General features: G+C 70.7%; 46 protein-coding genes (2 of these 46 running past the window's edge). 26 read left to right on the top strand and 20 right to left on the bottom strand.

The genetic code is table 11. The features are described 5' to 3' along the window. The 3 genes in view from JTE92_RS08195 to JTE92_RS08185 are tightly spaced (at most 35 nt apart) and all read left to right on the top strand, a layout consistent with a single transcriptional unit that may run on beyond the window. Window positions 1-460: the end of a non-ribosomal peptide synthetase gene (locus JTE92_RS08195; RefSeq protein ID WP_084254738.1), read on the top strand. Its footprint begins 8,903 nt before the window's first position; 460 of the gene's 9,363 nt are visible here — the last part of the coding sequence; its start codon lies off the left edge, out of view; it ends in the stop codon at window positions 458-460. Beyond that, entirely contained in the window at window positions 453-3,539 is a 3,087-nt protein-coding gene (locus JTE92_RS08190) for a non-ribosomal peptide synthetase (protein WP_063240668.1), read from the top strand. Before JTE92_RS08195 ends, JTE92_RS08190 begins: the two co-directional genes overlap by 8 nt. Window positions 3,540-3,574: 35 nt before the next feature. Beyond that, window positions 3,575-9,610: a non-ribosomal peptide synthetase gene (locus JTE92_RS08185; RefSeq protein ID WP_063240667.1), complete on the top strand. Its 6,036-nt coding sequence runs from the start codon at window positions 3,575-3,577 to the stop codon at window positions 9,608-9,610. Window positions 9,611-9,631: 21 nt separating this feature from the next. Here JTE92_RS08185 and fhuF read toward each other — a convergent pair whose 3' ends face one another. After that, window positions 9,632-10,363, bottom strand: coding sequence for a siderophore-iron reductase FhuF (fhuF, locus tag JTE92_RS08180; protein ID WP_063240666.1), 732 nt, complete (start codon window positions 10,361-10,363; stop codon window positions 9,632-9,634). Window positions 10,364-10,641: 278 nt separating this feature from the next. On the opposite strand from fhuF, the gene JTE92_RS08175 reads away from it, so the two are divergent. The 8 genes from JTE92_RS08175 to JTE92_RS08140 all read left to right on the top strand — a co-directional run bounded on the left by JTE92_RS08175 (window position 10,642) and on the right by JTE92_RS08140 (window position 22,805). Next, entirely contained in the window at window positions 10,642-13,848 is a 3,207-nt protein-coding gene (locus JTE92_RS08175; RefSeq protein WP_063240665.1) for a non-ribosomal peptide synthetase, read from the top strand. After that, a complete protein-coding gene (locus JTE92_RS08170; protein ID WP_063240664.1) occupies window positions 13,845-15,584 on the top strand; it encodes a cyclic peptide export ABC transporter in 1,740 nt (579 codons plus the stop codon). Before JTE92_RS08175 ends, JTE92_RS08170 begins: the two co-directional genes overlap by 4 nt. Then, window positions 15,560-16,672 carry a GNAT family N-acetyltransferase gene (locus tag JTE92_RS08165; protein ID WP_063240663.1) on the top strand — a complete coding sequence of 371 codons (1,113 nt, stop codon included), beginning with the start codon at window positions 15,560-15,562 and terminating at the stop codon, window positions 16,670-16,672. Before JTE92_RS08170 ends, JTE92_RS08165 begins: the two co-directional genes overlap by 25 nt. Window positions 16,673-16,698: 26 nt before the next feature. Further along, window positions 16,699-18,111 carry a lysine N(6)-hydroxylase/L-ornithine N(5)-oxygenase family protein gene (locus JTE92_RS08160; protein WP_116386922.1) on the top strand — a complete coding sequence of 471 codons (1,413 nt, stop codon included), beginning with the start codon at window positions 16,699-16,701 and terminating at the stop codon, window positions 18,109-18,111. A 179-nt stretch (window positions 18,112-18,290) separates the two neighbouring features. Continuing rightward, window positions 18,291-20,468 carry a TonB-dependent siderophore receptor gene (locus tag JTE92_RS08155; RefSeq protein ID WP_063240662.1) on the top strand — a complete coding sequence of 726 codons (2,178 nt, stop codon included), beginning with the start codon at window positions 18,291-18,293 and terminating at the stop codon, window positions 20,466-20,468. A gap of 69 nt (window positions 20,469-20,537) precedes the next feature. Beyond that, entirely contained in the window at window positions 20,538-20,861 is a 324-nt protein-coding gene (locus JTE92_RS08150; RefSeq protein ID WP_147318607.1) for a hypothetical protein, read from the top strand. Then, window positions 20,858-22,480: a PepSY-associated TM helix domain-containing protein gene (locus JTE92_RS08145; RefSeq protein ID WP_063240660.1), complete on the top strand. Its 1,623-nt coding sequence runs from the start codon at window positions 20,858-20,860 to the stop codon at window positions 22,478-22,480. Before JTE92_RS08150 ends, JTE92_RS08145 begins: the two co-directional genes overlap by 4 nt. Then, window positions 22,464-22,805, top strand: a complete 342-nt coding sequence (locus JTE92_RS08140; protein ID WP_063240659.1) for a DUF3325 domain-containing protein — start codon at window positions 22,464-22,466, stop codon at window positions 22,803-22,805. Before JTE92_RS08145 ends, JTE92_RS08140 begins: the two co-directional genes overlap by 17 nt. Window positions 22,806-22,924: 119 nt before the next feature. On the opposite strand, the gene JTE92_RS08135 is transcribed toward JTE92_RS08140, so the two are convergent. From JTE92_RS08135 to JTE92_RS08125, 3 genes are all read right to left on the bottom strand, one after another. Next, window positions 22,925-23,254, bottom strand: coding sequence for a DUF2917 domain-containing protein (locus JTE92_RS08135; protein WP_063240658.1), 330 nt, complete (start codon window positions 23,252-23,254; stop codon window positions 22,925-22,927). Window positions 23,255-23,268: 14 nt separating this feature from the next. Beyond that, window positions 23,269-24,252 carry an alpha/beta fold hydrolase gene (locus JTE92_RS08130; RefSeq protein WP_063240687.1) on the bottom strand — a complete coding sequence of 328 codons (984 nt, stop codon included), beginning with the start codon at window positions 24,250-24,252 and terminating at the stop codon, window positions 23,269-23,271. 187 nt (window positions 24,253-24,439) lie between these two features. After that, window positions 24,440-25,045 carry a TetR/AcrR family transcriptional regulator gene (locus tag JTE92_RS08125; protein WP_063240657.1) on the bottom strand — a complete coding sequence of 202 codons (606 nt, stop codon included), beginning with the start codon at window positions 25,043-25,045 and terminating at the stop codon, window positions 24,440-24,442. A gap of 337 nt (window positions 25,046-25,382) precedes the next feature. Here JTE92_RS08125 and JTE92_RS08120 point away from each other — a divergent pair, with 337 nt between their 5' ends. The 4 genes from JTE92_RS08120 (at window position 25,383) to fahA (ending at window position 30,618) form a co-directional block, all read left to right on the top strand. Beyond that, window positions 25,383-25,772 carry a helix-turn-helix domain-containing protein gene (locus tag JTE92_RS08120; protein WP_084254732.1) on the top strand — a complete coding sequence of 130 codons (390 nt, stop codon included), beginning with the start codon at window positions 25,383-25,385 and terminating at the stop codon, window positions 25,770-25,772. A 467-nt stretch (window positions 25,773-26,239) separates the two neighbouring features. Next, window positions 26,240-27,967, top strand: coding sequence for an FAD-dependent oxidoreductase (locus JTE92_RS08115; RefSeq protein ID WP_063240656.1), 1,728 nt, complete (start codon window positions 26,240-26,242; stop codon window positions 27,965-27,967). A gap of 43 nt (window positions 27,968-28,010) precedes the next feature. Then, entirely contained in the window at window positions 28,011-29,330 is a 1,320-nt protein-coding gene (gene hmgA, locus JTE92_RS08110; protein ID WP_063240655.1) for a homogentisate 1,2-dioxygenase, read from the top strand. Between the two features lie 25 nt (window positions 29,331-29,355). Then, window positions 29,356-30,618 (top strand): fumarylacetoacetase, encoded by a 1,263-nt coding sequence (gene fahA / locus JTE92_RS08105; protein ID WP_063240654.1) that lies wholly within the window; start codon window positions 29,356-29,358, stop codon window positions 30,616-30,618. Between the two features lie 18 nt (window positions 30,619-30,636). Here fahA and JTE92_RS08100 read toward each other — a convergent pair whose 3' ends face one another. The 9 genes from JTE92_RS08100 to JTE92_RS08060 form a co-directional block, all read right to left on the bottom strand. Next, on the bottom strand, window positions 30,637-31,047 hold the full coding sequence (locus tag JTE92_RS08100; RefSeq protein ID WP_084254742.1) for a hotdog family protein: 411 nt from the start codon (window positions 31,045-31,047) through the stop codon (window positions 30,637-30,639). Window positions 31,048-31,117: 70 nt separating this feature from the next. Continuing rightward, window positions 31,118-31,930 (bottom strand): beta-ketoacyl synthase chain length factor, encoded by an 813-nt coding sequence (locus JTE92_RS08095; protein ID WP_063240653.1) that lies wholly within the window; start codon window positions 31,928-31,930, stop codon window positions 31,118-31,120. Window positions 31,931-31,932: 2 nt separating this feature from the next. Continuing rightward, a complete protein-coding gene (locus tag JTE92_RS08090) occupies window positions 31,933-33,135 on the bottom strand; it encodes a beta-ketoacyl-[acyl-carrier-protein] synthase family protein (protein ID WP_063240652.1) in 1,203 nt (400 codons plus the stop codon). Window positions 33,136-33,184: 49 nt separating this feature from the next. Continuing rightward, on the bottom strand, window positions 33,185-34,087 hold the full coding sequence (locus tag JTE92_RS08085; RefSeq protein WP_063240651.1) for a polysaccharide deacetylase family protein: 903 nt from the start codon (window positions 34,085-34,087) through the stop codon (window positions 33,185-33,187). Beyond that, window positions 34,084-36,561 (bottom strand): MMPL family transporter, encoded by a 2,478-nt coding sequence (locus tag JTE92_RS08080; RefSeq protein ID WP_084254731.1) that lies wholly within the window; start codon window positions 36,559-36,561, stop codon window positions 34,084-34,086. The genes JTE92_RS08085 and JTE92_RS08080 overlap by 4 nt, the downstream gene beginning before the upstream one ends. After that, entirely contained in the window at window positions 36,558-37,235 is a 678-nt protein-coding gene (locus JTE92_RS08075) for a LolA-related protein (RefSeq protein ID WP_084254730.1), read from the bottom strand. Before JTE92_RS08075 ends, JTE92_RS08080 begins: the two co-directional genes overlap by 4 nt. After that, entirely contained in the window at window positions 37,232-38,209 is a 978-nt protein-coding gene (locus JTE92_RS08070) for a lysophospholipid acyltransferase family protein (RefSeq protein WP_063240650.1), read from the bottom strand. The genes JTE92_RS08075 and JTE92_RS08070 overlap by 4 nt, the downstream gene beginning before the upstream one ends. Next, on the bottom strand, window positions 38,203-39,915 hold the full coding sequence (locus JTE92_RS08065; protein WP_063240649.1) for an AMP-binding protein: 1,713 nt from the start codon (window positions 39,913-39,915) through the stop codon (window positions 38,203-38,205). Before JTE92_RS08065 ends, JTE92_RS08070 begins: the two co-directional genes overlap by 7 nt. 19 nt (window positions 39,916-39,934) lie before the next feature. Next, complete coding sequence (locus JTE92_RS08060) at window positions 39,935-40,699, bottom strand: COG4648 family protein (RefSeq protein ID WP_371136886.1); 765 nt, start codon at window positions 40,697-40,699, stop codon at window positions 39,935-39,937. A 304-nt stretch (window positions 40,700-41,003) separates the two neighbouring features. On the opposite strand from JTE92_RS08060, the gene JTE92_RS08055 reads away from it, so the two are divergent. Together JTE92_RS08055 and JTE92_RS08050 are read left to right on the top strand one after the other, a co-directional pair. After that, the gene (locus tag JTE92_RS08055; RefSeq protein ID WP_063240647.1) at window positions 41,004-41,264 is read left to right on the top strand and encodes a phosphopantetheine-binding protein; all 261 of its coding nucleotides are present in this window, start codon (window positions 41,004-41,006) and stop codon (window positions 41,262-41,264) included. 35 nt (window positions 41,265-41,299) lie between these two features. Beyond that, entirely contained in the window at window positions 41,300-42,139 is an 840-nt protein-coding gene (locus tag JTE92_RS08050) for a glycosyltransferase family 2 protein (RefSeq protein WP_063240646.1), read from the top strand. 100 nt (window positions 42,140-42,239) lie between these two features. Here JTE92_RS08050 and JTE92_RS08045 read toward each other — a convergent pair whose 3' ends face one another. From JTE92_RS08045 to JTE92_RS08035, 3 genes are all read right to left on the bottom strand, one after another. Further along, the gene (locus tag JTE92_RS08045; protein WP_029046952.1) at window positions 42,240-42,416 is read right to left on the bottom strand and encodes a glycine zipper 2TM domain-containing protein; all 177 of its coding nucleotides are present in this window, start codon (window positions 42,414-42,416) and stop codon (window positions 42,240-42,242) included. 143 nt (window positions 42,417-42,559) lie between these two features. After that, a complete protein-coding gene (locus JTE92_RS08040; protein ID WP_063240645.1) occupies window positions 42,560-43,438 on the bottom strand; it encodes an NAD(P)-dependent oxidoreductase in 879 nt (292 codons plus the stop codon). Window positions 43,439-43,749: 311 nt separating this feature from the next. Beyond that, the gene (locus JTE92_RS08035; RefSeq protein WP_063240644.1) at window positions 43,750-44,784 is read right to left on the bottom strand and encodes a Bug family tripartite tricarboxylate transporter substrate binding protein; all 1,035 of its coding nucleotides are present in this window, start codon (window positions 44,782-44,784) and stop codon (window positions 43,750-43,752) included. A gap of 259 nt (window positions 44,785-45,043) precedes the next feature. On the opposite strand from JTE92_RS08035, the gene JTE92_RS08030 reads away from it, so the two are divergent. Together JTE92_RS08030 and JTE92_RS08025 are read left to right on the top strand one after the other, a co-directional pair. Then, on the top strand, window positions 45,044-46,798 hold the full coding sequence (locus JTE92_RS08030; RefSeq protein WP_063240643.1) for an IlvD/Edd family dehydratase: 1,755 nt from the start codon (window positions 45,044-45,046) through the stop codon (window positions 46,796-46,798). 3 nt (window positions 46,799-46,801) lie between these two features. Next, window positions 46,802-47,473: a GntR family transcriptional regulator gene (locus tag JTE92_RS08025; RefSeq protein ID WP_063240642.1), complete on the top strand. Its 672-nt coding sequence runs from the start codon at window positions 46,802-46,804 to the stop codon at window positions 47,471-47,473. Window positions 47,474-47,691: 218 nt separating this feature from the next. Here JTE92_RS08025 and JTE92_RS08020 read toward each other — a convergent pair whose 3' ends face one another. Together JTE92_RS08020 and JTE92_RS08015 are read right to left on the bottom strand one after the other, a co-directional pair. Further along, a complete protein-coding gene (locus tag JTE92_RS08020; protein WP_063240641.1) occupies window positions 47,692-49,950 on the bottom strand; it encodes a cation:proton antiporter in 2,259 nt (752 codons plus the stop codon). Continuing rightward, window positions 49,947-50,885 carry a LysR family transcriptional regulator gene (locus tag JTE92_RS08015; protein WP_063240640.1) on the bottom strand — a complete coding sequence of 313 codons (939 nt, stop codon included), beginning with the start codon at window positions 50,883-50,885 and terminating at the stop codon, window positions 49,947-49,949. Before JTE92_RS08015 ends, JTE92_RS08020 begins: the two co-directional genes overlap by 4 nt. Before the next feature lie 215 nt (window positions 50,886-51,100). Between JTE92_RS08015 and JTE92_RS08010 the strand changes: the two genes are divergently transcribed. Both JTE92_RS08010 and JTE92_RS08005 read left to right on the top strand, forming a co-directional pair. Then, the gene (locus tag JTE92_RS08010) at window positions 51,101-52,078 is read left to right on the top strand and encodes a 3-hydroxyacyl-CoA dehydrogenase family protein (RefSeq protein WP_063240639.1); all 978 of its coding nucleotides are present in this window, start codon (window positions 51,101-51,103) and stop codon (window positions 52,076-52,078) included. Then, window positions 52,075-52,962 carry a beta-keto acid cleavage family enzyme gene (locus JTE92_RS08005; RefSeq protein ID WP_063240638.1) on the top strand — a complete coding sequence of 296 codons (888 nt, stop codon included), beginning with the start codon at window positions 52,075-52,077 and terminating at the stop codon, window positions 52,960-52,962. The genes JTE92_RS08010 and JTE92_RS08005 overlap by 4 nt, the downstream gene beginning before the upstream one ends. 58 nt (window positions 52,963-53,020) lie before the next feature. On the opposite strand, the gene JTE92_RS08000 is transcribed toward JTE92_RS08005, so the two are convergent. After that, window positions 53,021-53,296: a hypothetical protein gene (locus JTE92_RS08000; RefSeq protein ID WP_063240637.1), complete on the bottom strand. Its 276-nt coding sequence runs from the start codon at window positions 53,294-53,296 to the stop codon at window positions 53,021-53,023. Window positions 53,297-53,590: 294 nt separating this feature from the next. Here JTE92_RS08000 and JTE92_RS07995 point away from each other — a divergent pair, with 294 nt between their 5' ends. Then, on the top strand, window positions 53,591-53,923 hold the full coding sequence (locus JTE92_RS07995; RefSeq protein WP_063240636.1) for an H-NS family nucleoid-associated regulatory protein: 333 nt from the start codon (window positions 53,591-53,593) through the stop codon (window positions 53,921-53,923). 78 nt (window positions 53,924-54,001) lie between these two features. Here the strand turns inward: JTE92_RS07995 and JTE92_RS07990 are convergent, their stop codons facing one another. Further along, entirely contained in the window at window positions 54,002-54,442 is a 441-nt protein-coding gene (locus JTE92_RS07990; protein ID WP_063240635.1) for a hypothetical protein, read from the bottom strand. A gap of 210 nt (window positions 54,443-54,652) precedes the next feature. On the opposite strand from JTE92_RS07990, the gene JTE92_RS07985 reads away from it, so the two are divergent. The 4 genes from JTE92_RS07985 to JTE92_RS07970 form a co-directional block, all read left to right on the top strand. Next, window positions 54,653-55,354 carry a heavy metal response regulator transcription factor gene (locus JTE92_RS07985; protein ID WP_063240634.1) on the top strand — a complete coding sequence of 234 codons (702 nt, stop codon included), beginning with the start codon at window positions 54,653-54,655 and terminating at the stop codon, window positions 55,352-55,354. Then, window positions 55,351-56,799, top strand: coding sequence for a heavy metal sensor histidine kinase (locus JTE92_RS07980; protein WP_063240633.1), 1,449 nt, complete (start codon window positions 55,351-55,353; stop codon window positions 56,797-56,799). Before JTE92_RS07985 ends, JTE92_RS07980 begins: the two co-directional genes overlap by 4 nt. A gap of 130 nt (window positions 56,800-56,929) precedes the next feature. Beyond that, on the top strand, window positions 56,930-57,340 hold the full coding sequence (locus JTE92_RS07975) for a VOC family protein (protein WP_063240632.1): 411 nt from the start codon (window positions 56,930-56,932) through the stop codon (window positions 57,338-57,340). 71 nt (window positions 57,341-57,411) lie between these two features. Beyond that, window positions 57,412-57,671: the 5' end (the start) of a heavy metal translocating P-type ATPase gene (locus JTE92_RS07970; RefSeq protein ID WP_063240631.1), read on the top strand. It continues 2,125 nt past the right edge of the window; 260 of the gene's 2,385 nt are visible here — the first part of the coding sequence; its start codon is at window positions 57,412-57,414; its stop codon lies beyond the right edge, outside the window.

The raw sequence follows: 57,671 nt of genomic DNA, 5'->3' as shown, positions 1-57,671 counted from the left end.
CTGCCGCGCCGCCGGCATCGACTGCCGCTGGCTGGATGGCGACGTGCTGCAGACCCGCACCGTATGCCCGGCCATCGTCAGCCACCCGGTCACCGGCGAGCGCAGCTTCTTCAACCAGGTGCAGCTGCACCACGTCTCGTGCCTGGAGGCCGACGTGCGCGAAGACCTGCTCGAGATGGTCGGCCTGGAACGCATGCCGCGCCACGTGATGTTCGGCGACGGCACGCCGATTCCCGACGAGGCCATGGCGCTGATCGGCGAGCTGTACGAGGCCTGCGCCGTGCGCTTCGACTGGCAGCGCGGCGACGTGGTGATGCTCGACAACATGCTGGCCGCGCATGCGCGCGATCCCTATGAAGGCCCGCGCAAGATCGTGGTGGCGATGGGCGACATGTTCGACCGCACGCAGCTGGAGGCCCGGCCCGCCGCCGCCCTCCCGCAGGAGAACGACGATGCCTGACATGCACGACGCCTGGAGCCCTACTCCCGAACAACAGGCCGCCTGGCAGCAATGGCGCAGTGCGCCGGCGCCGCACGCGCATGTGGTGCGCATCGCGCTGCGTTGCCAGCCCGAGCCTGCCGCGGTAGACGCCGCGCTGGCCCTGCTGCGCGAACGCCACGACGTGCTGTGCATGGCTTGCATCGACGATGGCAGCCAGCTGGCGGCATGCGTGCCGCAAGGCGCCAATGCCGTGGCCACGATCATCGTCGCGGACGGCGAGGCGCTGGTGCTGCCCGCGCTCGATCCGGCGCAGGGCAAGGTGCTGCGCGCCTGCCTGTGCCCGCTGGCCGGCGGCGGTGCCACGCTGTGGCTGCTGGCCAGCCCGCTGGCGGCAGACCGCAACAGCGTGCTGCGCCTCGCCGAAGCCGTACGCGATGCATTGGAGTCCCCTGCGGCGGACGAAAACGGGCCGCCGCTGCAATACGCGCAATATGCCGACTGGCAGGAAAGCGCACGCCTGGGCGAGGACGGTACCGGCGACGCCGGGCGCGGCTACTGGCAGGCACAGGCGGCCGGCCTGCCCGCGCCGCTGCGCCTGCCCGACGCGCTCGCTGCTGCTTCGGCCACCACAGCCGGCAGCTGGCGCCACACGCTGCATGCCGCGCATCGCCAGGCGCTGGCCGAGACCGCGCGCCAGCTCGGCACCACGCCGGAGCGCGTGCTGCAGGCGGCGTGGTGGGCCATGCTGGCGCGCCTGTGCGGGCAGCCGGTATTCAGCGCCACGTGGCTGCACGACTGCCGCCGCGACTACGACGTGATGGCCGGCGCCGCGGGGGTGTTCGCCAAGGCGTTGCCGCTGCGCGTGCAATGGGATGACACCGCCAGCCTGCGCAGCCACTGGCAGGCGTGGCTGCCGGCGCTGGACGGCCACGCCGCGTGGCAGGAAGCGTGGCTGCCCGGTGACGCCGGCCCGCGCATCGGGTTTGCGGTATCGCCGTTGCCCGCCGACGGGATCGCGCTGGCGAGCCCGGCGTGGCCCGGCTTCGACCTGGTGTGCGAGGCACTGGACGACGGGCAGGGCATGGCCGCGCTGGCGCTGCATGCGTCAGCCGGCACGCTGCATCCGCGCGTGGCGCCGTGGCTGCTGTCTCACCTCGCTGCGCTGATCGGCACGCTGCCGGCCGCACTGGATGCGCCGCTGTGGTCGCTGTGGTGGCCTGCCGACGATACCTTGCGCGTGCCGCAATGCTGGACCGGCGACAAGCCGGCCGCGGCGGGAGACTCGCTGCTGGACCGCATCGCAAGGCATGCACGCAACGCGCCGACGGCGCCTGCGCTGGACGCCGCCGACCTCGTGCTCGACTATGGCGGCCTGCAGCGCACGGTGCACGCCGCCGCGCAACGGCTGCGCGCGCTGGGCGTGGGCCCCGGCACGCGCGTGGCGCTGGCATTGCCGCGCAGCGGCGCGCTGGTGGCCAGCCTGCTGGCGGTATGGGCCGCGGGCGGTGCCTACGTGCCGCTCGACCCGGCCTGGCCGCAGGCGCGGCGCCGCAGCGTGCTGGCGCAGGCCGGGCCTGTGCTGACGATCGCGCAGCAGGCGTCGCCGGACGACGGCACCGTGCTCAGCGCCGATGCCTTGCTGGCCTCAGCCGCGCCAGCGGCAGAGGGTGCGGCAACCGTCACGCCCGATGCCGCCGCCTACGTATTGTTCACCTCCGGCTCCACCGGCGAACCCAAGGGCGTGGTGATCGGCCACGCGCAGGTCAGCCACTACACCGCGGCGGTTTGCGATGCGCTGTCGCTGTCGTCGTGCCAACGCTTCGGGCTGACATCGTCGGTGGCCGCCGACCTCGGCAACACCACGCTGTTTGCCGCCCTGTGGCAGGGCGGCTGCCTGGTCGTGGCCGGCGATGACGACATGGCCCATCCCGCGGCCTTTGCCCGCTACCTGCGCGGCCGCGCGGTCGATGCCATCAAGATCGTGCCGTCGCACCTGGCGGCGCTGCTGGAAACGGAAGCGCCCGCGGTGCCGGCCACCGTCATCCTTGGCGGCGAGCCGTTGCCGGCCAGCCTGGTCGGCACGCTGCGCCACCACGCGCCCGGCTGCCGCATCTTCAACCACTATGGCCCGACCGAAACCACCATCGGCGTGATGGTCCACGCGCTCGGCGCGGACGTGCCGGCGTGGCCCGCCGGCACGGCGCCACTGAGCCGCGCGCTGGGTGCGACCCGCGTGCGCCTGCTGGACGATGCGCTGCGGCCGGTGCCGGCCGGCGTAGCCGGGCAGCTCTACGTCGGCGGCCCGCAACTCGCGCACGGCTACCTCGGCCGGGCGGACCTCGATGCGGCGGCGTTCGTCGACGATCCCTTCGTTGCCGCCGAGCGCCTGTACCGCACCGGCGATCTCGCGCGCGCCACGCCCGCCGGTTTGCAACTGCTGGGCCGCGCCGACCAGCAGGTCAAGATCCGCGGCATCCGCGTCGAGCCCGCGGAGGCCGAAGCCGCGCTGCTGGCCCAGCCCGGGGTCGCGCAGGCAGCGGTGTGCGCGGTGGCGGGGCCCGGCGGCGAGGCCGTGCTGTGTGCCTTCCTCGTGCCGGCAGCCGGCAGCATCGTCGACGCCGCCGCGCTGCGCCACACGCTGGCCGCGATGCTGCCCGACGCGATGGTGCCGGCGCGCTTCGTCCCGCTGGCGGCGCTGCCGCGACTGCCCAACGGCAAGACGGACCGCGTCGCGCTGCGCGAACTGCTGCCTGCCGACAACGCGCCAGCCGCCGCAGCCGCCGCAGCCGCCGCGTCCGACGCGGTGGAAGCCCTGGTGTGCGCGCTGATGGCCGAGCTGCTGGAACAGGGCCAGGTCGACCCCCATGCCGACTTCTTCGCCCTCGGCGGCCATTCGCTGCTGGTGATCAAGCTGGTGGCGCGGCTGCGCCGCCGGCTGCAGGTGGAGATCGCGCCCGGCGTGGTGTTCGACCATCCGAGCGCGCATGCGCTGGCCGCTGCCGTCAGGCAGGCCGCTGCGGACAATGACCTCGACACGCTGGCGCATGCGGCACTGGCCGCCGCTGCACCGCATGCGCAGGCCGCGGTGCCGGCGTAATCGCTTCCCGAAATCCATTGACCGATCCCGCCCCCATGTCAGACGCATCGAGTACCGCGCACGCACAAGCCGCCGCGCAAGTCGCCGGACAAGTCGCCGCACGCTTTGCCCGGCTGGAGCCGGCGCAGCGCGCCGCCTTCCTGGCCGCGCTGCACGGCAAAGGCGTGGCGTTTGCCACGCTGCCCATCGTGCCCGCGCCGCGCGCGGGCGCGCTGCCGCTGTCGTATGCGCAGCAGCGCCTGTGGTTCCTGCAGCAGCTGGAGCCCGCCAGTACCGCCTACCACATGCCCGGCGTGTACCGGCTCGAAGGCCAGCTCGACGCCGCGGCGCTGCGCCGCGCGTTCGCGCAGATCGGCGCGCGCCATGAAGTGCTGCGCACCACCTGTCCGACCGATGCTGCCGGCGTGGCCTGCCAGCAGGTGCATGACGACCTGCCGCCGGCCTTTGCCGTCATCGACGCCGACCCGGAAGGACTCGACGCCACCGTCGCGCGCGTAGTCCATGAACCGTTCGATCTCGCCGCCGGACCGCTGTGGCGCGTGGCGCTGATCCGCGAGAGCGCGCAGTCGCACGTGCTCGTCGTGGTGCTGCACCATATCGTTGCCGATGGCGCGTCGATCGTCCGCCTCGTCGCCGAACTGGCCGCTTGCTACGCCGGCGCGCAAGACGGCCTGCCGCCGTTGCCGGTCCAGTACGCCGACTATGCCGCCTGGCAGCGCAACTGGATGGAGGCCGGCGAAGCGCAGCGCCAGCTCGGCTACTGGCGCGAACGCCTGGGTGACAGCGCGGGCGCGGCGCTCGACCTGCCCGCCGACCGGCCGCGCCGCGCCGCGCGTAGCGGCGAGGGCGCCGAGCATGTGTTCACCATCCCCGCTGCGGCGGCCGCAGCATTGCGCACGCTCGCCGCCACGCGCCATGCAACGCTGAACATGGCCCTGCTGGCCGCCTGGGCGGTGCTGCTGGGCCGCCATACCGGCCAGTCCGACCTGCGCATCGGCGTGCCGGTGGCGAACCGCCAGCGCAGCGAGACCGAGGCGCTGATCGGCTGCTTCGTCAACATGCAGGTGATGCGGGCAGAGGTCGACCCGGACCAGCCGTTCGCCGACCTGCTGGCGCGGCTCGCCACGCAGGCCGCCGCGGACCAGGAGCACCAGTCGCTGCCGTTCGACCTGCTGGTCGAGGCGCTGCAGCCCGACCGCAGACTTGGCCAGCCGGCATTGTTCAACGTCACCTTCGACCATCGCACCGCGAGCGCCGCGGCACTGCCGCAACTGGCGGGGCTGCGCGTCACGCCGCTGGAGCTGCCGGTCACCACCGCGCGCTTCGAGCTGAGCCTGGCCACGGCCGAGCTGGCCGATGGCAGCCTGTGCGGGCGCATTGCCTACGCCGCGGACCTGTTCGATGCCGCCACCGTGGCGCGCATGGCCGGGCATTATGTGCGCCTGCTGCAGGCCTTCGCGGCCGACCCGGCGACCACGCCCGGCACCGCGGTGCTGCTCGCCGACGCCGAGCGCGAGGCACTGGCACGCTGGAGCCAGCCCGACTGCCCGGCAACGCCGTTCGTGGCCGTCCATGCGCAGGTGGCCGCGCACGCCCGCCGCACGCCCGCCGCGCCGGCGGTGCTGTATGGCGACGACATCCTGACCCATGGCGAGCTGGAGCGCCAGGCCAACCGGCTGGCACACCGGCTGGCCGCGCAAGGCATCGGCGCCGAGTGCCGCGTCGGCGTGGCGCTGAGCCGTTCGCCGCGCATGCTGGTGGCGCTGCTGGCGGTGCTCAAGGCCGGCGCCTGCTTCGTGCCGTTCGATCCCGCCTATCCGGCACGGCGCCTGCTCGACATGCAGGAAGACGCGGCGCCGCAACTGCTGCTGACCGAGCGCGCGCTGCGCGATGCCTTCCCGGCGATGCCCGGCCTGCCGGTGCTGGTGGCGGACGATGGCAACGACGCCGGCTGGCCCGACCATGACCCTGGCGTTCTCATCCATCCCGGGCAGCTGGCCTATGTGATCTACACCTCCGGCTCGACCGGCCGGCCCAAGGGCGTGGCCGTGGCACACGGTCCGCTGGCCATGCACGTGGTGGCCACCGCGGCGTGCTACGACATCACGGCGGCCAGCCGCGAGCTGCATTTCCTGTCGTTCAGCTTCGACGGCGCGCATGAGCGCTGGATGGTGCCGCTCGCCAGCGGTGCCAGCATCGTGCTGCGCGACGACACGCTGTGGAGCGTCGAGCAGACCTACGCCGCGCTGCGCCGCCATGCGGTCACGCATGCGGGCTTCCCGCCGCGCTACCTGCACCAGCTGGCCGCGTGGGCCGAGTCGCAAGGCAACCCGCCGCCGCTGTGGCTCTATTCCTTCGGCGGCGAGGCGATGCCGCGCGCCGGCGTGGAACGGCTGACGCAGGCGCTGCGGCCGCAGCACATCATCAACGGCTATGGCCCGACCGAAACCGTGGTGACGCCGCTGGTGTGGAAGGCCGCGGCGGACCAAGCCGCCGCGCAGGTGACCGGCGCCTATGCGCCGATCGGCAGGCCGGTCGGCACGCGCAGCGCGCACGTGCTGGACAGCCGCCTGGAGCCGGTGCCGGTCGGCGTGCCCGGCGAGCTGTACCTCGGCGGCGAAGGGCTGGCCCGCGGCTATCTCGGCCGCGCCGGCATGACCGCCGACCGCTTCGTCCCGGACCCCTTCGGCGCCCCCGGCGCGCGCTTGTACCGCACCGGCGACCTGGTGCGCTGGCGCCCCGATGGCTGCATCGAGTATCTCGGCCGGCAGGATCACCAGGTCAAGATCCGCGGCTTCCGCATCGAACTGGGCGAGATCGAGGCGCACCTGCTGGCCCAGCCCGGCGTGCGCCAGGCGGTGGTGCTGCCGCACGAGACGCCGGCCGGCACGCGGCTGGTCGGCTATGTCGCCGCGCCCGCCACGGTGCAGGCCGAAGCGCTGCGCAGCGCGCTTGCCGCGGCCTTGCCCGACTACATGGTGCCGGCCGCGTTGCTGCGCCTCGACAGCCTGCCGGTCACGCCCAACGGCAAGCTCGACCGGCGCGCGCTGCCCGAGCCGCAGTGGCAGGCCGAGGCCGCCTATGCGGCGCCGGTGTCGGCGCCGGAGCGGATGCTGGCGGCGGTGTGGGCGGACGTGCTCGGCACCGCGCAGGTGGGCTTGCACGACAATTTCTTCGCGCTCGGCGGCGACTCGATCCTGAGCCTGCAGATCGTCGCGCGCGCCCGGCTGCAGGGCTGGCGGCTGACCCCGCGCCAGGTGTTCGAGCACCAGACCGTGGCGGCGCTGGCGCGGGTGGCGCAGCGCGTGGCCGTGGCGGATGAGGAAGCCGCCAATGACACGGCGGAACACGGCGCGGCGCCGCTGACGCCGGTGCAGCGCGCGTTCCTCGGCCAGCCGCTGGCCGCGGCCGCGCGCAACCGCTTCAACCAGTCGGTACTGCTGCAGTCGCAGTCGGCCATCGACACGGCGGCGTTGCGCGCCGCGCTGGCGGACGTGGCCGCCCACCACGCGGCGCTGCGCTTGCGCTTCAGCCATACCGAAGACGGCTGGCAGCAGCAGGCCGGTGCGGAGGCCGCCGATGCGTTCGTGCTGACGACGGCCGATGCGCGCGGCGCTGCGGCCATCACGGCCGCCTGCGACGCCGAGCAGGGAAAGCTGGATATCGAGCACGGCCCGCTGCTGCGCGCATTGCAACTGCGCGTTGCGGACGGCAGCGAGCGCCTGTTCCTGGTCTGCCATCACCTGGCGGTGGACGGCGTGTCGTGGCGCATCGTGCTGGAAGACCTGCAGGCGGCGTACGCCGCGCGGCTGGCCGGGCAGGCCCCGGTGCTGGCACCGGTGGGCGCCAGCTATGCCGCATGGAGCCGCACGCTGGCCGGGCCGGCGCGCACCGTGTTTGCCGGCGAAAGCGCCTACTGGCAGGCAGTGGCTGAAGGCGACCTGACGCTGGCGGGCGATGTGTTCGACGCTTCGGAGCCCCGCCCGGATGGCGCCTGCACGGCCAGTTTCGCCCTCGACGCGGCCACCACCGACGCCTTGCTGCGGCGCGCCCACGCCGCCTACCGCACCGGCGTCAACGACCTGCTGCTGGCGGCCTTCGCGCGCGCGCTGTGCGCGTTCACGGGCCGCGACGAGATCCGCATCCACGTCGAAGGCCACGGGCGCGAAGCCGAGGCAGCCGGTACGGAGCTAGACCTCAGCCGCACGGTAGGGTGGTTCACCAGCATCTGGCCGGTGCGCCTGGCCACTGTCGATGATCTTGGCGACACCATCGCCGGCGTCAAGGAAGCCCTGCGCGCCGTGCCGCGGCAAGGACTGGGCTACGGCGTGCTCGGGACCGCCGCAGCGGCGCCGCAGGTGCTGTTCAACTACCTCGGCCAGTTCGACGGCAGCCTGCGCGCCGAAGCGGGCGGCTGGCAGGTGGCAGCGGAGGATACCGGCAGCGGCGTGTCCGCCGACATCCCGTTGCCGGCACCGCTGGCCTTCGACGGCCGGGTCCGGCATGGCTGCCTGCAGTTCCGCTGCACGTATCGCGGCGGCCAGTTCCGCGAGGCCACCATCGACGCGCTGCTGGCGCGCATCGCCCAGGCCTTGCGCGACGTGGTGGCGCATTGCGTGGCGCAACCCGCCACGCGGCTGACGCCGTCGGACGTGCCGGCCAGCGGCTTGTCGCAGGCGCAGCTGGACGCGCTGGCGCTGCCCGCGGAGGAGATCGAGGACATCTGGCGGCCGACGCCGATGCAGCGCGGCATGGTGCGCCATGGCGCGCGCCATCCGGGCTCGCCGGCGTACATGGTGCAGGTGCAGGCGACCATGGACGGGCTCGACGTCGAGCGCATGGTCGCGGCATGGCAGGCCGCGATGCAGCGCCATCCGGTGCTGCGCGCCCGCGTTGCCTGGCTGCAAGCGCCTGACGGGGCCGAGCCCCTGCTGGTGGTGCCGGCCCAGGCTCGGCTTCCGGTCACCCGCCACGACTGGCGCGGCCGCGGCAGCCGGCCGCAGTCCGCCGCCGAGGATACGGCATGGCAGGCGCTGTGCGAGGCCGAGTTCCGCCAACCCTTCGACCTGTGCCGCGCACCGCTGATGCGGCTGACGCTGGTGCGCATCGCCGACGACGCGTGGCGCTTCCTCTGGACCTGGCATCACCTGTTGCTCGACGGCTGGAGCATGTCGCGGCTGCTGGGCGAAGTGCTGCGCGGCTACGACGGCGAACTGCCCGCTCAGGCGGCTTCCTCGCTGCGCCGCTACGTGGCGTGGCAGCAGGCGCAGCCCGGCGCGGACGGGCATTGGAAAACGCGGCTGGCGCCGCTGCAGCAGCGGCCGGTCCGGATTACCCGCGATATCGCGGCCGCGCAGCGCGGTCAGCATATGGGCGCCGTCGAGCACGTGGTGCACGCCGACGCGCTGCGCACGCTGGCCGCCTTCGCCAGCCGCCAGCACGTCACCGTCAACACGCTGGTGCAGGCCGCCTGGCTGCTGGCGCTGCGCCAGGCCACCGGCGCCCGCACCGTGGGCATGGCGGTGGTGGGTTCGGGGCGTTCGGCGGAGTTGCCCGGCATCGAAGACATCACGGGCCTGCTGGCCAGCACGCTGCCGCTGGTGCAGGACCTGCCCGGCACGCTGCGCGTGGCCGACTGGCTGCCGGCGCTGCAGGCCGACAACCTAGCCCTGCGCGAGACCGAGCACGCGCCGCCGGCGTGGCTGCAATCCTGGGCCGCGGGCAGTGACGACACGGCGCAGGCGCCGTTCGACACCATGCTGATCTACGAGAACTACCCGGTCGACAGCACGCTGCGCGAAACCGAGCGCGGCGCGCTGCGCTTCAGCGACGTCGACAACCGCGGCCAGATGAGCTACCCGGTGACCGCCATCGTGATCCCGCGCGAAACGCTGACGCTGCGCGTGGAATACGACACGGCGGCGCTCGACCATGCCACGGCGCAGGACCTCGCACGGCAATGCATGGCGCTGTTGCTGGCCTTGCCGGCACTGGCCGATGCCACGCTCGCCGAACTGCCGGCATGCAGCGCCGGCGGCAGCGAAGGCCGGGCCAGCGCGCTGGCGGCGTAGGCGGGGCAGCGGGTGATGGTTTCAGCGCAGCAGCTGGCGCGGGCAGTCGCCGCACAGCGGGAAGCCGTGCAGCCGGTAGCGCAGGCAGCACAGCCGGCGCAGCCACAGCGTGGTGGTGGTGCCGTCGCGGCTCACGCGGTGCGCGCGCATCGGCGCATGCAGCGGGTTGTCGCGGCCGTCGGGGCGGGTGCGGGTGTCCATCAGCCACGCCGCATCGTGCGCCAGCGTGGCTTCGGTGGCCGGCAGGCCCGGCTGCAGCAGGACCGGCGCGTGGCGGAACACCTCGGCGACGACGGCACCGGCATTGGCCCACAGCAAGCGGGGCGACGCGCCGCTGGCCGCGGCCAGCGCCTGCACCAGCGGCGCCAGCAGGTTGTCCAGCAGCGCGCCGTAGCGTTGCTGCGGCGGGGCGCCGTGCAGTGCCTCGCCGCCGTGCGGCAACAACAGCCTCACGGCGCGGCCGTGCCCATCGGGCCGGATCGCTGCGTCGCGCAGCGGCAGCACGTGGTGTGCCAGCGCGGCGGCAGCCACCACGCCGGGCAGCAGCGACGAGAAACCGTGCCGCGCCCAGACCGAGCCGGTCACGCGCGCATCGTTGCTGCGGTGGTGCGCGGCGCTGGCCTGCAGCGCGCGGGCCAGGGCGCTTGCCGGCGTCGCGCCGAGCGTGGCGATGACGATGTCCGCGGGCGCGGGCGGGCCGGCCGACACGGCTTCGGCGTATCGGTGCAGCGGTTCCGGAAACAGTTCAAGCAACAGCGGTAGCGGCAGTAAAGCAGACAAGAGGCAGCCCTGAACGGCGTTGTATTTGTGCATTCAACGCCATCCTTCAAGTTGAAGATGAGAATGATTATCAGGTATATTCGCAATTGCATTTGTAGAGACAATCCCGTACCCGGGCGCTTTCCTGACCGCCGGCCATGGCAATGCCGCGGCGGCGAAGCGCTTGCGGCCATGCCGGTTCCGCGGCGGGCCTGCGTGGGTCGAGGCAGCCAGGCCAGCAGCGCCTGCAGTGCCGCTCCGGAGAAGACCCGATGACGCAGCCCGATTTGACGATCCGCGCGCGCGCCGCGCATGGCCCGGCGCCGCTCTCCTTCGCCCAGCAGCGGCTGTGGTTCCTGCAGCGCTACGCGCCGGACAGCACCGCCTACAACCTGGTGCGCGCGTGGCGCCTGCAGGGGCCGCTGTCGGCGCCGGCGCTGGAGCGGGCGCTGGCGCTGGTGACCTCGCGCCACGCCGTGCTGCGTACCCGTTTCTCGGCCGGCGACAGCGAGCCCTGCCAGCTGGTCGGCGACGCGGCACCCGCCGTGCAATGGGTCGACCTGCCCGCAGGCGGGATTGACGCATTGCTGCGCCGCGAAGCCGCGCGCGTGTTCGACCTGCACGCCGCCGCGCCATTCCGGGTCACCGTGGCCCAACTGGACGACGGCGCCCACGTGCTGGTGCTGGCCATGCACCACATCGTCTCCGACGGCTGGTCCAACCCGATCCTGGCGCGCGACCTGGCCCGCGCCTATGGCGCCGCGCTGGATGGCACCGACCCGGGCTGGGCACCGCTGCCGGTGCAGTACGCGGACTACGCCGCGTGGCAGCGCGAACGGCTGGCGGGACCTGCCCTCGACGCCGCGCTGGCGCGCTGCGCGCAGCGGCTGGGCTCAGGCATTCCCGCGCTGGAACTGCCGCTCGACGCCCCGCGCCCGGCGCGTCCCGCAGGCAAGGGCGGGCGCATCCGCTGGACACTCTCCGGCAGTGTGGCGGCAGCGCTGCGCGACTACTGCAGCGGCGGCCGCACCACGCCGTTCGCCGTGCTGCTGGCGGCATGGCAGGCACTGCTGGCGCGCTACAGCGGCCAGTCCGATTTCGCGGTCGGCGTGCCCAATGCCGCGCGCACCCATGAGGAACTCGACGACCTGGTCGGCTGCTTTATCAATACCCAGGTCTATCGCGCACGGCTGGCACCAGGGCTGACCGGCCGCGCGCTGTGCCAGCAGGTGCGCGACGACGCGCGTGCCGCGCTCGACCATGCCGACCTGCCGTTCGAGCTGCTGGTCGACAAGCTTGCGCCGGCGCGCGACCCCAGCCGCACGCCGGTCTTCCAGGCCATGTTCAACCTGCAGATGGGCGAAGCCGCGACGCTGGCGCTGCCCGGCCTGCAGGCGAGCGCACTGCCGGTGCCCGACGACAGCGCCAAGTTCGACGTCACGCTCGACCTGCAGGCCAGCGCCACGCGCGTGGTGGCCACGCTCGAATACGATGCCGCGCTGTTCGCCGAAGCGACGGCGCAACGGATGGCCCGGCACTACGGGCAACTGCTCGGCGCGATGCTGGCGTCTCCCGACGTGCCGCTCGACGCGCTGCCGCTGATGGACGCAAGCGAGCGCGCCCAGGTGCTGGCCTGTGCCAACGACACCGGCCTGGCCTTCGACGCCGAAGACGACGTGGTGGCACGCATCGCATGCGCCGCCGCGGCCACGCCGGACGCCATCGCCATTACCGACGGCAGCGCCAGCCTGACCTATGCGGAGCTGGAAGCCAGCGCCAACCGCATCGCGCACTGGCTGGCGGGACAGCAGGTGGACACCGATACGCTGGTCGGCGTCTGCCTGCCGCGTACGCCCGAACTGGTGGCGGTGCTGCTCGGCATCCTCAAGGCGGGCGCCGCCTACCTGCCGATCGACGCGCATCATCCGCCCGCGCGCAACGCCCACATCCTGCGCCACGCCAGCCCGCGCCTGATTCTCGCGGCGGCAGGCACGCGTGCGGCGCTGGGCGACAGCGCCGGCGTGGTGCTGGTCGACGACGGCACGCCGCCGTGGCATGCGGCGCCGGCGACCGCCCCCGCGGTGGACTGCCATCCGGCGCAGCTCGCCTACACGCTCTACACCTCCGGCTCGACCGGCACGCCCAAGGGCGTGCAGATCGCGCGCGCGGCCTTTGCCAACTTCCTGCGCGCGATGGCGCCGGTGGTGCCGATGGAAGGCAACGACCGCCTGCTGGCGGTGACTACGCTGGGCTTCGATATCGCCGGGCTGGAACTGTTCCTGCCGCTGGCCGGCGGCGCCCGCGTGGTGATCGCCACGCGCGACGACGCGCGCGATCCGGCGCGGCTGGCGGCGCTGATGTCCGACCACGGCATCACCGTGATGCAGGCCACGCCGGCCACCTGGCAGATGCTGGTCGCACAGGCCACGCCGGCATGGCAGGGCCTGCGCGTGCTGTGCGGCGGCGAGGCGCTGGGGCGCGAGCTGGCGGCGGCGCTGCTGGCGCGTGGCGCCGAAGTCTGCAACGTCTACGGCCCCACCGAGACCACGGTCTGGTCCGCCGCGCATGCGCTGGCGGGCGAGGGCGAAGGCATGCCCGCATGGGCGGTGGCGCCGGTCGGGCATCCGCTCGCCAACAACCAGCTTTACGTGCTGGACGCGCGTCTGGAGCCGGTGCCCGCGGGCGTGGCCGGTGAGCTCTATATCGGTGGTGCCGGCCTGGCGCGCGGCTATGCCGCCGACCCGTCGCGCACCGCCGCGGCTTTCGTGCCCAACCCGTTCCCCCAGGGCACGCCCGGCGCCATGGCGGGGGACCGGCTCTACCGCACCGGCGACCTGGCACGCAAGCGCGCCGACGGCATCGTCGAGTTCCTCGGCCGCCGCGACCACCAGGTCAAGGTGCGCGGCTTCCGCGTCGAGCCGGGCGAGGTCGAGGCGGTGCTGGCCGCCTGCCCGGGCGTGCAGCACGCCGTGTGCGTGGCCCGCCCCGGCCCGGACGGCATGGCGCGGCTGTGCGCCTACTACACGGCCGGTGCCGAAGCGTCCGACGACACCATCCTGGCACGCCTGCGCGAGCAACTGCCCGGCTACATGGTGCCGTCCAGCCTGACGCGCCTCGACGCGCTGCCGCTCAATGCCAACGGCAAGGTCGACCGCCAGGCGCTGCCGGAGCCGGCAGCCCCGCGCGCCGCGGCCGCGCTGTCGACGCCCACCGAGCACGCCCTGGCCGCGCTGTGGTGCGCGGTGCTGGGCGTGACAGAGGCCGGCGCCGACGACGACTTCTTCCTGCTGGGCGGCCATTCGCTGCTGCTGGTGCGGCTGCAGACCCGCATCCGCGAGCAGATGGGTTGCGAGCTGGCGCTGCCGGCGCTGTTTGCCGCGCCGGCGCTGCGCGACATGGCCGCGGCGATCGACCAGGCCGGCCGGCGCGATGCCGGCGCCGACCTGGCCTTCATGAACGACCTGCTGGAGACCCTGTGAACCTGTTCCTGTCATTGCGCCGCCGCTTTGGCGGCCTGCTGTTGCTGGCGCTGGCCGCGGGTACCTGCAGCGCGCTCGCCGGCATCGCGCTGATCGCCGAGATCAACCGCATGATTGCCGCGCCGGCCGCGCTTGAAGCTGGCCGCATCGGCATCCTGCTGGGCCTCCTGGCCGTCTTGTTCGGCTGCGGCTTCGGCTCGCAGGCGCTGCTGACCGCGCTGGGCCACCGCGTGGTCTACGACATGCGCCTGCGCATGCTCAAGCGCGTGCTCGACACCGACGTCGAGCGCCTGGAAGCGATCGGCGGTCCCACCGTCTATGCCATGCTGACCAAGGACATCGCCTCGATCGGCATGGCCTTCAACCGCGTGCCGTTCGTGTTCTACAACGGCGTGCTGGTGGCGGGCGGGCTGCTGTACCTGGGCTGGCTGTCGTGGCAGCTGTTCGTGCTCGGCGCCGTGGTACTGGGCGGCGGCGTGCTGCTGGCGCAGCGCTGGGTGCTGCGCATGCGCGGGCTGATGAAGGCCGTGCGCGACACCGACGACCGCCTCTATGCGGGCTACCAGGGCGCCATCGACGGCCGCTACGAACTCGCGCTGAACGCCTGGCGCAAGCAGAGCTTCTACCAGCGCGACTTCGAGCCCGCCGCCGAGTTTGCGCGTGCGCATGAGGTGCGCGCCGACCGCTACTGGGTGCTGAGCCTGTCGTTCACCGCGGCGCTGATCCTGGGGCTGGCCTGCGCGATCTTTATCGCCGGCGATGCGCTGGGCATTGCGCGCGAGCGCATCACCGCCTTCGTGCTGGTGCTGATGTTCCTGCGCATGCCGCTGAACGACCTGGTCGGCACGCTGCCGATCCTGATGACCGGCAACGTCGCGCTGCGCAAGATCGACACGCTGCGGCTGGCGCCGTACACGGAGGATTTTGCGCTGCATGCCAGCCACAATGCCGCCGCCACGCCTCCGGCTCCGGGCGCGCCGCTGCTGGCGCTGCGGGATGTGCGCTACGACTACCCGGAGCAGGGCGACGAGCGCGGCTTCCGGCTGGGCCCGGTGTCGCTGACGCTGGCCGCCGGCGAGACGGTGTTCATCGTCGGCGGCAACGGCAGCGGCAAATCGACGCTGATGAAGCTGCTGGCGGGCCTGTACCAGCCCACGGCCGGCAGCGTGTCGCTGGCCGGCACCACAGTGGGCGCGGCGCAACTGCCCTGGTATCGCAGCCATTTCGCCACGGTCTTCTCCAACGCGCACCTGTTCGCGCGGCTGGTGGGGCCGGACGGCAAGTTCGACGCCGCGGTGGCCAATGCCTTCCTCAAGCGGCTGCATATGGACCACAAGGTCGCGATCCGCGACGACCTGCTGTCGACCACGCAGCTGTCGCAGGGCCAGCGCAAGCGGCTGGCGCTGCTGGCGGCCTATGTCGAGGCGCGGCCGGTGCTGCTGCTGGACGAATGGGCTGCCGACCAGGACCCGGTATTCCGCGCCTACTTCTATGAATCGCTGCTGCCGGAACTCAAGCGCAGCGGCAAGACCATCGTCGCGGTCAGCCACGACGACCGCTATTTCCACGTGGCCGACCGCGTGATCCGCTGCGACAGCGGCGTGATCCGTGCCGACAGCGCCGCCGCCGGCACCGATGCCGGCGGCAGCGAGCAAAACGAACAACAGGCTGCCGCATGGCGCGCGCCAACATTCAGAGGGAGTCAGCTCAAATGCAAAGTACCGCGTCTTCGATGACCCATGCCGTCGCCGGCGAGCCCTGGTCGTCCGCATCCACCGCATCCACCGCCACCCTGCAAAGCCAGTGGGAAGGCGCCACGCTGCGGCTCAGCCTGGACGGCGCGCCGCTGCAGGCGTGGCAGTTCACGCCGGGCGTGCAGCCGCGCCTCGCGCTTGCCGGCACCACGCCGGACCATCCGCTGGCACGCGCCGCCACGTTCGCCGCCTGCGAAGCGGCGCTGGCGCGCACCCCAGCCGCCGAAGCGATTGCGCTGGACGTGCCCGAGGCCCTCGCCGCCGCCATGCTGCGCGAGGGCAGTGCGGTACGCGATGCGCAGGGGCAGCTGGTGTCGCGCGTGGAACAACTGTGGCAGCTGCCGGCGCTGTGGCACACCGGCTCCTCGGGCCGCGACTTCCCGCTGCAGTACGCCATGAGCGCGGGCAAGCGCCATCCGCTGCGCGCGCCCAAGCCGACCGGCCAGGTCTATGCGCGCCATATTCCCTGGCTCGACCAGGTGTTCTCGATGCGCGTTGCCGACCTCGATGCCGACCTGCAGTGCTTCCACGGCTGGATGAACGACCCGCGCGTGGCGGTGTTCTGGCAGGAGGAGGGCGACCTGGCCAGGCATCGCGATTACCTGCAGGCGCAGCTCGATGACCCGCACACGATCCCGCTGATCGGCTGCCTGGACGGCAAGCCCTTCGCCTACTTCGAGGTGTACTGGGCCAGGGAAAACCGCATCGGCCCGTACTACGACGCCGACGACTTTGACCGCGGCTGGCACGTGCTGATCGGCGACGGCGAGATCCGCGGCAAGGCGTATATCAGCGCCTGGCTGCCGTCGCTGATGCACTACATCTTCCTCGACGATCCGCGCACGCAGCGCATCGTCGGCGAACCCCGCATCGACCACGTGCAGCAGATCCGCAACCTGGACCGCTCGGGCTTTGCCAAGGTCAAGGCCTTCGACTTCCCGCACAAGCGCGCCATGCTGGTGATGCTGCTGCGCGAACGCTTCTTCGGCGAGCGCCTGTGGGTGCCGCAGGAAGAGGCGCCGGCGCAAGCCGCCGCAGAACTTGCCGTGCTTGCCGCGGTTGCCGCCTGACTTTCCCGCCGCGAAAGGAGACCCCAATGCTCTACTCAGCTTCCACCTTCGCCGCGAACGGTGCCCGCCCGGGTACCGTGGATACCGGCGCACCCCCCGTGCTCGACCTGCTCGGCATCGGCTTCGGCCCGTCCAACCTCGCGCTGGCCGTGGCGCTGCGCGAGATGCTGCCGCAGCAGGCGCCGTTCCGCTTCGGCTTTGTCGAGAAGAAGCCCGGCTTCATCTGGCACGGCAACATGCTGCTCGACAACAGCCGCATGCAGATCTCGTTCCTGAAGGACCTGGTCACGATGCGCAACCCGGCCAGCCGCTATACCTTCATCAACTACCTGCACGAGCGCGAGCGGCTGCTGGATTTCATCAATACCCGCACCTTCTACCCCAGCCGCTACGAGTTCAACGACTACCTGTCGTGGGTGGCGGCGGACTTTGCCGACACCTGCCACTACGGCGAGGAAGTGGTCTCGGTCGAGCCCGAGACCGCCGGCAAAGGGGCCCTGGCGTGCCTGCGCGTGACCTCGCGCGCGGCCGACGGCGCGCTGGCGGTGCGACGCGCGCGCAACGTGGTGGTCAGCGTGGGCGGCGCGCCCAGCATCCCCGACACCTTCGTGCCGCTGCGCGGGCATGCGCGCGTGTTCCATTCTTCGAATTACCTGACGTCGCTGGAGCGACTCGCGCAGGCGGGGCCGGTGCGCCGCGTCGCGGTGATCGGCTCGGGGCAGAGCGCCGCGGAGATCTTCCTCGACCTGCACGGCCGCGAAGGCGGTATCGAGGTCGACCTGGTCAGCCGGGCACCGGCGCTGAAGCCGGCGGACGACAGCCCGTTCGTCAACGAGATCTTCAACCCGCGCTACATCGACTACCTGTTCTCGCGCGCGCCCAACGAGCGCGAGCAGTTGCTGAGCGAATTCGGCAACACCAACTACGCGGTGGTCGATACCGACCTGATCGAAGCCATCTATGAGGTGCTGTACCAGCAGAAGGTCACCGGCCGCGTGCGCCACCGCCTGCTGGCCGGCTGCGAGGCGCGCCACGCCGAGGCCGACGCCGACGGGGTGCGGCTCGACATCGCGCGCCGCGATGACGGCGCGCACCAGCTGCAGCGCTATGACGCGGTGATCCTCGCCACCGGCTACCGGCGCGAGCTGCACCAGTCGCTGCTGGCGCCGCTGGCGTCTTACCTGGACGACGCCAAGGGCTTCCAGGCCGACCGCGACTACCGGCTGCAGATGGCGCCGGGCTGCCAGGCCGGCGTGTTCCTGCAGGGCTGCTGCGAAGCCACGCACGGGCTGTCGGACACGCTGCTGTCGGTGCTGGCGGTGCGTGCGCAGGAGATTGCCGCGGCGGTGCTGGGCACTGGCGAGGGCGAAGCAAGCGTGATGGCGCCGGAGCCGGCGCGAAGCCGCCCGGCGCGGGTCGCGCACGCCGGCACGCACTGAACACAAGAACAAGATCGCGCCTCGGCGGCGGGCCATCCGTCCGCCAGCCGGTGCGCATGGCCAATTTCATTAACACAACAGAGCAGGGGAGTAAGAAGGGCATGAAACACAGCAACAGACGCGCGAACGCACGCGCGCGGGCGGCACGGAACGGAACCGCACCGTCGTGCCGCACCGCCATGCGCTGGATCCCGGCCGCGGTCGGCCTGGTCTTCAGCGCATCGGCCTTTGGACAGGAAGCCACCACGGGAACCACGCCGGCAGCGACCGCCGCCAAGCCGACGGAGCATGCGCTGCCGGCGGTGACGGTCAACGGTGTGCGCGAGAATCCGGTCAACCCGCCGACGACGGCCGGCAGCAAGGTGCCGCTGACCGCGCGCGAGGTGCCCCAATCGGTGACCGTGATCAACAGCGAGCGCATCCGGGAACAGAACCTGGTGACGCTGGAAGACGCGCTGGCGCAGGCCACCGGCGTGGTGGTGGAAAAGCGCGACCAGGAGCGCTCCATCTTCTATTCGCGCGGGCTGGAGATCGACACCTTCCTGCTGGACGGCGTGCCGACCAAGTATGACTGGCGCAACACCGTGCAGCCCGACATGTCGATGATCGACCGCGTCGAAGTGCTGAAGGGCCCGTCCGGCCTGCTCTCCGGCGCCGGCAAGACCGGCGGCGCCATCAACCTGGTGCGCAAGAAGCCCACGCGCGAGGCGCAGGTGCAGGGCGCGCTGTCGGTGGGGTCGTGGAACAACTATCGCGCGGAGATCGACGCGGGCGGCGCGCTGAACGCCGACGGCACGCTGCGCGCGCGCCTGACCGGCGCCTTCCAGGACAAGGATTCGTTCATCGACAAGGCCAATATGCGCACCGGTGCGCTGTATGGCGTGGTCGAGTACGACATCACGCCCAGCACCATGGTGACGGTGGGCGCCAGCTACCAGGATTCCGAGGGCCGGCAGCCGTGGACGCTGCCGGCCTTCTACAACCCCGTCACGCGCCAGGCGAGCCTGCTGGACGTGTCGCGCTCCACCTACCTGGGCGCTGACTGGAACCGCGACCACTTCTACACTACCTCCGCCTTTGCCGAGCTGGAGCACAAGTTCGACAGCGGCTGGCAGGTCAAGGGCGCGCTGCGCTACCTCAACAACCGCCTGCATCGCGAGCAGGCCTATGCCTATGCGCCGGTGGTCCCGGGCGTCAACACCACGACGCTGTTCGCCGCGGGAACGCATACCACGCAGGAGCAGAGCAGCTTCGACGTGTACGCCAACGGCCCGTTCTCGCTGTTCGGGCGCCGCCACAAGGCGCTGGTCGGCTTCAACTACTCGGATTCGTCGCGCAGCGACCCGCGCTATACGGCCTCGGCGTTCTCGCAGGTGGTCAATATCTACGACCCGCGCAGCGACTTCATCAAGCCGGTATTCAGCTTTACCGGAGCGGGCACCAAGACCACCACCAAGCAGTACGGCGTCTACGGCGACGCGCGCTTCTCGATCGTGGACCCGGTGACGCTGATCCTGGGCGGCCGCCTGAGCTGGTGGGACATCAGCGCGCGCCAGTACACGGCCACCGCCAGCACCACCCGCAACAGCAGCATCGACGCCAAGTTCACGCCGTTCGCTGGCCTGATCTACGATTTCACCGAACACTGGTCGGCCTACGCCAGCTATTCGGAGATCTTCCAGCCGCAGGACGAATACCTGACCGCAAGCGGCAACCTGGTCGACCCGATCAAGGGCAAGCAGTATGAAGTCGGCGTCAAGGGCGAGTTCTTCGAAGGCGCGCTGAACACCTCGCTGGCCTTGTTCCAGGTGCGTGAAACCGGCCGCGCCACGGTCGACTACATCAACACCACCAACCCGAGCAACCCAGTCTACGCGTCGCAAGGCGAGACCAAGAGCCAGGGCTTCGAACTGGAGGCCAGCGGCCGCATCACGCCGAGCTGGACCGTCTACGCGGGCTATACCTTCAACGTCACCACTGACCTGCAGGACCGCACCGGCCAGGTCAATACGGCGTTCTCGGCGATCGCGCCCAAGCACCTGTTCAAGCTGTGGACGACATACCGCCTGCCCGGCGACTTCAAGCGCTGGCGCATCGGCGGCGGCATGACGGCGGTCAGCCACGTGCAGAACACCGCGCTGTTCCCGGCACCGATCGGCGCGGTCACGCTGCGTCGTGGCGGCTATGCGACCTTCGATGCGGCAATCGGCTATGACTTCAACAAGCATGTCTCGGCCGACCTGAACCTGACCAACCTGTTCGACCGCAGCTACTATGCGCGGATCAACAACCCGCGCGAAGGCAATATCTATGGCCAGCCGCGCGCGGCGATGTTCACGGTGCGCATGAAGATGTAAGCGCGATGCCGTCGTGGCGGTGCGGCAAAAGCGCACCGCCACGACGGCCGCGTGTTGCTGGATATTCCAATGAACAATAGTCCCTCATCCCTGCCGCCGCGCGGTGCCATGGGGCCGGCGCTGGCGATGACCGCCCGCGCGCTGGCCGCGCTGGCCGGCAGCTACGCTTTCACCTGGGGCGTCACCGCCGGCGGTGCCGTGCTCGGCTGGCGCCTGGGTTTGCCGCGCAGCGAAGCGGTGCTCTGGTTTTCGATGCTTGCCTTCCTGCTGTTCCCGCTGATGTCGCTATGGGCGCTGGTGGCGCGGCGGCTGTGGCGCGTGTGGCTGGTGCTTGTAGCCGGCGCGGCCATCGGCGCCGGCGCGGCGCAATGGCTCGGGGAGCGGCTGGCGTGAGCAAGACCGTGCGCAAGAACAATAGCCGCGCCGCGGCGAACAAGACCGCCGCCCACGAAGGCGGGCTGCGCCAGGCCATGACCTGGGCGCATACCTGGATCGGCGTGCTGCTCGGCGGCGTGCTGATGGTGGCCTTTTTCATGGGGTCGGTCGCGGTGTTCGACCGCGAGATCGACCGCTGGATGATGCCCGCCACGCGCATCGAGGCCGCTCCGCCGGGCATCGATATCGACACTGTGGTACCGCGCGCCGTGGACGCGCTCGCCGCCGGCAAGCCGCTGCGCGAATGGGCCGTGACGCTGCCCGAGGCGCGCACGCCGGTGATGATCGCGCGCGTGCGCTACGCCGCGGCCGGCGGACAGATCCGGCTGGCCGATCCGCGCACCGGCGCGCTGCTGCCGGATGCCGGCACACTGGGGGCGTCGTCCTTCTTTTATCCGCTGCACTACAACCTGCACCTGCGCGTATGGAACATAGGCTACTGGCTGGTGGGGCTCGCGGCGATGGCGATGCTGGCTGCGATCGTGTCTGGCGTGATCGTGCATGTGCGCATCTTCCGCGATTTCTTCACCTTCCGGCCGCGCAAGCAATTGCAGCGCAGCCTGCTCGACCTGCACAACCTGACCGGCGTGCTGGCGCTGCCGTTCCATGCGGTGATTTCGTTCTCCGGCATCTGCATCGTCTACATGATCCTGGTCCCGGCCGGCATCAACGCGCTGTACCAGCAGCCCAACACCTTCTACGAGCAGGCCCTGTCGGGCTATTCGCGGCCGGCTGCGGGCGTGGCCGCACCGATGGCGCCGCTCGGCCCGATGGTCGACGCCGCGCGCGCGCGCTGGGGCGGGGCGGCGCCGGCGGCGATCCGGATGTGGAATCCGGGCGACGCCAACGCAGTGGTCAAGATCAGCCGCTCGGTGGGCGACCGTGTCAGCCTGGCGGACGACGCCGCCTACTTCGACGGCGCCACCGGGGCGCTGCTGCACCACGCGCCGCTGCAGCCCGCGGCGACCACGCAGCGGTTCCTGACCGGCATGCACTTCATCGCCTTCGACCACTGGCCGCTGCGCTGGCTGTATTTCCTTGGCGGCCTGGCCGGTTGCGTGCTGATCGGCACGGGGCAGCTCTACTGGCTCGACAAGCGCCATGCGCGCCATGGCGAGCGCGGCGTGCGCCTGGCCGCCGCGGTTACCGCGGCCATGACTACCGGGCTGGTGATCGCGACGCTGGCGATGATGGTGGCCAATCGATTGCTGCCGGTGACGCTGCCGTCGCGCGAGTTCATCGAGGCCGGGCTGTTCTTCCTGGTCTGGCTGGCCACGGCCATCCACGCGCGCGTGGCGATGCGGCCAGGCAGCCGCACGCTGGTGCCGTGGCGGCAGCAATGCCTGGCGATCGCCGCGCTGGCGCTGGCGGCGCCGGTGTGCAACGGCATTACCACCGGCGACTGGCTGCCGCTGGCGCTGGCGCGCGGGCAGTTTGCCGTGGCGGGTGTCGATATCGCGCTGCTGCTGACCGGCGCACTGGCCCTGACGACGGCACGCCGCGTCAGGCGAGTGGAAGCGGCGCGCGCGGCGGCTGCACCAAACCTGGAGGAGGCAAAACATGCCGAACGTGCTTGACCACCTGTTGCTGATCGCGCTGACGCTGTGCGCGTATGGTGCCTTCGTGCTGTTTGCCTGCGCCACCGAGCGGCACTGGAACGAGTTGTCGGGGCAGGAAGGCGAGTTGCCGGATCGGTCGCGCCTGCGCCTGCGTGCGGCGGCCTGGGCGCTGGTTGCCCTGGGCGCCGTGGCCGCGCTGCCTGGCAACGGCGCCGGCTTTGGCGTGCTGTTGTGGGCGCTGGCGATGATGGCCGGAGCGATCGCCGTTGCCTTCACGCTGACATGGCGGCGCGGCTGGCTGCAGCCGGTCGCGCGCGGGATGCTGGCAGCGCTGCGGATCTGAGCCGGGGCCGGATGCGGGCGGAACGCCGCTCGTCACAAATAATGCAATTAACCGCCTGAAACTCCTCCCATCCGCGAACGCGCGAAGCGCTTACCTGCCGGCAACGAATGGTGCGGGACTCAGCGGTGTGTACCCGAATAGCCGGCACGTTGCGACGGCAGAAAACGAGCAAGCCAGTGCCGCCAGCCGCGCGTACCCGCCGCCCCCGTCCGGCAGCGCGTGACACGCAAGCTGGCCCGGGTGACGGCATAGAGGTCTATGGTGCCAGCCTCCGGCACCGTGAACGATTCGCTGGCGGCGAGGGAAGTGTCTTTCGGATCGCCGTCACGGATCAGCCATAGCTCGCCCTCGGTGCAGCGCACCGCGACGTGCTCGCCCGGATCGGCCACCAGCCGCAGCGAACTGCGTGCGGGCAGGGTGGCGGTCATATCGTTGCTTACCAGGAACATGATGTTCTCCGCGTTCAGTTCACTGCGAGGGCGGCGGCCGGGGCCATCTCTGTGCCCGCTTCCCTGGGCCGGACAAAGTCGGCGATCCGGCCGATCACGGCGGCGTCCTGCAGGATGCGGCGATGGCCCAGCCCCTCGGTGGTGACCAGTTCCGCGCCGGGCCAGGCGCCGGCGATCGCGGCGCCGTCTTCCCAGCGCACCTCCTTGTCGCCGCGGTCATGGATCACCAGCGTGGGCGGCACCGGACGCGAGCGCCCGATCTCCGGTACGTTGAACGCCGACCACGGCATGCCGAGCCAGCGCTCGCTGTGCCGCTGCATGCGGGCCAGGACCGCCGGCGCGATGCCGAGCTGCCAGGCCAGCGCCGCGCACGCGGCGTGCATGTCGGCCGGCGCGCCGACCAGCACCGCGGCGCGTGCCGGCAGGCCCTCACGCAGCGCCAGCGCGGTGGCCGCCCCGCCCAGCGAATGCGCCACCACGGCGTGGACCGGGCCGGCGTGCCAGGCGGCGGCCAGCAGCGAGCGCGACATTTCCAGTACCGAGGTCTGCGCCGCGCCGCGCGTGCCTGCATCCGAAGCGCCGTGCGATAGCGCATCGAAGGCGACCACCCGCATGCCGGCTGCCACCAGGCTGTCGGCCACCGCATGCCATTGCCCGGCATGGCCGCCCCAGCCGTGGGCGAGCAATACCACCGGGCCGGCATCGCCCCAACGGTAGACGCGCACGCGGCGGCTGGGCCCCTGACCGGTCACCAGCGCCCAGTCGCTGCGGGCGCTGTCCAGGAAGCGGCGGGCCGCCGACGTCGGGGCGGCGCGCGGCGGCGTGAACCAGAGGCGCTCGAGCGCACGCGCGGTGGCGGATGGCGATACCAGGCTGCCCGCCTGCCAGCGCAGCCGTTGCCAAGCGGGCAGTGCGGCGGGTCGGTTACCCGGTGCCTTGGCGACCGGCGCCGGGCCGGCGGAAGCCGCCGGGGAAGAGGAAGAAACTGCTTGCGTCACGACCTGCACCTCCAATCGGTTACTGGATTGGCGCGGCATCATCAGAGCCGGCGCAAGCCGGCGGCGCTCCGCGCGCATTTTTAAGACCGACCAGTCGTGCTTTTTTTGGTGCAAAAAAAGCGGCCGGAAGGTTGCTGCCCGCCGGCGGGATAGCGCCGGCGCCAATATCGCTTGCTGGTTTTGTCCGTCAGCCCTGCGTCGCGCCCTCGGCGGCGCGTGCCACCAGCGCGCCAAACGCGCGCCGCGCCATGGCCTCGGCATCGGCGCGGCCCAGCAGCTTGAACGACTGCTGGAACGCCATGCCGATGCCGGACAGTTCGAAGGCAAACTGGCGCGGTTCCACGCCCGTGCCGAACTGGCCTTCGTCGATCGCATCGCCCGCCACGCGTGCCACGGTGCTGTGCCAGTCCTTCAGCGACTGCACCACCAGGTCCCGGATCATGCCCGGCCGGTCGCGGTATTCCTGCCCCAGCGCCATGAACAGGCACCGGCCCTGCGTCACCGTCCCGCCCAGCCACTCCAGGTAGCCGTCGAACAGGGCCTGCAGCCGCGGCATGCCGCGTGGCTGGCGCATTGCCGGCCGCACCACGATGTCGCCAAAGCGTTCGATGGCGAGGTCCAGCACCGCCTGCTGCAGCGCCTCCTTGGACTTGAAGTGCGCATACAGGCCGCTCTTGGACATACTGGTGTCCGCTGCGAGTGTGGCCAGCGACAGCTGCTCGAAGCCGACCTTGGCCGCGGTATCGAACGCCTGCTGGATGATGGCGTGGCGGGTGAGTTGTCCCTTTTGCATGCAGAGAAGAATAGCACGACCGGTCGGTTTGTCAACGAAACCGGATGCATGGTAGTTGCCCCGACTTGCGAACTTGTGCAGCGAAGGCCATAACGTCATACGCAGGGCGTGTGACGTCAACGCGAACCGCCAAGGGTCGTTAGTTTCCTTGCGATGCGGCGATGTTGTGCAGGATGCGGCCTTTTGCCTTCCGTTTGCCGGCCGGGGCAAGAGGCGAATCGCGGACTTGGAAGAAATCTGCACAAAGTGTTTCGGCGGTTACATACGGAATGCTTTGCGTGCTCTATACTCGAATGCACGTCCGCGCACTTTTTTTCATTGGTGACTGGAGACCGACATGAACAGTACAGCCGTGCCAAGAGGCGCTAGCGAACCGTTCCGGCAACTGCGGGCGCTGCGCCGCGCGCGCAAGCTCAAGCAAGAGGACGTCGCCCGCAAAGCGGGCATCTCGCGGGAAGCCTACCTGCGGGCAGAATCGGGGCAAGCCGATCCCCGCATGTCGACATTCCTCGCTGCCTGCGAGGCGCTGGGCCTGGAAGTGGTGCTGGCCCCGCAGCATCTCGCAGCAGACGTCAACGCCTTCATCGCCAGCCGCAACGGCGGCGTGACGGCAGCCTCGATGGCCGGGCAGCCGGCCGCGGGCGGTGCGCAGGCTCCCGCCGCGGCACCGGCGCAGCAGGGCGGCGGTTTCGGCCCCGGCCCCGGCGAAGGCCACAAGCCGGTCTGATCCGGCCGCCGCCTGGCCGGCCACGTCTCCACGGGCCGACGCAGGCGGACGGCGTTCCAGACCACCATCAACCGGCGCGGCGCGGCCTCGCTCTCCGCGCCGGTTGTCATTGACCCGGGCGCTGCCTGCGCCGCCCGACGCTTCCATCACGCCGTCGCGATCCCTGCGCGCGGGGGCTTGCCTGCGTTTTTTCCACCCGGCTCCCAACCGGCTTCCTTAAGACCGCAGCGTCCCATGCCTGACGCGCGGTGACGTCGCACTTTTCCCCTTTTTCCAGTTCCGGCCTACAACTCCAGTGGGTGCGCCGCCTTGCGCATTCGCCCACGCGGGTTTGACACGCCTGTGTTGTGAGATTACGATATAGTAAATCAATTACGGAATACGTAATTCCGTAGCGAACTCACCCAGACCGGCAGGGCCCATCAAAGGGTTCCCGGGGCGCCAGTGCAGCGCCGCATGGAGACGCCTTGGACACCATCAACCCGCCACGCACCTTCGCGTACCAGCCCGGCGCCGAGCAACGCTCGCAGCCGGCGGTTGCGCATGCGATCCGCCCGGTGGCGGTGGTGGGCGCCGGGCCGGTCGGACTCACTGCGGCGATCGACCTGGCGCAACGCGGCGTTCCCGTGGTTGTGCTGGATGACGACGACACGCTCGCCGCCGGCTCGCGCGCCATCTGCTTCGCCAAGCGCACGCTGGATATCCTGGACCGCCTCGGCTGCGGCGAACGGGTCGCGGCCAAGGGCGTCAGCTGGCATGTCGGCAAGGTGTTCTTCGGCGACAAGCAGGTGTATCGCTTCGACCTGCTGCCAGAGGCCGGCCATCGCCGGCCGGCCTTCGTCAACCTGCAGCAGTACTACCTGGAAAGCTTCCTCGCCGAACGCGCCGCCGAATTGCCCGGCATCGAGCTTCGCTGGCGCCATCGCGTCACCGGCGTTGCGCCGGGCCAGGACAAGGTCGCGCTGACGGTCTCGACGCCTGACGGGGACTACGTGCTGCACGCGCGCTACGTGGTGGCCGCCGACGGCGCCCACAGCGCGGTGCGCCAGGGCCTTGGCCTGGAAAGCAAGGGCCGCGTGTTCCGCGACCGTTTCCTGATTGCCGATGTGAAGATGGCCGCGCCGTTCCCGGCCGAGCGCTGGTTCTGGTTCGACCCGCCGTTCAACCCGGGCCGCTCCGCACTGCTGCACCGGCAGCCCGACGATGTCTGGCGCCTCGATTTCCAGCTGGGCTGGGATGCCGATCCCGAAACCGAGAAGCAGCCGGAGCGCGTGATCCCGCGCATCCGCGCCATGCTGGGGGAAGACGTGGCCTTCACGCTGGAGTGGGTCAGCGTCTATACCTTCTGCTGCCAGCGCATGGATGCCTTCCGCCACGGCCGCGTGCTGTTCGCGGGCGATGCCGCGCACCGCGTCTCGCCGTTCGGCGCGCGTGGGGCCAACAGCGGCGTGCAGGATGCCGAGAACCTGGCGTGGAAGCTGGCACTGGTGCTGGCCGGACGCGCCGGCGATGCCTTGCTCGACAGCTATGCCAGCGAGCGTGAGGCCGCCGCCGACGAGAACATCCGCCACTCGACGCGTTCCACCGATTTCATCACGCCCAAGAGCGCCATGAGCCGCACCTTCCGCGATGCCGTGCTGCGCCTGGCGCGCCGCCATGCGTTTGCGCGCCAGCTGGTCAACAGCGGCCGGCTGTCGCTGCCCACGGTGCTGGGGGATTCGCCGCTCAATACGCCGGACCGCGATGTGTTCGCGGGCGCGATGGTGCCCGGCGCGCCGTGCGTGGACGCGCCGCTGCAGCGCCACGGCGACGCGCAGCCGGGCTGGCTGCTCGGCGAACTAGCCGAACTAGGCGAACCGGGCAACGACTTCACGCTGCTTGTCTTTGGCGACGGCAGCGCGATCCCGGCCGATGCGCGCCGCCGGCTGGCAACGGCCGCGGTGCCGGTGCGCCTGCTGTGCGTGGTGCCGCCGGGCCAGCCGGCTGCGCCGCAAGCAGCACTGCCCGATGGCCCGCGCCATGTGATCGACGCCGAAGGCCTGGCTGCGCGCCGCTACGACGGCCGCCCGGGCACCTGCTACCTGATCCGTCCCGACCAGCATGTCTGTGCCCGCTGGCGAACCTTTGCTGCCGAAGCCGTGCAGGCCGCGCTGTTGCGCGCCCTCTGCCTGCCAGCCAACGGCCGGATGCACTAGAAATCCCTGAACCCCGACCGACACCCGCAACGCTGACGACACCATGAACCTCACGCACACCCAGCTCGCCGAGCACGGCTACATGTCCGGCTTCGCCAACGAATTCGCCACCGAGGCGCTGCCCGGTGCGCTGCCCGTGGGCCAGAATTCGCCGCAGCGCGCGCCCTACGGTCTCTATGCCGAGCAGCTGTCCGGCTCCGCCTTCACCGCGCCGCGCGCGCATAACCGCCGTTCGTGGCTGTACCGCATCCGCCCGGCGTCGATGCACCAGCCGTTCACGCAGGTCGAGCAGTCGCGCTTCCTGAGCCGCTTCGACCAGGTGCCGCCGTCGCCCAACCAGATGCGCTGGAGCCCGCCCGCGATGCCGTCGGTGCCGACCGATTTCGTCGACGGCATCGTCACCATGGCCGGCAACGGCGGCCCGGAAGCGATGAGCGGCTGCGGCATCCACCTGTACCTGGCCAACCAGTCGATGCATGACCGCTTCTTCTACAACGCCGACGGCGAGATGCTGATCGTGCCGCAGCAAGGGCGCCTGCTGATGGTGACCGAGCTGGGCCGCCTGGAGGTCGAACCGCAGGAGATCGTCGTGATCCCGCGCGGCGTGCGTTTCCGCGTCGAGCTGCCGGACGGCGAGGCGCGCGGCTATATCTGCGAGAACTACGGCGCGCTGTTCAAGCTGCCCGACCTGGGCGTGATCGGCTCCAACGGCCTGGCCAATCCCCGCGACTTCCTGTCGCCGGTGGCCAGCTATGAAGACCGCGAGGGCGATTTCGAGCTGGTGGCCAAGTTCCAGGGCAACCTGTGGCGCGCTGCGATCGGCCATTCGCCGCTGGACGTGGTGGCCTGGCACGGCAACTACGCGCCGTACAAGTACGACCTGCGCCGCTTCAACACCATCGGCTCGATCAGCTTCGACCACCCGGACCCGTCGATCTTCCTGGTGCTGCAATCGCCGTCGGACACCCCGGGCGTGGATACCATCGACTTCGTCATCTTCGGCCCGCGCTGGCTGGCGATGCAGGACTCGTTCCGCCCGCCTTGGTTCCACCGCAATATCGCCAGCGAATTCATGGGCCTGATCAGCGGCGTCTACGATGCCAAGGCCGAGGGCTTCGCGCCGGGCGGCGCCAGCCTGCACAACTGCATGAGCGGCCACGGCCCCGATGCCGAGACCTTCGAGAAGGCCAGCGTCGCCGACACCTCGACGCCGCACCACATCGAAAACACCATGGCGTTCATGTTCGAGACGCCGGGCGTGATCCGCCCGACGCCGTACGCGGCGCAGTCGGCCTCGCTGCAGCAGGAGTACTACACCTGCTGGCAAGGCCTGAAGAAGCATTTCAACCCGAACGTCCGCTGAACCCGATAAATCCTGGAGTGAACCAATGACCGCCCCCCAAACCAGCTGGATCGACAGCGCCAACGACGGCCAGACCCACTTCCCGCTGCAGAACCTGCCCTACGGCGTGTTCTCCGTCAAAGGCCAGTCGCCGCGCGTGGGCGTTGCCATCGGCGACCAGATCGTCGACCTGGCCGCGCTCGATGACGCCGGCCTGCTGCCCGCGGCAGCAAAGGGCACGTTCGCCGGCACGACCCTGAACCGCTTCATCGCGCTGGGCAAGCCGACCTGGACCGAGACCCGCAAGCGCCTGACCGCGCTGCTGTCCGGCGAAGACGCAGCACTGCGCGACAATGCAGCGCTGCGCGACAAGGCGCTGGTGCCGATGTCCGCCGCGGCGCTGCACCTGCCGGTCGACATTCCCGGCTACACCGACTTCTATTCGTCGAAGGAACACGCCACCAATGTCGGCCGCATGTTCCGCGACCCGGACAACGCGCTGCTGCCGAACTGGCTGGAAATTCCCATCGGCTACAACGGCCGCGCCAGCTCGGTGGTGGTGAGCGGCACGACGCTGCACCGCCCGAACGGCCAGATCAAGCTGCCTAACGAAGCGCGCCCGGTGTTCAGCGCCTGCCGCAAGCTGGATTTCGAACTGGAGATGGGCTTTATCGTCGGCAAGGAATCGGCGCTGGGCGAGCCCGTCAGCACCGCCGACGCGCCGGCGCATATGTTCGGCATGGTGCTGCTCAACGACTGGAGCGCGCGCGACATCCAGCAATGGGAATACGTGCCGCTGGGGCCGTTCAACAGCAAGGGCTTCGGCACTTCGATCTCGCCCTGGGTGGTGACGATGGACGCGCTGGAACCGTTCCGCCGCGACAATCCCGAGCAGTCGCCGCAGCCGCTGGCGTACCTGCAGCAGCAGGACAGGAACGCCTATGACATCGCGCTGGAAGTCGCGCTGCAGCCGGAAGGGGCGCCCGCGCCGAGCACGATCTGCCGCACCAACTTCAAGGCGATGTACTGGACCATGGCGCAGCAGCTGGCGCACCACACGGTGTCGGGCTGCAATGTGCGCGTGGGCGACCTGATGGGCTCGGGCACGATCTCGGGCACCACGCCGGACTCCTACGGCAGCATGCTGGAGCTGACCCGCAACGGTGCCGAGCCGGTGACGCTGGCCGACGGCAGCGAGCGCGCTTTCCTGCAGGACGGCGACAGCGTGATCATGACCGGCTACTGCCAGGGCGAAGGCTACCGCGTCGGCTTCGGCACGGTCTCGGGCAAGATCCTGCCGGCGCGCTAAGGTACGTCAGTTGGCGCTTCAGCCGGCGTGCGAGCCATGCCGGGCGGCATCGAGGATCACCGCTGCCCGGCCTGACAGCAAGGTCCGGCCCTCCGCGCTGACGGTGAACGCGTACAGCACGCTGGCGCCCTCGCCACTGACGCGCCGCGCTTCGACCAGCAGCGGCGCGTCGATATCGTCCAGCCTTTCCACCAGCAGTTCGAGCTTGCGTACCGACGCCAGGTAGCCGGAGCGCGGGCGCGCAGGGCTGTCTTCCTGCGCGGCCAGCAGCGCGCCGTGCACGGCCATCGCCTGGGCCGCGTATTCGACGCCGCAGACCGCTGCCAGCCGCCCTTGCGCCCGCAGCGGGTTGTCCGCCTGCGCATGCGTGCCGGACACGCAGCGCACCACGTTTTCATCCCAGTCCAGCACGCCGTCGAGCAGGCACATCGTGCCCTGGTGCGGAATGCGCGCCGCGATCCAGTCGCGGTCGCGCGCGGTTGCGGGCAGCTTCACGGTGTCAGGCCCTGGCGGCGGTGCCGAGGCTGGCCACGTCGGCCCGGATCCGCAGCCGGTCGAGGTAATCGAGCACCACCGCGCCGGTGTCTCCGCGTGCGATGGCGGCCAGCAGCGGCAGCGCGCGCGCGGCCGGTGCCGACTTGCGCAGCGCCTCCAGCGCGGCATCCGGCATCGTATCGGCGCCGGCCTGCGTCGGCGAGACCTCGAGCTGCGCCAGCGCCTGCGGCGTCGGCTGCGGCGTCATCAGCAGCGCCACGCCGAACGGGTCGGGGATGGGCCGGTGGCTGTGCAGCGGCTCGGGGTAGCCGGTGTCGTAGGCAATCAGCAGGCAGGGCTCGGCATCGCCCGCCACCTGCAGCACGCATTCGAGCAGGCCGGCGCCAAAGCTGCCGTCCATTGCGCACAGCACGTTGGAGGTGCGCATCGCGCCGGCTGCAATTGCCCAGTAGCCGGCGGTGGCGTTGTGCACGGAGTTGTGAAAGCGCGTCGGCGACATCAGCGGGTCCGGCTCGGCCAGCGCTTCGCAGATCGCGTGGAAGTTCTGGCCGTCGGCGCTCGACGAGGCAAAGATCGTCGGCAACTGCGCGGCATCGCGGCGGCTTGCGGCGACGGCCTGCTGGCCCACGCCCAGCGCCAGGCGCACGGTCGGGCCGCTGCGCCGGCGCTCCGCGGGCGGCAGGCCAGCGGGCGGCGGCAGTTCGGTCGGCGCGTGCGTGTAGGGCGCGCGGCCCGCCAGCATCTCGCGGGCTGCGTCCCAGCCATTCATGCCCGGGCCGAGCAGGCCGATGCTTTCGATATATACGGGTTGAGGCATGGTCAGCGGGACGCCGCGTCCGCGCGCGCGAACAGCAGGCTGCAATTGGAGCCACCGAAGCCGAACGCATTGCTCATGGCATAGCGCAGCGGCGCGTCGCGGTTCACGAGCTGGTAGTTCACGCCCAGCGCCGGGTCAGGCTGCGTGGTGTTGATGCCGGCCGGCAGCAGGCCATGGCGCAATGCCAGTGCGCAGACCACGGCCTCCAGTGCGCCGGCCGCGCCGAGCGCGTGGCCGGTGGCGCCCTTGGTCGAGCTGCATGGCGTACCGGGCAGCACCGCGGCCATGGCCAGCGCCTCGGCGGCGTCGTTGCTGCGCGTGGCGGTGCCATGCAGGTTGACGTAGCCGACCTGTGCCGCGGGGATGCCGGCGCTGGCCAGCGCCTGTTCCATGGCCAGGCGCGCACCGAGTCCGTCCGGGTGCGGGGTCGACATATGGTGCGCGTCGCTCGATTCGCCGATGCCGGCCAGCAGGATGGCATCGGCATCCGGCGCATCCGGCGCGCGTTCGAGCAGGCCGAACGCCGCGCCTTCGCCAATCGAGATGCCATCGCGCGCCACATCATACGGGCGGCATGGCTGCGTCGACAGCAGCTCCAGCGAATTGAAGCCATACAGCGTGGTGTGGCACAGCGAATCGACGCCGCCCACGATGGCTGCGTCGATCCATCCTGCTTCGATCATGCGCCGGGCCGAGCCGAACACCTTGGCGCCGGACGAGCACGCCGACGAGACCGCCGCGGCCGGGCCGCCCAGGCCGAGGTACTCGCGCACGAAGCCGGGCAGGGAATAGGGGTTGTGCGTGCCGCCGTAGTGGAAGCCCGCCGGCAGCGCGCCGGTATCGGCATCGCGATGCCGATAGCCCAGTTCCGTCTGCAGCACGCCGGCGGTGCTGGTGCCGAGAAAGACACCGATGCGGTCCGCGCCATGGCGCGCCGCGGCTTCGCGCACGCGCTCGGCGAAATTGTCCGCTTCCAGCCCGAGCCATGCCAGGCGGTTGTTGCGGCAGTCGTAGTGCGACAGGTGCGTCGGCAGCGTCACCGCATCCAGTCCCGGCACTTCACCGACATAGGTGTCCAGGCGCACGTCGCCAAAGCGGCAGGGCGCCAGGCCGCCACGCCGCTCGCGCAGTGCCGACAAGGTGGCGTCTGCGCCGGTACCGATGCAGCTGGTGGCCGTGAAGTGGGAAAACAGTAGCGGAGACAAGACTTTGCGCGATTCTGGGGTTGGGCTGATTGTAACAAGCCGCGGCCGGTCAGTTTGTCGGCGACTGTCCTGTACGGCTGTCGGCATGCCCTGATTCCACCGCTTCCACCGCTTCCACCGCTGCGCGCAACGTCACGCAGCGCAGCCCCGCGCGGTCGATGGCGGCAAGCAAGTCCGGCAGCACCGTGATGCAGTGCGGATTGCCGGCGGGGTCGACGCCGGGATTGCCGTCATGCAGCAGCAGGATGTCGCGGCCTGCGAGCTTGCCGGTCAGGCGCTGCGCCACGCGCGCCGCGATGTCGCCGCAGCGGGTATCGAAGCCGCGTCGCGTCCACGCCGCCAGCTGCAGCCCGAGCCGGCACAGCACCGGCTCCAGGAACGGGTTGCGCAGTCCCGCCGGCGCGCGGAAGAAGCGCGGCGCCTGCCCGGTGATGTCGCCCAGCACCTGCTGCGCCGCGCTGATGTCGCGCAGCATCCGGCCCGGCCCGAACAGGGAGAAATGCAGCCGGTGATGCATGCTGTGGTTCTCCACCGCATGGCCGCGGCGGATGATCTCGCGCACCAGCGCCGGATGCGCCGCGGCGCGCTCGCCGATGCAGAAGAAGGTGGCGCGCGCGCCGTGCTGGTCGAGCAGGTCGAGCACGCGCGGCGTCAGCGCCGGATTGGGGCCATCGTCGAAGGTGAGCGCGACGCAATCGTGCGCCGCCGGCGGCAGCTGCAGCAGGTTGGGGCCCAGCCAGGTGCTGCGCGGCCACAGGCCGCCGGCGCACATTGCCGCATGCGTGGCCGCAATGCCTGCAAGTGCTGGAATCATGCTGCCTGGATGCGTGAGCATGGCGCCAACGCCGGCCACGTGGACCGCGGCGGCGCCGTATAACAGCGGGCTGGGGCGCCAGGGGCGGCTTGGCGGTGTGTCGCGCAAGGCGCCGGCGGATGCGGAAAACCAGTTCATGACGTACTCCCGGCCTGTCCGGTCGTGGCCGTCCCGGCGGCCGCGGGCCGCGCCAGGATCGCCGAGAACCACAGCGCCAGGATGGCGCCGGGGCCGACCGTCAGGCCGAACGCCTGCAGCAATGGCAGGCTCGACAGCGCCAGCAGCCCGAAGGCGGCCACCGTCGTCAGGTTTGCGAGCAGCAGCGAGACCAGCGTGTGCGGGGAATTGGCCGCGCCGGGCTGGCCCGCTGCCGCGCCATTGAAGAATAACGCGTAGTTCGAGCCCACTGCCATCAGCAGCAGCAGGCCCACCAGGTGCAGCAGCGTCAGCGGCTGGCCCAGGGCGGCCAGCCCGCCCAGCACGACCACCGCGGCGGCCGCCAGCGGCAGTACCGTGGCCGCCACGCGGCGTAGCGAGCGCAGCGCGATCGCCAGCAGCGCCACGATGGCCAGCAGGCCCGCCAGCGACAGCAGCAGCGCCTCGCGCAGGTAGCTGGCGTAGAGGCGGTCGGATTCGTCCTTGAGGTCGACGAACAGCGTATCGGGCACGTCGGCGCGGGCGACGGCGGCGCGCACCGCGGCGCTGTCGACGCCATCACCGGCCTCGCCGGCCTCGCCGGCAAGCGCCGAGGCAGGGGCCCGCAGCGGCAGCGTCGCGCTCCAGCGCCCGTCGCGATGCGTCAGCAGCGCATCGACCGCCAGTGCCATCGAGGTACCGCGCAGGTCTTCGCGCCGCAGCAGCGGGCCGGTGCGCGCCTGCTCGGCTTCGGCCAGGAACGGCGCGAACAGGTCGGCGCGCACCGGCTGGCTGGCGACGGCCGCGCGCAGCCGCTGCGCCAGCTCGGCAGGCGGCGGCAGGCTGGCCTGGCGCGCACGCTGGGTGGCGTCGCTGGGCAGGTAGCGCGCGGGGCTTTCATAGCCGCCGATGAAGTTTTGCGCCACCAGCGGGTCGAGTTCGTGGGCCACGTGCTCCGCGCCCTGCAGCACGCTTTCCTGGTCCGGGCCGGACAGCACCACCAGGAAGCGCACGTCGGGCGCGCCAAGGTCGGCGCGCAGCGAGGCGTCGAGCGCCTGGTCGCTCGCGGGCACCGGGCTCAGCGCGGCCAGTTCGCGGCCCCACAGCGTGCCGCGATGCGTCGCCAGCACGGCGCTAGCCGCGACCACCAGCAACAGCACCAGCCAGCGCAGCCGGTGGGCGCGCTCGGCCAGCCATGCCAGACGGCGCCCCAGCGGCGTCACGTCGCGCAGATGCAGCGTGGCAGGCACCAGCTGCGGCAGCACGAAGCGCGTCACCAGCGCCGCTGTCGCGAGCCCTACCGTGGAATACAGGCCAAGCTGCGCCAGTCCCGGAAAGCCCGACAGCAGCAGCGAGGCAAAACCGCAGACCGAGGTCAGCACGCCCAGCCGCACCGTGGGCCAGAATCCGCCCAGCCAGGCGCGGTTGTCGCGCACGCCGTTGCGCGTATATTGCGCCGACTGCACGAACAGGTAGATCGAATAGTCGACCGCCTCGCCGATCAGCGTGGTGCCGAAACCCAGCGTCAGCCCATGCACGGTCCCGCCGAAACCCAGGCTGACCGCCGCGATGCCGGCCAGCGCGCCGCTCAGTACCGGCACCAGCCCCAGCACCAGCAGCGGCACCGACCGGTAGACCGCCAGCAGCAGCGTAACGATGGTGGCCACGCCGATGGTCGACAGGCGCTCGACGTCGTGCCGGATGGTGTCGCGCGACTTGACGGAGAAGACGCCGGGGCCCGTCATCGCGAGCTGGTAGGGGCCGTTCGCCGCGGCCTTGGCAAAGGCATCGCGGATGGCGTCGATGGCCTGCGCCTGCGCGTCCGTATCCGAACCCGCGGCCGCGCTCTGCGCCAGCAGCACCGCGCGCTTGCCGTCGCGCGAGGCCCAGGCGCCGGCATGCAGCGGGGGGCGCTGGCCGGCGTCGAGCTGCGTCAGCATCGCCGCGACCTCGCCGGTGGGGTCGCGCGGCAGCAGCGCCTTGGTGAAGAGGCCCGCGGACGAGGCCAGCAGCGCGAACGAATCGTTCACGGCGCGCGCCAGTCCGTGCTCGCTGAAGCGCTCCGGCGTCACCGTCGGGCTGAGCAGGTAGCGATGTCCGTAGACGTACTTCCGGTCGGCGTCCTGGTTCAGCGGCTCGCCGTTCTGGATCGCGGTGAAGCGCGGATCGCGCCGCAACTGCGCCGCCATCGCGTGCGAGACCGCGGCGCGGCCATCGGCGTCGCCGCCTTCGATGCCGACCAGGACCAGCCGCGATACCAGCCCGTCGCGCAGTTGGCTGACCAGCAACTGCTGCTCGGCGCTGGGCAGCCGCGGCAGGAAGGCGGAGAGGTCCGCGGTGAAGCTGGTGCGGCCGATGACCGCGGCGCACGCCAGCAGCGCGACCAGCCACAGCGCCAGCGCCAGGCGCGCGCCGGGCAGCGTGAAGCGCCGCGGGGCCGAGGGGGGCGAGGGTGGCGTACCGGGGGCTGCGCTCATGGGCGGCCGGCGGGGCGGATGGTCATGACAGAGCGGTCGCCGTCGGCCTGGCGGATCTCGACGCGGGTCAGCGCATCCTGGCGGCCGTCGATGCGCACCTGGCTGACCACCGCCGCCATGCGCGAATCCACCGGCGTCAGCGTCAGCGTCCAGCGGCTGGCGCGGCCTTCGAGGCCGAGCTTGTAGTAGCGCTCCAGCGTATGGCGGTTGCCGGCAAGCGTGCCGCGGATGCTTTCGATAAAGGCCGCCAGCTCGGGGTAGTTCTGCAGCGGCATGGTGAAGCGCTTGCCGTCGCGGTCCACCGTCATCATGTCGCCGTCGAGCACCATGCTCTCGGCCTTGGGCGATACGGTGCGCTTTTCCAGGTGGTCGGGCGCGGTAAAGACCAGTTCGCCGGAGGACTGCACGGGCTTGGCCAGCATCGCCAGGTACTTGGTCTCGGTGAAGCGGACCCGGCCGGATTTGCGCTGCGCCAGCGTGGACATCAGCTGGTCGACGCCGAAGGCGGGCGCGGCCTGTCCCATGGCAGGCGCAGGCGGTGCGGCGGCGCTGCCTGGCACCGAGAAGCCGAACGCAGCGCATGCCAGCAACAACAGCTGCAGCGGGCGGGCCAGGCGCCGGACGGAACCGATCGGATCAGTGTCGAAGGTTTTCAAGACGCTCAGGGGGCTCATGGCTCGTTGCCCGGCGGCGGCTGCTCCGACAGCGGCGGGCCGGCGTGCCAGAAGTCATAGAAGTTGAACCAGTTGTAGGGCGCCTTGCGGCTGAATCGCTCCAGCAGGCGCACATAACCGTCCAGTGCCGACTGCACCGCGGCTTCGCGCTGGCCGCGCGCGGTTTGCGAGAAGTCCGCCAGCGGCACGAAATGGACATCGTAGCGGTTGCCGCCGCGATACAGGCCGGTGATGAAGAACACCGGCCGGCGCAGCATGGCGGCCATGCGCAGCGGCCCGGTCGGGAAGCCGGTGGGCGCGCCGAGGAAGTCGCATTGCTGCACCGGATCGGTGGCGCGCTGCGACAAGGTGCGGTCGGCCAGCATGCCGATCATGTAGCCACGGTCGAGGTAGTCGCGCACGCGCAGCATGGTGTCGAAGCGGCCCAGCGCGATCACGTCCTGGCGCATGGCGGGGTTGATCGACTGCAGCACGTCGTTGAGCTTGTGCGCGTTTTCCTCATACATGGTAATGGCGACTTCCATGTCCGGATGCTGCCGGCCGAGCGCGCGCACGACCTCGAAGCTGCCCAGGTGCGCGCCCAGCAGGATCGCGCCGCGGCCGCGCGCCATCGCGGCTTCGAGCAGGCCCTCGCCATGGAGGCGGATGTCGAACAGGTCGAAGCGGCCGTTGAGCAGGTAGATGCGGTCGTGGATGGTCGAGGCAAAGGTGAACACATGGCGGTAGCCGTCGATCCAGTTGGCCTCGCGGCCCAGCGCGCGGTCCAGGTAGGCGCGCGAGGCATGGCGCGCCGCCGGCGAGAACAGCGTGAAATAGGCCGCGATCAGGCGCAGCACCACGCGCCCGGCCGGGCGTCCCAGTGCCAGCGAGATCCACGTCATGATGCGCAGCAGCGGGATGTTGCTGCGCTCCTTGCGCCGGGACCAGTCGGTGGTCTCCACCGGCGCGTGCCGTTTCCACAGCCAGGTCAGCATGGCGCGCCCTCCGCTGCGCACGCGCGCAGTTGCAAGGTGCCGCTGGCCACTTCGCGTCCGGCACTGCGTAGTGTGATGCGCAAGCGTTCGCTGCCATCCGTCGCCGGCCCGGCGTCGTGTTCGATCTCCACCCGCTCGCCCGGGCGCACCGGGCTCAGGAACTTGATCGCCCCGGCCTGCGCGGGCACCAGCGGCCGCCCCAGCGCCGACCCGAGCGCCAGCAGGGCGTGGTCGAGCAGCACCACGCCGGGCACGATCGGATTGCCGGGGAAATGGCCGGCCATGGCGGGGTGGCCGGCGTCGATGACGAAGGCGGGGAGGGCGGGTGCGGCACCGCGCGCACGGGACAACTCCGCCACCAGCGCCGCCAGCGCGTCGCGCGGCAGCTTGCCGGCGGCATTGCGCGGCAGGCGTTCGGCGAACAGCAGCGGGCGCGGCAGGAAGGCGGGGTCGATGCGCTCGCGCAGCGCCTGCAGGATCGCCGCCGATGTCGCGCCCGGCGCGACGACGACCGCCACCAGCCGTACCACGTGACCCTGGGCATCGCCTTCGTGGCTGTCGCCGGGCATGAAGAAGGCGCCGTCCTGCACGCCGTCGACGGCATTGAGCTGGTGCTCAAGGTAGGCCAGCGAGGTGCGCTTGCCGGCGATATTGAGCAGGTCGCCCTTGCGGCCGTGCAGCAGGAAGTGGCCGGCATCCAGCGCTTCGATGGCATCGCCGAGCGCCACCGGCTGCTCGACATGCCCGCCCTCGGCCCATGTCATGGTGTCTGCATCGCCGTCCGTTGTACGCGGCTGTAGCCGGACGCCGGGCACCAGCGTCCAGATGTCTTCCTGCGCGGTGCGGCGGGTGGCAAGCTGGCCGGTCTCGGTGCTGCCGTAGATTTCACGCAGCGGGCCGTGGAACAGGGCTTCCGCCGCGGCGGCGAGCTCGCGGCCGAGCGGCGCCGTGGCGCACAACAGCAGGTCGGCGGCCGGCATGGCCATGTCCGCCTGCACCAGTGTGCGCAGGTGCACCGGCGAGCTGACCAGCGCGCGCGGTGCTGGCACCGCGGCCAGTGCGTCGCGGACGTCGGCCGGGTAGAACGCCGGCGCCGACGCCAGTGCGGCACCGCCCTGCAGCGCCAGCATGACGGTGGCCTCCAGGCCGAACATATGCTGCGGCGGCACGGTGCCGACCAGGGTCCATGCGCGCCCGTCGCACAGGCCCAGCCGTTGCGCCGCGGCACGCGCGCCGCGGGCCATCGCGCCCCACGTCTTGCGGTGCGGCACCGGGGTCCCGGTCGAGCCGGAGGTGAAGACGTAGGCCAGGACGCGGTCGGCAGGGATCGAAGGCACGTCGGGGCATGCGCTCGCATCTGCGGCGGCGACGCCCTGGTGATAGTCGAACACCGGCATTGCCATTGCCGCGGCCGGCTGGTCCCGCAGGCAAAACACGTCCGGTGCGAACGCACGGAGCTGGCGCACCGTCTCGGGGGTTTGCGACGACGGCAGCAGCGTGGCCTTGCCCCGCAGCAGCGCCGCGCACAGGCCCACGGTGAAGCGGTAGCGGTCGGCGCAGGCGTTGAAGACGTGGTCCCCGGCCGGCAGCGCGGCGGCCAACAGCGCCACGTCGGCCAGGAACTGGCGCACGGTGACGGGCCGGCCCTGTACCCACGCCAGCAGGGCGGCAGGGGACGTGTGCGCGATGAGCGGAATCTCGGTCATGGCGGAACTGGGGCGCGCCTCAGCGCGGCATCCCGGTGCGCGCCGGTGCCACGGCCCGGGCCGCCCGGGCCGCCCGGGCTGCCATCACGGCGCGATAGCCGTGCACCGCATCCAGCAGGCCGCCGTGGCGCATGCCGGGGAAGGCGATGCGGCGGCAAGCCGCTTCGGCAGCAAACATCGCGGCGATCAGCAAGGGCGTGCCGAGGTTGGCGAAGTTCGACCACGTCGCCACCGGCGCGAGCACGAACATCAGCGTCGAGGCGCCTGCCATGGCCGCGAAGAACAGGGTCCAGGCCTGCGTCACGCGCCGTGCATAGCGGGCGTGCGACGGCGTCAGTTCGCCGTGCAGCGCGGCGGCGATCTGCGCACACAGCGGCGTGCGGCCGGCACGCAGGGTCAGGCCGAACATCAGGCCGAGCGCAACGTTGACGCCGGCGTGCTGCATCAGGTAAGTCCAGCCGAAATGGTGCGACAGCGGCGCACGCCAGAGCCAGAGCGCAGCGCATGCTGCAAACAGGGCGAACAGCGCCGGCCTTCGTCCGGCCGTGCGCAGCGCGGCCAGGAAACCGATGGCCAGGAACGGGAGGGCACCAAGAAACAATGCGGCGACTTCGGCTCCCGGGCGATGGGCGGCATAATGCAGACCGCATTCATAGGCGACGAACGCGGCGACCCCGAACATCCATCCCCGCCCGGCGGCCGCGGGTGTTGCCTGTGGCCTGGTGGCGATCGGCCGGTCCTGGGCGGACCGGGTGTGGCGGAAGGAAGATTGGCTCGAGGACATCTTAGTCGTTATCATGTGTGGCAAGCGGCGCTTTCGTCAGCAGGCCTGGCAGCAGGCCTGGCAACAGGCCTGGAATCGGCGAAACCCAAGGCCCGCGAGTATGCGCAAGGCTGCGAAGCGAACGCTTTATACCTTAAAAGACCCGCTACGCGGTGCCAGGATTCCCCAAAGCCCGGTTGATGTTGTTACCAAACTTCTCTCGGCTGGCCCGCCATCGGGGCCTTTGGTAGCATCGGCTGGCCTCCATGGCGCGCCTTGACGATCCGGCCCCGGCTGCGTCCCGCGGCGGCCCCTCTGCTGCAACATGACCGAACTCGAAACCGAACTCGCCCGCCTGATCATCGACGAACTCGACATCGCAGACCTGCGACTGGAAGACGTCACTGCCGACACGCCGCTGTACGGCGAAGGCTTCGGGCTGGACTCCATCGACATCCTGGAGATTGCCTTGCTGGTATCGCGCAAGTACGGAGTCGAACTGCGTTCGGACAATCCCGACAACAAGACCATCTTCGCCTCGCTCGGCAGCCTCGCGGCCTACGTCGCGGCGCAGCGCGCCGGCTGAGCCCGCTACCCGCCACCCGGGATCCGGAGCGCGACATGCCCCAGCATGCCACGCCACGCCCGGCGCCGGCTCCTGAGGCCGGCCCTGCGCAGCGGCAGCGGTCCCACCTGGTGCTGATCCCCAGCTACAACCCCGGCATGCGCCTGCACGGCACGCTGCAGGCCGCGCGCGCTGCCTGGGCGCCGGTATGGGTAGTGGTCGACGGCAGCACCGACGGCAGCGATCGCTGGTTGCAGGCCGAGGCCGAGGGTGCCGGCCCGGCGCTGCGCGTGCTGACGCTGCCCAGCAACCAGGGCAAGGGCGCGGCCGTGCTGCATGGCATCGAAGCCGCGGCGGCCGAGGGTTTCACCCATGTGCTGGTCATGGATGCGGACGGCCAGCACCCTGCCCAGCTGATCGGCGAGTTCATGGCCATCTCGCAGCGCGAGCCGGACGCGATGGTGCTGGGCCGGCCGGTATTCGACGCCAGCGCGCCCCGCGAACGGGTCTACTGGCGGCGCATGTCCAATTTCTGGGCCGATGTCGAGACGCTATGGGCCGGGATCGGCGATTCTCTGTACGGCTTCCGCGTCTACCCGATCGCGCCGCTGCGCGCAGTGATGCGCGAGACGCGCTGGATGCGGCGCTTCGATTTCGATCCCGAAGCGGCGGTGCGCCTGTGCTGGCGTGGTGTCCGCCCCATCAACGTGGCCGCACCGGTCCGCTACTATGCGCGGGGCGAAGGCGGCGTCTCGCACTTCCGCTACCTGCGTGACAACCTGCTGCTGACCGGGATGCACCTGCGGCTGCTGGCAGGTTGCGTGGTGCGGCTGCCGGCGCTGCTGTGGCGGCGCTTGCGGCCTGCCGGCAAGGCGGCGCCCCGGCACCCGCGCTGAGCACGGGCGGTCGGGCAAAGCAAGGAAGGCCGCGCAATGCGGCCTTCCTGCCTTCCTGCCTTTCCCAACCTGCCTTTCCGAAGCGCGAAGCTGTCAGCTGTTATTTGCCCAGCTCGTGCCCGATCACGCCGCCGACCACGGCACCGCCGATGGTACCGGCCGTGCTGCCGTCGGTCAGTTCATGGCCGGCCACACCGCCGGCGACTGCGCCCGCCGCGGTACAGCCGGCCAGCGCCATGCTTGCGCCTATCAGGAGCGCGCCTGCGAGTTTCCACATGATGGTCTCCTGCATCGTTGCCGGGCCGGCCCCGGTGGACGGGCCCATGCGTCCAGCATAGGCGCGGCCGGGCCGGCGGCCTTTCCGGCACGCGCCGAAATCGCTGTAGGAATCGGACGACGGCAGGCGGCGCGGCCGGTACCTCAGGCGTCCCCGGCGTGCAGGCGCAGGCGCTTGATCAGCGACGAGGTGTCGGCGCGGCCGCATCCCATCTGCTGCAGGTCGGCATAGAACTGGTCGACCAGTGCCGTCACCGGCAGCGCGGCGCCGTTGCGGCGCGACTCGTCCAGGCACAGGCCGAGGTCCTTGCGCATCCAGTCCACCGCGAAGCCGAAATCGAACTTGTTGTCGATCATGGTGGGGCCGCGGTTTTCCAGCTGCCAGGAGCCGGCGGCGCCCTTGCTGATGACATCCAGCACCAGCGGCATGTCCAGCCCGGCGCGCTCGCCGAAGGCGATGGCCTCGGACAGGCCCTGGATCAGGCCGGCAATGCTGATCTGGTTGACCATCTTGGCCAGCTGCCCGGCGCCGGCCTCGCCGATGCGGGTGACCGCGCGGGCATAGGCGGCGATGACCGGCTCGGCGCGCGCGCAGGCGTCGGCATCGCCGCCGCACATGATGGTCAGGATGCCTTTTTCCGCGCCGACTTCGCCGCCCGAGACCGGCCCGTCGACAAAGTGCAGGCCGCGCCCGCCGGCCGCGGCGTAGAGCTCGCGCGCCACATTGGCGCTGGCCGTGGTGTGGTCGACGAAGATGCAGCCGCTGGGCGCGCCGAAGAAGGCGCCGTCAGGGCCAGTCAGCACCGCACGCAGGTCGTCGTCGTTGCCGACGCAGGAGCACACCACCTGTGCGTCGCGCACGGCCAGTGCCGGCGTCGCTGCCGCCTTGCCGCCGAACTGCCCGACCCAGGCCTGCGCCTTGGCGGCGGTGCGGTTGTAGACCGTGACCTCATGCCCCTTGGCGGCGAGGTGGCCGGCCATGTGGAAACCCATGACGCCCAGGCCGAGAAATGCGACACGCATGCTGCTGCTCCGTTGCTTGATCTGTTTGTGGAATCGGTGAGGGCGCGGGGCTAGGGCCGTGCCCGGCCCCAGAGTATACGGGCGGAAGCAGGCGGGGCGCAGATACAGCAGGGTGGAATGGAGGCCATAACACAGTGACGAGGAGGCAATGCCGTTCAGTCAAGGTATCAAGCCCCACCGTCATTCCCGCCTTCGCGGGAACGACGGTGGTTAGCCGAACGGCATTAGTGACGAGGGCGGCGGCATCTACGCCCATGTCACTGTGAAATCGGAAATACCCATGTCATGGGTATCTGGACCCCATCCAATGCCTACTCCGGCTTCACCCCCGCCTCCCGGATCACCGTATTCCACTTGCCCACCTCCGCCTTGATCCGCGCACTCGCCTGCGCCGGCGTCGTCCACGTGGCAATCGCCCCTTGCTTGAGCAGCGTGGCCTGGACCTCCGGCTCGGCCAGGATCTTCTTCAGGTCGCCGCTGAGCCGGTCGATCACCGGCGCCGGCGTGCCGGCCGGTGCGACGATGCCGAACATCGAGCTGACTTCGAAGTCCTTGAGCCCGGCCTCGGTGGCGGTGGGCACGTCGGGCAGCGCGTTGACACGCTCGGGCGAGGCCACCGCCAGGGCGCGGATCTTGCCGGTCTTGACGTAGGCCTGGGCCGCGGGAACGGTCTCGACCATGCTCAGCACCTGCCCGCCGATCAGGTCGGTCATGGCCGGGCCGCTGCCTTTGTACGGCACATGCAGCATCTCCACGCCGGCCATGCGCTTGAACATCTCGCCGGCCAGATGCTGCGGAGAACCGTTGCCTGCCGAGGCGAAGGTGATGGCGCCGGGCCTGGATTTCGCCAGCGAGACCAGTTGCGGCAGGCTGCTGGCGCTGACCGAGGGATTGACCACGAACACCAGCGGCACGGTGCCGACGATCGACACCGGCGCAAAGCTCTTCTCCAGGTCGTAAGGCACGCGGCTCTTGTACAGCGCGGCGTTGATGGCGTGGCTGGTGAGCGCGCCCAGCAGCAGGGTATAGCCATCGGCGGGCGACTTGGCGACCAGCTCGGCGCCGATATTGCCCGCGGCGCCGGCGCGGTTGTCGACCACGACCTGCTGGCCGAGCGTGGTGGACAGGCGCTGGGCAAGCGTGCGGCCGATCACGTCGGTGGCGCCGCCGGGCGGGTAGGGCACGACCAGCCGGACCGGCTTGGCGGGATAGGCGTCCGCGGCCATGCCCGATACCGGGGCGAGAAGCATGCCGGCAAATGCGAGCGAAGCGACCAGGATGGAGCGGCGAGGGGTGCGGCGAGGCGCAGCGATGGCGCGAGAGGCCGTGGGCGAAATGCCAGGCATGTGGGGTCTCCTGTGCCGGGAAATCGTTGGAATGGGAATGGATCGGCGGGCGGCGGCTGGCCGCCGGCGGATGACGCCCGGCTCGTTATCGGGGCCAAGTGTAGGCCGCACCGCTTGATTGATGAATCCGTATTTTTCTATCGACTGATCTCTAAATTGAATCAATTTATGCGGTGCGATACTGGGCTTGCGCTGCGTCCGCATTGGCCGCTAAGCTTCCGGCCATCGATTATCAATAATTTCATTGGAGATAGCCCTCATGTCCGCCAACGATCCCAGCAAGCCCGATGCCACCCGACCGCAAGGTCTGGCCAAGGGCCTGACCAACTACGGCGACACCGGCTTCTCGCTGTTCCTGCGCAAGGCCTTTATCAAGGGCGCGGGCTATACCGACGACGCGCTGTCGCGGCCGGTGATCGGCATCGTCAACACCGGCAGCAGCTACAACCCCTGCCACGGCAACGCGCCGCAGCTGATCGACGCGGTGCGGCGTGGCGTGATGCTGGCCGGCGGCCTGCCGGTGGATTTCCCGACCATCTCGGTGCACGAGAGCTTTTCCGCGCCGACCAGCATGTACCTGCGCAACCTGATGTCGATGGACACCGAGGAAATGATCCGCGCGCAGCCCATGGACGCGGTGGTGCTGATCGGCGGCTGCGACAAGACCGTGCCGGCGCAGCTGATGGGGGCGGCCTCGGCCGGCGTGCCGGCGATCCAGCTGGTGACGGGCTCGATGCTCACCGGCGCGCATCGCGGCGAGCGCGTGGGCGCCTGCACGGACTGCCGCCGCTACTGGGGCCGCTATCGCGCGGAAGAGATCGATGCCGCCGAGATCGCCGACGTCAACAACCAGCTGGTGGCCAGCGTCGGCACGTGCTCGGTGATGGGCACGGCCAGCACCATGGCGTGCGTGACCGAGGCGCTTGGCATGATGGTGGCCGGCGGTGCCTCGGCGCCGGCGGTGACGGCCGACCGCATCCGCGTGGCCGAGCGCACCGGCACCACGGCGGTGGCGATGGCCAAGGCGCGCCTGACGCCGGACCGCATCCTGAACGGCAAGGCGTTCGAGAACGCACTGCGCGTGCTGCTGGCGATCGGCGGCTCGACCAACGGCATCGTGCACCTGACCGCCATTGCCGGCCGCCTCGGCATCGATATCGACCTGGCGGGCCTGGACCGCATGAGCCGCGAGACGCCGGTGCTGGTCGACCTCAAGCCCTCGGGCCAGCACTACATGGAGGACTTCCACAAGGCCGGCGGCATGGCCACGCTGCTGCGCGAGCTGCGCCCGCTGCTGCACCTGGACACGCTGACCGTGTCCGGCCGCACGCTCGGCGAAGAGCTTGACGCCGCGCCGCCCCCGTTTGCGCAGGACGTGATCCGCAGCGCCGCCGACCCGATCTACCCGGCCGGCGGCCTGGCCGTGCTGCGCGGCAACCTGGCGCCGGGCGGCGCCATCATCAAGCAGTCCGCCGCCGATCCGGTGCTGATGGAGCACGAGGGCCGCGCCGTGGTGTTCGAGAACGCCGAGGACATGGCGCTGCGCATCGACGACGAAACGCTCGACGTCAGGGCCGACGATATCCTGGTGCTCAAGCGCATCGGGCCCACCGGCGCGCCCGGCATGCCGGAGGCCGGCTACATGCCGATCCCGCGCAAGCTGGCGCGCGCCGGGGTCAAGGACATGGTGCGCATCTCGGACGGCCGCATGAGCGGCACCGCGGCGGGCACCATCGTGCTGCACGTGACGCCGGAAGCGGCCATCGGCGGCCCGCTGGCGCTGGTGCAGAGCGGCGACCGCATCCGCCTGTCGGTGCGCGAGCGCGACCTGACGCTGCTGGTCGATGACGCAGAACTGGCGCGCCGCGCCGCGGCGCAGCCGGTGGAGCGCCCGCGCGCGGAGCGCGGCTACCGCAAGCTGTTCCTGGAGACCGTGACGCAGGCCGACCAGGGTGTCGACTTCGACTTCCTGCGCGCGACGCAGACCGTCGATACCGTGCCGCACCAGCGCTGAGCCATGCCCGAGATCACCGCACAGTCCGAAGCCGGCGCCATGCAGCAGGCCGTCGATACGCTGGAGGAAGACATCGTCTTCGGCCGCCTGCATCCACGCGAGCGGCTGACCGAGGACGACCTGATGGCGCGTTTCGCCCTCAAGCGGCATGTGGTGCGGCAGGTGCTGGCGGGGCTGGAGGCGATCGGCGTGGTCGAGCGCAAGCGCAACGTGGGCGCGGTGGTGCGCGCGTTCTCCGCGCGCGAGGTGCTGGAACTGTACGCCCTGCGCGAAGTGCTGGAATGCCATGCGGCCGCGCAGATCGACCTGCCGGTACCGCCGGCACGGCTGGCGCCGCTGGCCGCCGTGCAGAAGCAGCACGACGCTGCCGTGGCCGCCGGCGATGCGCGCGCGGTGTTCCGCATCAACCAGGCCTTTCACCGCGAGCTGTTCGCGCTGACCGGCAATGCCGTGCTGCAGCAGGCCATCGGCGACTATGCGCGCCGCACCCACCCGATCCGCTTCGGCACGCTGGCGGCCGCGGCCTACCGCGAGCGCGCGCGGCAGGAGCACTGGGCCATGATCGAGGCGTTGCGGCAGGGCGACCGCGAGGCGCTGGTCGACCTGTGCCGCCGCCACCTGCTGCCGTCGCGCGATGCCTATCTCGCCGCGGAGCAGGCCCGGGGCGCTGCCTGAACGGATCCGGTCGCGCGTCGCCGCCACCGCCGCGTGGCAGCGGCATCACAGCGAAGTCAGAACCCGCCTACGCCGCCGTCCGCCATCGTCCTATCCCTTGCGCGCGTGACGCTGCCTACATTGGAAGCAGCGTCACCACCGCAAGGAGCCGATTCATGTCATTCGCGCTATACATCATTGGCTTGCTGGTCCTGGTCGGCGGCATCGCCTGGGCGATGTCAACGGCCGGCCTCGCGACCGTCTATATCGGCATTGCCTGCCTGATCGTGCTCGGCATCGGCATCATGATGGCCGTCTCGCGCACGCGTACCAAAGACCCGTCCTGAAGCTTGCGGGCCCGGCTGTGTGCCGGGCCCGTCCGGGCGCCCCTGGCGCTCCTTGTGCCCCTGCTGCACGCCGCGCAGCGGCGGACGCAACAGGCTGGCGAGCCATGCCTGCTGTATCACCTGGGCGATCTGGTTGAAGGCTTCCTTGGAGATCACCGCCTCCTCGCGCATCGTTTCCAGCGAGAGCCGGCCCTTGCGCAGCGCAAACAGCATCAGCAGGCGCCGTTCCAGCGCCTCGGTGTACTCGCCGAATTTCTCGCGCATCTCGGCCAGGCCTTCGCCGGCGGCCTGGAAGCGGTCCTCCAGCACGCCGTCGAGCACCGTCGCCATGCGCGCGCCGAACACCGGCGTCAGCATCGAGCGGTTGTAGCGCCGCAGCCGGTCCAGCACGGTCTGGCGGCAGATCAGCAGCTCGAAGCGATCGGCCAGCGCGCGCGCCAGCGGCCGGTCGATCGACAGCCGGCGGTGCAGGAACAGCGCCACGCGGAAACCCAGGTGATAGTCGAGGATATGGCGTGCCGCGCGGTTATAGCCGATGCGCCCCTGCTCGCGCGCGGCATCGATCATCTGCGAGGTATTGCGCATCATCGCGTCAAGGTTTGCGACCGAGATCACGCCGTCGCCATACTCCGGGATCAGCTCGCGCTCGCGCGTGGCCAGCGTGACCAGGCCGATGGTCAGGCGGTCGCGTTCGGACAAGGCGGTATTGAAGTCGAACTCGGCCGAGCCCAGTTCGATGCCGTGCCGGTACTGCTGCGCCGCGTCGCGCGCGGCGGCCGGCGGCAGGTCGAACGAGTCGGCCACGCGCGCCAGCATGGCCTCGACTTCCTCGGTCGAAAGCCGGATCGCCTGCTGCTGCAGCGCGCGTTCCTGCGGCGAAAGCTGGTCCAGCCCCAGCCGGTGGATCAGGCGGCGCAGCGTGGTGCCGTTCAGCAGCAGGCTCACCAGCACGAAGCCGGTTGCCAGGATGGCGACGAAGTGGCGCGCTTCATAGGTCAGGCTGGTGTTTTCGGCAATGCCCAGCGCCAGCACCAGCGTCACCGCGCCGCGCAGGCCGCCCCAGGCGATGGCCAGCTTGAAGGCATTGTCGATGGGCGCGCTCAAGCGCATCCATGACAGCAGCGGCAGCAGCCCGAACAGCGTGACCAGCCGCGCGGCCAGCGCCGCGGCCACCAGGATCAGCAGCAACACCCCGTGGTGGCGCGTCACGCCCGCCAGCAGCGACGGCACGCGCACGGCGGCCAGCAGGAATACCATGGCGCCGGCAATGCCCGCGAACTGCTCCCAGATCATGCGCAGATGGCGCCAGTTCGGCGGGTTCAGGCGCGTCGGCCCGAGTGCGCTGACCATCAGGCCGGCGCAGACCACCGCGACCACGCCCGACACGCCCAGCGCCTGTTCGGCCAGCAGGTACAGCGGGTACGGCAGCGCCAGCGTCAGCGCGCTTTCGGCCATGGCCAGCCCGGCCAGGCGCGGCAGCAGGTCGGACAGCAAACGTCCGGCCAGCACGCCGCACAGCACGCCCCCCGCGAACGACCACGCCAGCTCGCGCAGGCCCGCGCCAAGCGTTGCCTGCGCGCCGTGGCCGGTCAGCATCGCCACCAGCACGCCGACGATGGCGATGGCGGCGGCGTCGTTCAGCAGGCTTTCGCCTTCCACCAGCCGGATCAGCCGCGCGGGCGCGCCCACGTCGCGGAAGATCGCGATCACCGCGGCGGGATCGGTGGTGGCGACCACCGCGCCCAGCAGCAGGCACACCGCCAGCGGCATGCCGCTGGCCGCGGCGGTGGCGACGCCGATCATCGCGGTGGCCACCACCACGGCCACCACGGCGAGCAGCAGGATCGGCGCCGCATCGGGCAGCATGCTGCGCACGTCGGCGGTCAGCGCCGCGTGGAACAGCAGCGGCGGCAGGAAGATCCACAGGTAGGCCTCGGGCGGCAGCGCGGGGTCGATCAGCGGATGCAGGAAATGGTGCGCGAAGTCGGGGTGGGCGGCGTCGATGGCGACGTAGCCGGCGCCGATGGCGATGCCGATCGCCGACAGCAGCGTCGATTCCGGCAGCACCAGCCGCGCGGCCGCGACCTGCACCACCGCGACGATGGCCAGCAGCGCGCCGGCCAGGATCAGGATATCGACGATGATGCTCATGCGCCGGCCTCCGCGGCGGCGGCGCCGGCCGCGGCGGGGTGCGCCAGCTGCGTGCGCACCGCCGCGGCCAGTTCGGCGGCAGCGGGGGACAGCGTGCGGTTGCGCGAGGTCACCAGCCCGATCGAGCGCTCGGTCACCGGCGCGGTCAGCAGCCGCTCGACGATGCCGGGCTGGCGCACGGTGCCGGCCGCGATCTCGGGCAGCGCCGCTACGCCGAAGCCGCATTCGACCATGGCCGCGATGGTGGCAAGGTGCTCGGCCTCGAACACGGGCTGGAAGCGGATCCTGTTCTGCAGGAAGGCCCATTCGGCGTACTGGCGCACGCTGCTGGGATGCGTCATCGACACATGCGGCGCGGCGGCGGTATCGGCCCAGCGCAACGAGCCGCTGCTGCGCGCCAGCGGGTGCGCCGACGGGATCAGCAGCACGAAGCGGTCGGACAGCAGCGGCTCGTAGTGCAGGTCGGCCTGCTGCGGATCGGCCGCGGTCAGCGCAAAGTCCACTTCGCCGGCGCGCACCAGGTCAAAGGCCGGGCCGGACAGCGTGTCGATCACCTTCAGCGCCACTTCCGGGCGCGCCCGGTGGTAGGCCATCAGCACGCGCGGCAGCATGCGGGCCGCCAGCGACGGCAGCGCCGCCACGGCCACCTGGCCGCGCTCGGCGCTGGCAATGCCGGTGACGGCGTCGATGGCGCCGCGAAAGGCGGCCTGCAGCAGCGCGGCCTGCTGCATGAAGACCTGGCCCGCGGCGGTCAGGCGCACGGTGCGGGTAGTGCGATCGAACAGGCGCACGCCGAGCGATTCCTCGATGCGCAGGATCTGCGTGGACAGGGCGGACTGCGACAGGTGCAACTGGCTGGCGGCCTGGCGGTAGTTGAGCGTGCGGCCGAGCACCAGCATGGTCTCGATGTCCCGCATCGACAGGTTGAGTTTCATGGTCGGGCAGTGGCGGGCGCGGTGCGCCTCGCGGAAAACATGCGAGGCACGACAGGCCGGATCGCGCGATTGATCTGATTTGTGGATCATTTTATCCACAGAATCGACTTCATCAATCAAAGCGAGTTCTCTACACTGCCGGGAATCCGTTGTCCGGCGCGCTCTGTGGCCGCCGGGGCAGCCCACCGATCCCGCAGGATTTTCCCGGAGAACCTATGCCGAACCCGACCGAACCGGTCACCACGAGCCCGCTGGGCCACCCTGGCGCCGCCCATGCGGTGGTGGTGGGCGGCGGCACCATGGGCGCCGACGTCGCCGTGGTGCTGACCCGCGCCCTGTGCCGCACCACGGTGGTCGAGCCCGACGCCACGCGCGGCGCCGCGCTGCCCGGACGGGTGCGCGACAACCTGATGGCCATCGGCCGCGCCGAGGGCGCCGGCCGCCTGTCCGTGGCCGCCTCGCTTGATGACGTCGACTGGGCCACGGTCGACCTGGTGATCGAGTGCATCCCCGAGCGGCTGGAACTCAAGCAGCAACTGTTCGCCGACCTGGTCCGGCGCGCGCGGCCCGACACGGTGCTCGCCAGCAACAGCTCGAGCTTCCCGATCAGCGCGATCGGCGCCGGGCTGGAGTCGCGCGCGCGCATGCTGGGCCTGCATTTCTTCATGCCGGCGCACCTGGTGCCGCTGGTCGAAGTGGTGATGGGCGAGGCCAGCGACGAAGGCTGCGCCGACGCCCTGATCGCGTTCATGCGCCGCTGCGCGATGGTGCCGGTGAAAGTGCGCAAGGACCTGCCGGGCTTCCTCGCCAACCGGCTGCAGCACGCGCTGTCGCGCGAGGCTTTCAGCCTGATCGACCGCGGCATTGCCTCGCCCGAGGACGTGGATGCCGCGGTGCGCTTCGGCTTCGGCTTCCGCTTCCTGGCCGCGGGCCCGGTGCTGCAGCGCGACCATGCCGGCATCGACGTGCATGCCGCCGCCGCTGCCACCATGTACCCGAGCTTCTGCAACGACGACCATCCCGCGCGTTGCCTGGCCGAGCGCGCCGCCGACGGCCGCCACGGCATGAAGCGCGGCGAGGGCTTCTATGTCTGGAGCCCCGAAGCCATTGCCGCCGAGCGCGCGCGCTACGACCGCCTGCTGCGCGCCGGCCTCGACCTGATCGCCCCTGAATTGCCCGAGATCCAGCCATGACCCAAGCCAATCCCTCCGCCCCGGCACAATCCGCCGCCACCCGCGCGGCGCTGGCCGATTCGCCGCTGATCGTCACGGTGGCGCCCAACGGCGCCTACAAGCAGTCTGCCGACCATCCCGCGGTGCCGCTGACCGCCGCGGCGCTGGCACAGGAAGCGCGCGCCTGCCTCGATGCCGGCGCCGCCATGATGCATATGCACGTGCGCGACGCGCAGGGCCGCCATTCGCTCGACGCGCAGGCCTACCGCGACGCGCTCGCCGCGGTCAGGCAGGCGGTCGGCGACTCGTTGCTGGTGCAGGTGACCAGCGAAGCCGCTGGCGTCTACAAGGCCCCCGCGCAGATGGCGATGGTGCGCGAGCTGCGGCCCGAAGCCGTGTCGGTGGGGCTGCGCGAGGTGGCGGTGCCAGAGATCCCGGAAGGCGAACTGGCCGCGTTCTTTGCCTGGCTGGCGCAAGAACGCGTGATGACGCAGGTGATCCTGTACGACGCGGCCGATGTGCGCCGCTGGCATGCGCTGCGCGCGCGCGGGCTGGTGCCGGCGGGGGCGTGGTCGCTGCTGTATGTGCTGGGGCGCTATTCGGCGGGGCAGGTCTCGTCGCCGCACGACCTGCTGCCGTTCCTGCAGGTGGCCGCGGAAAGCGACGATGCGCTGCCGTGGGCGATCTGCGCCTTCGGCCGCGAAGAGAATGCGTGCGTGACCGCGGCCGCCGCGTTCGACGGCCATGTGCGGGTGGGGTTCGAGAACAACCTGCTGCTGCGCGACGGCAGCCGCGCGCCCGGCAACGCCGCGCTGGTGGCGCAGGCTGTGCAGGGCGGGCTCACGCTGGGCCGGCCGATCGCCGACGCCGCGGATGCGCGCCGGATCTACGGCGCGGTGCGCTGATGCGGTCCCGCGTGCGCGGCGTGGCGGCTGCGTGGCGGGCGCGTGGGGGCTGGGGAGGTCAGGCCCCGTCGCTGAAGCTGTCGCGCGGGCCGTTGGGGTTGTGCGCGCCGTCGGTGAACGTGCTGCGCGGCCCGGTGGCGGTGTGTGCGCCATCGGTAAAGCTGCTGCGGGTGCCGGTGGCCGTATGCGCGCCGTCGGTGAACGAACTGCGCGTGCCGGTGACGCTGCGCGCGCCGTCGCTGAACGGATCGACGCTGCGCGGTGCAGCTTGCGCGGTGCCGACCACGGTCGCAATCAGCGCGGTGGCGACAAAGACTTGCCTGAGTACTTGCATTGGATGCTTCTCCATCAGAGTGCCAGCCCGGGACGGGAGGCGGTAGAGAGAAGTCTAGGCACTCGCCCTCCACGCCAGCATGACGCCCGCATGACATTGCCGTCATGCAGCATTGGCCTGCGCGGCAAGCTCATGGCAAGCGCACGGCAAAATCCAGGGAAATGCGCCGCGCCGTCACGCGCAAACGCCGGCAGCGCCGGCAAAGGCTGTAGAATCATGGCTATCCGACCGGCCTGCGGTTCCATCGCCGGTCTTCATTGCCCGCGGGAATGCAGCGGGCCTCTCACGATAGTCATGTCCGAGTCTGATTCAGCCAAACTCGCTGCGGTGGCCTGGATCCACGAGCAAATGGACCGTCATGCATTGACGCTTGACGACCTGGTCGCCGCGGGATGCTTTGACAAGGTCCCGGCGCCCGCTGTGGAATCTTCACGCAAGGCCGCGCCCGAGGCGGGCGCCGATGTTGCCAGTGCCAAAGTCGCCAAAGCCGCCAAAGCCAACGGCGCACCACGTCCGCTCTATCGCAATGCCCTGGGGCAAAGCTGGGACGGCGAGGGCGAATACCCCGACTGGCTGCAGCGCGCGGTCAATGCGGGGCAATCGATCGAGTTCTTCCGCGTCGAGTAAGCCGCACGCGCAGCGCCAGCCGCTGCGTGGCAGTCAACGGGTTGCAGCCGGAAACGCCGCCAGGCGCGGCGTGGCGCTTCAGCAGCGCCTGGCGAAAGGCAGCAGGTCGTTGAAGACCGCCGGTGTCGACATCGGCGCCACATGGGCCCAGTGGGCCATCACCTCGGGCGGCAGTTCCGGGAGTTCGCTTGCGGCGGCGGCAGGCTGCGCCGGCAGCGTGGCGGTGTCGTTGTCCGACGGCTGCGGCGATCCGGCATCCTGCAGTTGCAGCGGCACGCCTTGTCCGCCGGGTTCCGCCATGACCTGCACGGTGGCGCCGCGGCAGTTGCCTTCGCTGCCGCCGCCCAGAGCGGCTTCGGCTTCCATCTTGGCTGCGGCATGCCGTTCCGGCAGCGACAGCCCGGAGGCCTGGGCCGCGCTGCATACGGTCGTCACGGCCGCGGCGGCGCCGGACACGGGCAGCGCGATCAGGGCAAGCGACAGCAGCAGGGAATTCGGCAGACGCGGCAGGCGTTTCATCAGGCGGGAGGGCTAGGCGGACAGGAAAGGAAAGCGCGCGGCGCGCGGGGGAACCATCGGCCGGGCCGGCGGTCAACGCCCATTTTACTGGCATTTACCCGCAAAAAGCTGTATTTGCGATGACATTTCTGAAATCTTTGCCCATTTCCGGCCATCCTCGGCTAGCGTTACGCCATGGCGGCACTGGCGCCGCCGGAAAGTGACTGACACATGCGTATCCTGATTGTCGAGGACGAACCCAAGGCGGGCGACTACCTGCTCAAGGGCCTCACCGAATCCGGCTTCGTGGTGGACCTGGCGCGCGACGGCGTCGACGGCCTGGCCCATGCGCGCGAGCACCCCTACGACCTGATCGTGCTGGACGTGATGCTGCCGAACCTGGACGGCTGGCAGGTGCTGCGCGAACTGCGCCGCGAGCGCGATACGCCGGTGCTGTTCCTGACCGCGCGCGACGAGCTGTCCGACCGCCTCAAGGGTTTGGAGCTGGGCGCCGACGACTACATGGTCAAGCCGTTCGCCTTCGCGGAGCTGGTGCTGCGCATCCGCACCATCCTGCGCCGCGGGCCGCTGCGCGAGAGCGAATTCATCGAAGTGGCCGACCTGCAGATCGACGCCATCCGCCGCCGCGTGGTGCGCGCCGGCCAGAAGATCGACCTGACCTCGAAGGAGTTTGCGCTGCTGTACCTGCTGGCGCGCCGCCGCGGCGAGGTGCTGTCGCGCTCGCTGATCGCGTCCCAGGTGTGGGACGTCAACTTCGACAGCAACACCAACGTGGTCGACGTGTCGATCCGGCGCCTGCGCGCCAAGGTCGACGACCCGTTTCCGCGCAAGCTGATCCATACCCGGCGCGGCATGGGCTATGTCCTGGATGATGGCGAAGACAGCGATGGCTGCGGGCCCGCCGCGGCATGATGCGGCTGCCGTCATCCCTTACCACGCGGCTGGCGCTGGCGTACGGGCTGGCCACGGCCGCGATCCTGGTCAGCGTGGCCGCCTACCTGTCCAGCGCGCTGTCGGCGCAGCTGGAGGGCCGCGATGAGAGCGAGCTGGTCAGCGAAGTGCTGCTGGTGCGCCACCTGCTGCGCGAAGTGCGCAGCGAGGCGGAAATCCGCGCCGATACGCACCGGTTCGCCGATATCGCCATGGGCCATGAAGGGCTGATCCTGGTGGTGCGCACGCGCCAGGGCGAGCCGCTGGTCACGCTCAATCCGCGCAACGAGGCCGTGCCGCCGCTGCGCGTGCTGCCGGCCAGCACGCAGCCTGACAAGGACATGCTGCAGACCTGGCATCCGCGCAACGGCGTGCCTTCGCGCGGCATTGCCGCGCTCGGCCAGCTCGGCGATTCCGACAAGGCCGTCGAGATCGTGGTGCTGCGCGATGCCGGCTACCGCGTGGCGCTGATCCGCGAATACCGCTACCGGCTGCTGTGGGCGACGCTGTGCGGCGCGGCCGTGGCGGCCGGGCTCGGTTTCGTGCTGGCGCGGCGCGGGCTGCGGCCGCTGCGGCGCATGGCCACCGATGCGGCCGCGGTGACCACCAGCCGGCTTGCCACCCGGCTCGATGTGGGCAGTGCGCCCGCCGAGCTGCGCGAGCTGGCGGCAGCGCTCAACGACATGCTGGCGCGGCTGCAGGACAGCTTCTCGCGGCTGTCCGAGTTCTCGGCCGACCTGGCGCACGATTTCCGCACCCCGATCAGCAACCTGATCGGCCAGACCCAGGTGACGCTGGCGCAAAGCCGCGGCGTGGCGGAATACGAGGCGCTGCTCGAATCGAACCTGGAAGAGTACGAGCGGCTGGCGCGCATGATCGAGAACATGCTGTTCCTCGCCCGCGCCGACCATGCGCAGGTGGCGCTGGGCGTGCGCACGCTGGACGCACGCGAAGAGCTCGACAGGATGGCCGAGTATTTCGAGGCGGTCGCGGCCGACCGCGACGTCGCGCTGGCGGTTGGCGGACACGCACTGGTGCAGGCCGACAAGACGCTGCTGCGGCGCGCGGTCACCAACCTGCTCGACAATGCGCTGCGCCACGCGCCCGCGGGCACCACGGTGCGGCTGGATGCCACGCGCATTCCGGCGCCGGGCGGCGGCGCCACTACCAGCATCCGCGTCAGCAATGCGGGACCGGCAATCCCGCCGGAAACGCTGCCGCATATCTTCGGGCGCTTCTATCGCGCGGATCCGTCGCGCCGCAATTCCGCCACGTCGACCGGTCTCGGCCTGGCGATTGTCGACACCATCATGCGGCTGCACGGCGGCAGCGTGACCGTGCGCAGCCTTGACGGGGAAACGGTGTTCTCGCTGCAATTTCCCGCCGACGGCGCGGCTGCGGCGCAGGCTCCTGCCAGGGTGGCTTGAATCGTCCCACTCCCGCCCCCTGCGCTTGCATGTGCCCGGCACGCGCGCATAATGGCGCGCGTGCCGGCAGCGGCAACTCCGGCCGGCGCATCCCTACGCAACCAGGATCACAACCCACAAGGAGCGTGACATGCAGGTGCAACCCTATCTGGATTTTGGCGGCCGCTTTGATGAAGCCGTGGCGTTCTACGGCAAGGTGCTGGGCGCGCAGGTGACGTTCGCGATGCGCTACAAGGAGGCGCCGCCGGACCAGGGCATGCAGATCCCGGAAGACTGGAAAGACAAGGTGATGCACGCCAATATCCAGTTCGGCGAGACCCAGCTGATGGCGTCCGATGGCCGCCCGGGCGAGCGTCCGGCCTTCAGCGGCTTCAGCCTGTCGGTCGGCGCGGTCAGCAAGGAAGAGGGCGAGCGCATCTTCAACGGGCTGGCCGAGGGCGGGCAGGTGGTGGTGCCGTACCAGAAGACGTTCTGGGCCGAAGGCTTCGGCATGCTGGTGGATCGCTTCGGCATGTCGTGGATGGTCAATTGCGAGCACTGAGGGACCGCTTGACTCTGTAGCCGCTACAGGGTCTTCAATGTCATCAGGTCAAACCACGCGAACAACAAGAGATGGCTCGCACGTCACCTGAAGACGCACTGCCCCGGGATCACGCCGGCCCGGGGCACGATCATTCCGCACACCGCCATGCGCATGGCCACGAACAGGGTCATGACCACGATCACCACGGCGATCATGGCCATGGGGACGGGCATGCGCATGCGGCCCCGGCCACGGCGCACGCCTGCTGCGGCGGCGGCTGCGCATCGACGATCCCGCTGGCACCTGTCGCCGCCGCGCCGGTCGAGGTGCCGGCCGGCGCCCGCGCCGC

Source organism: Cupriavidus oxalaticus (assembly GCF_016894385.1).
Classification (GTDB): domain Bacteria; phylum Pseudomonadota; class Gammaproteobacteria; order Burkholderiales; family Burkholderiaceae; genus Cupriavidus; species Cupriavidus oxalaticus.
Note: the sequence above shows the minus strand (reverse complement) of the source record. Positions and strands in the feature narration are given on the sequence as shown.

Bases quoted from the DNA above. Each gene is read 5' to 3' on its own strand.
- JTE92_RS08190 (WP_063240668.1), top strand. From the start codon at position 453: ATGCCTGACATGCACGACGCCTGGAGCCCTACTCCCGAACAACAGGCC.
- JTE92_RS08185 (WP_063240667.1), top strand. From the start codon at position 3,575: ATGTCAGACGCATCGAGTACCGCGCACGCACAAGCCGCCGCGCAAGTC.
- JTE92_RS08175 (WP_063240665.1), top strand. From the start codon at position 10,642: ATGACGCAGCCCGATTTGACGATCCGCGCGCGCGCCGCGCATGGCCCG.
- JTE92_RS08165 (WP_063240663.1), top strand. From the start codon at position 15,560: ATGCAAAGTACCGCGTCTTCGATGACCCATGCCGTCGCCGGCGAGCCC.
- JTE92_RS08160 (WP_116386922.1), top strand. From the start codon at position 16,699: ATGCTCTACTCAGCTTCCACCTTCGCCGCGAACGGTGCCCGCCCGGGT.
- JTE92_RS08155 (WP_063240662.1), top strand. From the start codon at position 18,291: ATGCGCTGGATCCCGGCCGCGGTCGGCCTGGTCTTCAGCGCATCGGCC.
- JTE92_RS08150 (WP_147318607.1), top strand. From the start codon at position 20,538: ATGAACAATAGTCCCTCATCCCTGCCGCCGCGCGGTGCCATGGGGCCG.
- JTE92_RS08140 (WP_063240659.1), top strand. From the start codon at position 22,464: ATGCCGAACGTGCTTGACCACCTGTTGCTGATCGCGCTGACGCTGTGC.
- JTE92_RS08135 (WP_063240658.1), bottom strand. From the start codon at position 23,254: ATGTTCCTGGTAAGCAACGATATGACCGCCACCCTGCCCGCACGCAGT.
- JTE92_RS08125 (WP_063240657.1), bottom strand. From the start codon at position 25,045: ATGCAAAAGGGACAACTCACCCGCCACGCCATCATCCAGCAGGCGTTC.
- JTE92_RS08120 (WP_084254732.1), top strand. From the start codon at position 25,383: ATGAACAGTACAGCCGTGCCAAGAGGCGCTAGCGAACCGTTCCGGCAA.
- hmgA (WP_063240655.1), top strand. From the start codon at position 28,011: ATGAACCTCACGCACACCCAGCTCGCCGAGCACGGCTACATGTCCGGC.
- fahA (WP_063240654.1), top strand. From the start codon at position 29,356: ATGACCGCCCCCCAAACCAGCTGGATCGACAGCGCCAACGACGGCCAG.
- JTE92_RS08100 (WP_084254742.1), bottom strand. From the start codon at position 31,047: ATGTGCCTGCTCGACGGCGTGCTGGACTGGGATGAAAACGTGGTGCGC.
- JTE92_RS08095 (WP_063240653.1), bottom strand. From the start codon at position 31,930: ATGCCTCAACCCGTATATATCGAAAGCATCGGCCTGCTCGGCCCGGGC.
- JTE92_RS08085 (WP_063240651.1), bottom strand. From the start codon at position 34,087: ATGAACTGGTTTTCCGCATCCGCCGGCGCCTTGCGCGACACACCGCCA.
- JTE92_RS08080 (WP_084254731.1), bottom strand. From the start codon at position 36,561: ATGAGCGCAGCCCCCGGTACGCCACCCTCGCCCCCCTCGGCCCCGCGG.
- JTE92_RS08075 (WP_084254730.1), bottom strand. From the start codon at position 37,235: ATGAGCCCCCTGAGCGTCTTGAAAACCTTCGACACTGATCCGATCGGT.
- JTE92_RS08070 (WP_063240650.1), bottom strand. From the start codon at position 38,209: ATGCTGACCTGGCTGTGGAAACGGCACGCGCCGGTGGAGACCACCGAC.
- JTE92_RS08065 (WP_063240649.1), bottom strand. From the start codon at position 39,915: ATGACCGAGATTCCGCTCATCGCGCACACGTCCCCTGCCGCCCTGCTG.
- JTE92_RS08060 (WP_371136886.1), bottom strand. From the start codon at position 40,699: ATGTCCTCGAGCCAATCTTCCTTCCGCCACACCCGGTCCGCCCAGGAC.
- JTE92_RS08055 (WP_063240647.1), top strand. From the start codon at position 41,004: ATGACCGAACTCGAAACCGAACTCGCCCGCCTGATCATCGACGAACTC.
- JTE92_RS08050 (WP_063240646.1), top strand. From the start codon at position 41,300: ATGCCCCAGCATGCCACGCCACGCCCGGCGCCGGCTCCTGAGGCCGGC.
- JTE92_RS08045 (WP_029046952.1), bottom strand. From the start codon at position 42,416: ATGTGGAAACTCGCAGGCGCGCTCCTGATAGGCGCAAGCATGGCGCTG.
- JTE92_RS08040 (WP_063240645.1), bottom strand. From the start codon at position 43,438: ATGCGTGTCGCATTTCTCGGCCTGGGCGTCATGGGTTTCCACATGGCC.
- JTE92_RS08035 (WP_063240644.1), bottom strand. From the start codon at position 44,784: ATGCCTGGCATTTCGCCCACGGCCTCTCGCGCCATCGCTGCGCCTCGC.
- JTE92_RS08030 (WP_063240643.1), top strand. From the start codon at position 45,044: ATGTCCGCCAACGATCCCAGCAAGCCCGATGCCACCCGACCGCAAGGT.
- JTE92_RS08025 (WP_063240642.1), top strand. From the start codon at position 46,802: ATGCCCGAGATCACCGCACAGTCCGAAGCCGGCGCCATGCAGCAGGCC.
- JTE92_RS08020 (WP_063240641.1), bottom strand. From the start codon at position 49,950: ATGAGCATCATCGTCGATATCCTGATCCTGGCCGGCGCGCTGCTGGCC.
- JTE92_RS08015 (WP_063240640.1), bottom strand. From the start codon at position 50,885: ATGAAACTCAACCTGTCGATGCGGGACATCGAGACCATGCTGGTGCTC.
- JTE92_RS08010 (WP_063240639.1), top strand. From the start codon at position 51,101: ATGCCGAACCCGACCGAACCGGTCACCACGAGCCCGCTGGGCCACCCT.
- JTE92_RS08005 (WP_063240638.1), top strand. From the start codon at position 52,075: ATGACCCAAGCCAATCCCTCCGCCCCGGCACAATCCGCCGCCACCCGC.
- JTE92_RS08000 (WP_063240637.1), bottom strand. From the start codon at position 53,296: ATGCAAGTACTCAGGCAAGTCTTTGTCGCCACCGCGCTGATTGCGACC.
- JTE92_RS07995 (WP_063240636.1), top strand. From the start codon at position 53,591: ATGTCCGAGTCTGATTCAGCCAAACTCGCTGCGGTGGCCTGGATCCAC.
- JTE92_RS07990 (WP_063240635.1), bottom strand. From the start codon at position 54,442: ATGAAACGCCTGCCGCGTCTGCCGAATTCCCTGCTGCTGTCGCTTGCC.
- JTE92_RS07985 (WP_063240634.1), top strand. From the start codon at position 54,653: ATGCGTATCCTGATTGTCGAGGACGAACCCAAGGCGGGCGACTACCTG.
- JTE92_RS07980 (WP_063240633.1), top strand. From the start codon at position 55,351: ATGATGCGGCTGCCGTCATCCCTTACCACGCGGCTGGCGCTGGCGTAC.
- JTE92_RS07975 (WP_063240632.1), top strand. From the start codon at position 56,930: ATGCAGGTGCAACCCTATCTGGATTTTGGCGGCCGCTTTGATGAAGCC.